The 57,671-nt window shown below is 38.7% G+C and carries 49 protein-coding genes (1 of these 49 only partly in view); 41 read left to right on the top strand and 8 right to left on the bottom strand.

Features of this window, described 5'->3' with window-relative positions; all coding sequences use genetic code 11:
* Window positions 1-694, top strand: the 3' portion of a protein-coding gene (gene dapA, locus ACFQU5_RS05185) for a 4-hydroxy-tetrahydrodipicolinate synthase (protein WP_390285437.1). It extends 209 nt beyond the left edge of the window; 694 of the gene's 903 nt are visible here — the last part of the coding sequence; its start codon lies off the left edge, out of view; the stop codon is at window positions 692-694.
* Between the two features lie 73 nt (window positions 695-767).
* Here dapA and ACFQU5_RS05180 read toward each other — a convergent pair whose 3' ends face one another.
* Complete coding sequence (locus tag ACFQU5_RS05180; protein WP_390285435.1) at window positions 768-1,673, bottom strand: nuclease-related domain-containing protein; 906 nt, start codon at window positions 1,671-1,673, stop codon at window positions 768-770.
* 700 nt (window positions 1,674-2,373) lie between these two features.
* On the opposite strand from ACFQU5_RS05180, the gene ACFQU5_RS05175 reads away from it, so the two are divergent.
* The 37 genes from ACFQU5_RS05175 to ACFQU5_RS04995 all read left to right on the top strand — a co-directional run bounded on the left by ACFQU5_RS05175 (window position 2,374) and on the right by ACFQU5_RS04995 (window position 46,518).
* Window positions 2,374-4,041, top strand: a complete 1,668-nt coding sequence (locus ACFQU5_RS05175) for a ribonuclease J (protein WP_390285433.1) — start codon at window positions 2,374-2,376, stop codon at window positions 4,039-4,041.
* Between the two features lie 148 nt (window positions 4,042-4,189).
* Window positions 4,190-6,538: an FtsK/SpoIIIE family DNA translocase gene (locus ACFQU5_RS05170; protein WP_390285431.1), complete on the top strand. Its 2,349-nt coding sequence runs from the start codon at window positions 4,190-4,192 to the stop codon at window positions 6,536-6,538.
* A 179-nt stretch (window positions 6,539-6,717) separates the two neighbouring features.
* Window positions 6,718-7,446 carry a GntR family transcriptional regulator gene (locus tag ACFQU5_RS05165; protein WP_390285429.1) on the top strand — a complete coding sequence of 243 codons (729 nt, stop codon included), beginning with the start codon at window positions 6,718-6,720 and terminating at the stop codon, window positions 7,444-7,446.
* A gap of 54 nt (window positions 7,447-7,500) precedes the next feature.
* Entirely contained in the window at window positions 7,501-8,583 is a 1,083-nt protein-coding gene (locus ACFQU5_RS05160) for a BMP family lipoprotein (RefSeq protein WP_390285427.1), read from the top strand.
* 453 nt (window positions 8,584-9,036) lie between these two features.
* Window positions 9,037-10,578 carry an ABC transporter ATP-binding protein gene (locus ACFQU5_RS05155; protein ID WP_390285426.1) on the top strand — a complete coding sequence of 514 codons (1,542 nt, stop codon included), beginning with the start codon at window positions 9,037-9,039 and terminating at the stop codon, window positions 10,576-10,578.
* Complete coding sequence (locus ACFQU5_RS05150; protein WP_390285424.1) at window positions 10,575-11,624, top strand: ABC transporter permease; 1,050 nt, start codon at window positions 10,575-10,577, stop codon at window positions 11,622-11,624. Before ACFQU5_RS05155 ends, ACFQU5_RS05150 begins: the two co-directional genes overlap by 4 nt.
* A gap of 1 nt (window position 11,625) precedes the next feature.
* The gene (locus ACFQU5_RS05145) at window positions 11,626-12,585 is read left to right on the top strand and encodes an ABC transporter permease (RefSeq protein WP_390285422.1); all 960 of its coding nucleotides are present in this window, start codon (window positions 11,626-11,628) and stop codon (window positions 12,583-12,585) included.
* An 817-nt stretch (window positions 12,586-13,402) separates the two neighbouring features.
* Window positions 13,403-13,537 (top strand): hypothetical protein, encoded by a 135-nt coding sequence (locus ACFQU5_RS05140; protein ID WP_390285420.1) that lies wholly within the window; start codon window positions 13,403-13,405, stop codon window positions 13,535-13,537.
* The gene (locus tag ACFQU5_RS05135; protein ID WP_390285418.1) at window positions 13,512-13,850 is read left to right on the top strand and encodes a hypothetical protein; all 339 of its coding nucleotides are present in this window, start codon (window positions 13,512-13,514) and stop codon (window positions 13,848-13,850) included. Before ACFQU5_RS05140 ends, ACFQU5_RS05135 begins: the two co-directional genes overlap by 26 nt.
* A 521-nt stretch (window positions 13,851-14,371) precedes the next feature.
* A complete protein-coding gene (gene yfmF / locus ACFQU5_RS05130; protein WP_390285416.1) occupies window positions 14,372-15,634 on the top strand; it encodes an EF-P 5-aminopentanol modification-associated protein YfmF in 1,263 nt (420 codons plus the stop codon).
* 6 nt (window positions 15,635-15,640) lie between these two features.
* Entirely contained in the window at window positions 15,641-16,936 is a 1,296-nt protein-coding gene (gene yfmH / locus ACFQU5_RS05125; RefSeq protein ID WP_390285414.1) for an EF-P 5-aminopentanol modification-associated protein YfmH, read from the top strand.
* Window positions 16,937-17,665, top strand: coding sequence for an elongation factor P 5-aminopentanone reductase (gene ymfI, locus ACFQU5_RS05120; RefSeq protein ID WP_390285412.1), 729 nt, complete (start codon window positions 16,937-16,939; stop codon window positions 17,663-17,665). It abuts the gene before it with no gap.
* Window positions 17,666-17,709: 44 nt separating this feature from the next.
* Entirely contained in the window at window positions 17,710-17,967 is a 258-nt protein-coding gene (locus ACFQU5_RS05115) for a DUF3243 domain-containing protein (RefSeq protein ID WP_390285410.1), read from the top strand.
* Between the two features lie 393 nt (window positions 17,968-18,360).
* Entirely contained in the window at window positions 18,361-19,161 is an 801-nt protein-coding gene (locus ACFQU5_RS05110; protein WP_390285409.1) for a DUF3388 domain-containing protein, read from the top strand.
* A gap of 175 nt (window positions 19,162-19,336) precedes the next feature.
* A complete protein-coding gene (locus ACFQU5_RS05105) occupies window positions 19,337-20,221 on the top strand; it encodes a helix-turn-helix domain-containing protein (protein ID WP_390285408.1) in 885 nt (294 codons plus the stop codon).
* 138 nt (window positions 20,222-20,359) lie between these two features.
* A complete protein-coding gene (pgsA, locus tag ACFQU5_RS05100; RefSeq protein WP_390285407.1) occupies window positions 20,360-20,938 on the top strand; it encodes a CDP-diacylglycerol--glycerol-3-phosphate 3-phosphatidyltransferase in 579 nt (192 codons plus the stop codon).
* Between the two features lie 12 nt (window positions 20,939-20,950).
* Window positions 20,951-22,204: a competence/damage-inducible protein A gene (locus tag ACFQU5_RS05095; protein ID WP_390285406.1), complete on the top strand. Its 1,254-nt coding sequence runs from the start codon at window positions 20,951-20,953 to the stop codon at window positions 22,202-22,204.
* A gap of 303 nt (window positions 22,205-22,507) precedes the next feature.
* Window positions 22,508-23,575: a recombinase RecA gene (recA, locus tag ACFQU5_RS05090; RefSeq protein ID WP_390285404.1), complete on the top strand. Its 1,068-nt coding sequence runs from the start codon at window positions 22,508-22,510 to the stop codon at window positions 23,573-23,575.
* A gap of 914 nt (window positions 23,576-24,489) precedes the next feature.
* The gene (gene rny / locus ACFQU5_RS05085; RefSeq protein WP_390286517.1) at window positions 24,490-26,043 is read left to right on the top strand and encodes a ribonuclease Y; all 1,554 of its coding nucleotides are present in this window, start codon (window positions 24,490-24,492) and stop codon (window positions 26,041-26,043) included.
* A 580-nt stretch (window positions 26,044-26,623) separates the two neighbouring features.
* Window positions 26,624-27,850, top strand: a complete 1,227-nt coding sequence (locus tag ACFQU5_RS05080; protein WP_390285402.1) for an S-layer homology domain-containing protein — start codon at window positions 26,624-26,626, stop codon at window positions 27,848-27,850.
* Window positions 27,851-27,958: 108 nt separating this feature from the next.
* Window positions 27,959-28,741, top strand: coding sequence for a hypothetical protein (locus ACFQU5_RS05075; RefSeq protein WP_390285400.1), 783 nt, complete (start codon window positions 27,959-27,961; stop codon window positions 28,739-28,741).
* Window positions 28,742-28,931: 190 nt separating this feature from the next.
* Window positions 28,932-29,654: a YveK family protein gene (locus ACFQU5_RS05070; protein WP_390285398.1), complete on the top strand. Its 723-nt coding sequence runs from the start codon at window positions 28,932-28,934 to the stop codon at window positions 29,652-29,654.
* On the top strand, window positions 29,654-30,364 hold the full coding sequence (locus ACFQU5_RS05065; protein WP_390285396.1) for a CpsD/CapB family tyrosine-protein kinase: 711 nt from the start codon (window positions 29,654-29,656) through the stop codon (window positions 30,362-30,364). The genes ACFQU5_RS05070 and ACFQU5_RS05065 overlap by 1 nt, the downstream gene beginning before the upstream one ends.
* 56 nt (window positions 30,365-30,420) lie before the next feature.
* Complete coding sequence (locus ACFQU5_RS05060; RefSeq protein ID WP_390285394.1) at window positions 30,421-31,185, top strand: tyrosine-protein phosphatase; 765 nt, start codon at window positions 30,421-30,423, stop codon at window positions 31,183-31,185.
* Between the two features lie 77 nt (window positions 31,186-31,262).
* Window positions 31,263-33,104 carry a polysaccharide biosynthesis protein gene (locus ACFQU5_RS05055; RefSeq protein ID WP_390285392.1) on the top strand — a complete coding sequence of 614 codons (1,842 nt, stop codon included), beginning with the start codon at window positions 31,263-31,265 and terminating at the stop codon, window positions 33,102-33,104.
* Between the two features lie 65 nt (window positions 33,105-33,169).
* Window positions 33,170-34,183 carry a Gfo/Idh/MocA family protein gene (locus ACFQU5_RS05050; RefSeq protein WP_390285390.1) on the top strand — a complete coding sequence of 338 codons (1,014 nt, stop codon included), beginning with the start codon at window positions 33,170-33,172 and terminating at the stop codon, window positions 34,181-34,183.
* Between the two features lie 37 nt (window positions 34,184-34,220).
* On the top strand, window positions 34,221-35,528 hold the full coding sequence (locus ACFQU5_RS05045; protein WP_390286515.1) for a nucleotide sugar dehydrogenase: 1,308 nt from the start codon (window positions 34,221-34,223) through the stop codon (window positions 35,526-35,528).
* Between the two features lie 14 nt (window positions 35,529-35,542).
* Window positions 35,543-36,796, top strand: coding sequence for a lipopolysaccharide biosynthesis protein (locus ACFQU5_RS05040; RefSeq protein WP_390285388.1), 1,254 nt, complete (start codon window positions 35,543-35,545; stop codon window positions 36,794-36,796).
* Between the two features lie 188 nt (window positions 36,797-36,984).
* Window positions 36,985-38,097, top strand: a complete 1,113-nt coding sequence (locus tag ACFQU5_RS05035; RefSeq protein WP_390285386.1) for a glycosyltransferase family 4 protein — start codon at window positions 36,985-36,987, stop codon at window positions 38,095-38,097.
* 195 nt (window positions 38,098-38,292) lie between these two features.
* Complete coding sequence (gene wecB / locus ACFQU5_RS05030) at window positions 38,293-39,363, top strand: non-hydrolyzing UDP-N-acetylglucosamine 2-epimerase (RefSeq protein WP_390285384.1); 1,071 nt, start codon at window positions 38,293-38,295, stop codon at window positions 39,361-39,363.
* 33 nt (window positions 39,364-39,396) lie between these two features.
* Window positions 39,397-40,101 carry an acyltransferase gene (locus tag ACFQU5_RS05025; protein ID WP_390285382.1) on the top strand — a complete coding sequence of 235 codons (705 nt, stop codon included), beginning with the start codon at window positions 39,397-39,399 and terminating at the stop codon, window positions 40,099-40,101.
* A gap of 8 nt (window positions 40,102-40,109) precedes the next feature.
* Entirely contained in the window at window positions 40,110-41,336 is a 1,227-nt protein-coding gene (locus ACFQU5_RS05020; protein ID WP_390285380.1) for a glycosyltransferase family 4 protein, read from the top strand.
* Complete coding sequence (locus ACFQU5_RS05015; protein ID WP_390285378.1) at window positions 41,337-41,951, top strand: sugar transferase; 615 nt, start codon at window positions 41,337-41,339, stop codon at window positions 41,949-41,951.
* Window positions 41,929-42,564: an acetyltransferase gene (locus ACFQU5_RS05010; protein WP_390285376.1), complete on the top strand. Its 636-nt coding sequence runs from the start codon at window positions 41,929-41,931 to the stop codon at window positions 42,562-42,564. The genes ACFQU5_RS05015 and ACFQU5_RS05010 overlap by 23 nt, the downstream gene beginning before the upstream one ends.
* A 22-nt stretch (window positions 42,565-42,586) precedes the next feature.
* The gene (locus ACFQU5_RS05005; RefSeq protein ID WP_390285374.1) at window positions 42,587-43,741 is read left to right on the top strand and encodes a DegT/DnrJ/EryC1/StrS family aminotransferase; all 1,155 of its coding nucleotides are present in this window, start codon (window positions 42,587-42,589) and stop codon (window positions 43,739-43,741) included.
* A 12-nt stretch (window positions 43,742-43,753) separates the two neighbouring features.
* A complete protein-coding gene (locus ACFQU5_RS05000) occupies window positions 43,754-44,887 on the top strand; it encodes a DegT/DnrJ/EryC1/StrS family aminotransferase (RefSeq protein WP_390285372.1) in 1,134 nt (377 codons plus the stop codon).
* A gap of 395 nt (window positions 44,888-45,282) precedes the next feature.
* On the top strand, window positions 45,283-46,518 hold the full coding sequence (locus tag ACFQU5_RS04995) for an O-antigen ligase family protein (protein WP_390285370.1): 1,236 nt from the start codon (window positions 45,283-45,285) through the stop codon (window positions 46,516-46,518).
* A gap of 428 nt (window positions 46,519-46,946) precedes the next feature.
* On the opposite strand, the gene ACFQU5_RS04990 is transcribed toward ACFQU5_RS04995, so the two are convergent.
* The gene (locus ACFQU5_RS04990) at window positions 46,947-48,263 is read right to left on the bottom strand and encodes an ABC transporter permease (RefSeq protein ID WP_390285368.1); all 1,317 of its coding nucleotides are present in this window, start codon (window positions 48,261-48,263) and stop codon (window positions 46,947-46,949) included.
* Entirely contained in the window at window positions 48,260-48,919 is a 660-nt protein-coding gene (locus ACFQU5_RS04985; protein ID WP_390285366.1) for an ABC transporter ATP-binding protein, read from the bottom strand. The genes ACFQU5_RS04990 and ACFQU5_RS04985 overlap by 4 nt, the downstream gene beginning before the upstream one ends.
* A gap of 346 nt (window positions 48,920-49,265) precedes the next feature.
* Here ACFQU5_RS04985 and ACFQU5_RS04980 point away from each other — a divergent pair, with 346 nt between their 5' ends.
* A complete protein-coding gene (locus ACFQU5_RS04980) occupies window positions 49,266-49,769 on the top strand; it encodes a nucleoside-diphosphate sugar epimerase (protein ID WP_390285364.1) in 504 nt (167 codons plus the stop codon).
* A gap of 65 nt (window positions 49,770-49,834) precedes the next feature.
* On the opposite strand, the gene ACFQU5_RS04975 is transcribed toward ACFQU5_RS04980, so the two are convergent.
* The 3 genes from ACFQU5_RS04975 to ACFQU5_RS04965 all read right to left on the bottom strand — a co-directional run bounded on the left by ACFQU5_RS04975 (window position 49,835) and on the right by ACFQU5_RS04965 (window position 52,852).
* The gene (locus ACFQU5_RS04975) at window positions 49,835-51,214 is read right to left on the bottom strand and encodes an MFS transporter (protein WP_390285362.1); all 1,380 of its coding nucleotides are present in this window, start codon (window positions 51,212-51,214) and stop codon (window positions 49,835-49,837) included.
* A gap of 85 nt (window positions 51,215-51,299) precedes the next feature.
* Window positions 51,300-51,593, bottom strand: a complete 294-nt coding sequence (locus ACFQU5_RS04970) for a Dabb family protein (RefSeq protein ID WP_390285360.1) — start codon at window positions 51,591-51,593, stop codon at window positions 51,300-51,302.
* Entirely contained in the window at window positions 51,590-52,852 is a 1,263-nt protein-coding gene (locus ACFQU5_RS04965; RefSeq protein WP_390285358.1) for a flavin-dependent oxidoreductase, read from the bottom strand. Before ACFQU5_RS04965 ends, ACFQU5_RS04970 begins: the two co-directional genes overlap by 4 nt.
* A gap of 280 nt (window positions 52,853-53,132) precedes the next feature.
* Here ACFQU5_RS04965 and ACFQU5_RS04960 point away from each other — a divergent pair, with 280 nt between their 5' ends.
* Window positions 53,133-53,849: a GDSL-type esterase/lipase family protein gene (locus ACFQU5_RS04960; RefSeq protein ID WP_390285356.1), complete on the top strand. Its 717-nt coding sequence runs from the start codon at window positions 53,133-53,135 to the stop codon at window positions 53,847-53,849.
* 347 nt (window positions 53,850-54,196) lie between these two features.
* Window positions 54,197-54,358 carry a YwzD family small protein gene (locus ACFQU5_RS04955; RefSeq protein ID WP_486395121.1) on the top strand — a complete coding sequence of 54 codons (162 nt, stop codon included), beginning with the start codon at window positions 54,197-54,199 and terminating at the stop codon, window positions 54,356-54,358.
* Window positions 54,359-54,755: 397 nt separating this feature from the next.
* On the opposite strand, the gene ACFQU5_RS04950 is transcribed toward ACFQU5_RS04955, so the two are convergent.
* Together ACFQU5_RS04950 and ACFQU5_RS04945 are read right to left on the bottom strand one after the other, a co-directional pair.
* Entirely contained in the window at window positions 54,756-56,090 is a 1,335-nt protein-coding gene (locus tag ACFQU5_RS04950; protein WP_390285352.1) for an MFS transporter, read from the bottom strand.
* An 18-nt stretch (window positions 56,091-56,108) separates the two neighbouring features.
* The gene (locus tag ACFQU5_RS04945) at window positions 56,109-57,671 is read right to left on the bottom strand and encodes an AMP-binding protein (protein ID WP_390285350.1); all 1,563 of its coding nucleotides are present in this window, start codon (window positions 57,669-57,671) and stop codon (window positions 56,109-56,111) included.

The raw sequence follows: 57,671 nt of genomic DNA, 5'->3' as shown, positions 1-57,671 counted from the left end.
GCGTGTTCCGGTTATTGCCGGTGTGGGGTACAATGACACCGCGTACACAATCGAAGCGACGAAAGTGGTTGAAGCATTTGGTGCTGACGGCATTATGGTCGTGGCGCCTTTCTATAACAAGCCAAATCAAAGAGGGATTTACGCTCATTTTGAGGCGGTTGCGAGAACAACGAATTTACCGATTGTTGTTTATAATGTCCCAGGACGCACGGGTGTCAACATCTCAGCTGACACAACCATTGCCTTAAGTAAAATTCCAAATATCCGAGTGGTGAAAGAAGCAAGCGGGAGTTTGGAACAAATGACCGAAATCTTGAGAGGCGTTTCCGATGACACATACGTGTACAGCGGCGATGACGCCCTAACACTGCCACTCGTTTCCATCGGGGGCAAAGGTGTCATTTCCGTTGCCTCTCACGTCATCGGGAACGAAATGCAAGAAATGATTCGCGCCTATGAAGAAGGCCGACACCAAATTGCTCAAAAATACCACCAAGCGATGCTGCCACTAGCCAAACAATTATTCGTAGATCCAAACCCAGTCCCGGTCAAATACGCACTAAGCAAACTGGGCTTCCCAGTCGAACACGTACGCCTACCATTAGTAGGGTTGTTGGATGAATACAAAAAGAATTACGATCTCATTTGGGAAGAATTTCAGAAGAACGTGCAAGAGATTAAGAGCCACTCGTAAAGGGTGGGCGATGAAAAAGCAAACACTTTTGGTGTTTGTTTTTTTATGTGTTAGGGATTTTGGAGGGAGTGGTCTACTCAAAGTGAATTCTACGAAATGTATCAATTGATTTAAAATTCTTTTTTAGTATCCTTAGAATTCTTCTTCGCGACTCTATTATTTTGCACCACTCATACATTTTACTTGTCGTCACTTTTTCATCAGGAAACAGGAGTTTAAATTCCTTTACATTTCGTACTACTGCTGATTCAACAAGTTCTGTATTCCCGCAAGATGTACATGTGCATTTCTTACCTGTGATAGTAATGGAAAAGGAAAAACAGGCAGGACAAGGCATTCCTTTACGTAGTTGTTGATAATTATAAGGTGGGCAATGCTGGTACGGATTATGTTCTATATGTAATGATGATAAGTGCTCGGCTAACTTTTTATGCTGCTCATTCAGCTTGGATTGGTGGGAATTAACACTTTTTATAAAGCTATTTAATTGAGATGGAAAGATAAAAGGTATATCGAGTGGAGCTTGGTATAATGTAAACTCGGGGTTTATAAAAATTACTGAGGATTGAATGGAAAAGTTAAAGTTTAATTTAAGAAACAATTGACGAAGTAATGATTCAGTTCTATACAACTGAATTAAGGGGTTGGTAATTTCTGTTTGCTCCTTTTGAAATAACTTCTCTGATTTGTAACGGTAATTTCCACTGTAATTTTTAATCTCCAAAAGATAAACAACATTGCTAAAAATAATTAAAGAATCAATTTGGAACGTTTGGTTGTTTGTTTTGAGTAACAAGTCATTTAATACGAAACAATCACATTCAAGCTTTTCCAGTAGTAAATCAAATAAAAGTTCACCTTCGAAACCCTTTTTTAAGCTAGTGTAGTTTTGCTGGTCGGTTTTAGATAAATTCATCCGATTTCTGAGTGCCTTTAGGATTACTAATTCATTGGGTTCGGATCTACTCTTGATTATCATATTAAAGCTCCTTTCATTTGTTCTTAAGTATATTTTATAAGAAAAAAATTTAATTGTACCAAGAGTTTGGAAAATAAATTTTTGGCTATTAATTGTTTTAAGCAATACGACTAAGAAAAAAGTATATGTTGTATGGCAATTTGCCCCAAACATGTTTCATTCGTACAAGATGGAGAATGCATGCTAAGAAATGTCACACTATAGGCAGTAATAAGACAAATCGAAGAGGCGAGAGCCCTAGAGTGTCACAATATAAGGTTTAATAAGACAAACCGTAACGGCAAGAGCTGGGGAGTGACACAATATAAGGAGTAATAAGACAAACCGTAGATGTAGGGTCGCTGGAGTGTCACAATATGTGCCGTAATAAGACAAATCGCAGCGACAAGAGCTAGGTAATGTCACAAAACAAGTAGTAAAAGGACAAATCGATGTGGTAAGAGAGCTGGGGTGTCACAAACAAGTAACCCAACCAAGCTCCTCCACACAAGAGCTCCCATACCTCCAAAGCATTCAACCTAACCTCCCACCCAACCTCAACCAAACACCAATAAACTCTCACCCCAACCCCAAAAACTCCAAATCCACCCCGAACCCCCATACTTTGTAAAAATTTCGCTTTTTTATTTGTGCTTCATCCGTGGACACCGTATAATGGGGTATAAGTGGTTGCGTTCGGGATATTATAGGAGGAAATCAAGTGACAAAGACTAAAAACGAAGTAATCCGAGTAATCCCTCTTGGCGGAGTTGGAGAAATCGGAAAATCGATGTATGTAATTGAAATCGATGACGAACTTTTCATTGTAGACAGTGGATTAATGTTCCCAGAAGATGAAATGCTTGGAATTGATATCGTCATCCCTGATATTACATACCTAGAAGAAAATAAAGAACGTGTTAAAGGGATTTTCCTTACACATGGACATGAAGATGCCATTGGTTCTATTGCCTATGTGCTGCAAAAGATTAAAGCGCCGGTCTATGGTTCAAAACTGACGGTTGCTTTAGCAAAGGAACACCTAAAAGATCTGCAAGTTTCACAACCTGTGAAGTTTTTTGAAGTAACAAATAAAAGTCGTATGAACTTTAATACAACGTATGTAACATTCTTCCATACGACGCACAGCATTCCGGATTCATTGGGAATTGTTTTCCATACTTCGGAAGGGGCGATCGTGCATACGGGAGAATTTAAATTTGACCAGTCGGCAAAAGGCAAATTTAAACCGGATATTGCGAAAATGGCGCAGTTGGGTGAAGAGGGCGTATTTATGTTGCTTTCAGAATCGACAGAAGCAGAACGTCCCGGCCATACAACGAGTGAAGTCGTAATTGAAGAAACGTTAGCGAAATATTTCCATGCTGCACCAGCCCGTATACTTGTGGCTGTGTATGCATCGAATTTTATTCGCATTCAGCAAGTATTCAACCATGCACAGGAATCAGGCCGTAAAGTGGCTGTTGTTGGAAAGAGCTTAGAAAAAGTAATCGATATCGGTTTGAATCTAGGCTATTTAACAGTAGATGAAACAACGCTAATTCCTGTCAATACAATTCAAAAATATCCCGATGAGGAACTTATTATCCTGGTAACAAGTAATCAGGGTGAACCACTAGAAGCAATCGATAAAATTGTTCGCAAGCAACATCGTGATATACGCATAAAAGACACGGATACAGTATTAATTACATTTACGCCATCTCCAGGAATGGAAGTGCAAATGGGAAATGCGATGAACAATCTTGCCAAGGCAGGAGCGAATGTCCTAGCAGCTGATAAAAAAATACATGTTTCCGGCCATGGTTGCCAAGAAGATTTGAAAATGATGCTGAATCTAATGAAACCGAAGTACTTTATCCCGATTCAAGGCGAGTACAGAATGTTAATTGCCCATTCAAAACTTGCGCAGCAAGTAGGGATGAAAAAATCTCAAATCTTTATCGCCGACAAAGGGGATATCGTTGAATACAAAAATGGTAAAATGAGAATGAGCGGCCGTGTTCAAGCAGGCAATGTCTTAATTGACGGGATTGGTGTAGGTGACGTAGGGAACATCGTCTTAAGAGATCGTAAATTATTATCTCAAGATGGTATTTTCATCGTTGTCGTTACATTGAATCGTGCACAAAAAAGAATTGCATCGGGCCCAGAAATTTTATCGCGCGGATTTGTTTATGTGCGTGAGTCAGAGGAGTTAATCCTTGAAGCTACAGAACTTGCACGAACTGTTATTGAAAAGTATGTCAGCAAAGATACATTTGAATGGACAAACATTAAACAAGAAATCCGTGATACACTAAATGCTTATTTATTCCAAAAGACAAAGCGCCGCCCAATGATTATCCCAATAATTATGGAATACTAAGTGAAAGATTAGGTGCGTTGTAGACAATAAAATAAGTTCTTCCCTAATTGTGAGGAACTGTCGCAACAAAAAGGATTTTCTTAACCGTTTCTGGTCAAGGAAATCCTTTTTGTCTTCAACTAGCGTTAAAAAGAAGAGGTGAATTCAGGTGGCGGAAAAAAAGACAAAAGCCAAAAAGGGACTACATCCATTAGCTTATGAAATTATCGGTTTATTATTAATTGGCATTGCCATAATCATCTTCTTTGAATATGGTGTAGTCGGAAGAACGATTCAAACCGTTTCGATGTTTTTATTTGGCAATCTTCATATTGTTGTACCATTTTTTTCGGTACTGATTGCCGTATTAATGATGATTAATCGAGAAGGGGTTCGGTTCACGGACCGTATTGTCCAAGGGTCGATATTAATTGTCTGCAGTTTAGCTATTTTTAGCCACAGTGTTCTATTTGAGGAACTCTATAATAGCGATAAATTATTATCGAACTCTGTCATCCGCGAAACTTGGCGGTTATTAATCGATATGGAAGGAATCCAGAATCGTAGTAATGCGATAGGTGGCGGTATGATCGGGGCATTACTTTTTAGTATGTTCCATATCCTATTTGATTCGACGGGTGCAAAAATTGCCGGATGGTTTCTTTTCTTTACCGGCATGATTCTAATTACGGGTAAAGCCCTAGTGCCAATATTGGTTGAAAGTGCACCGAAATGGAAAAAGAAATTTCCGAGAAAGAAACGAAGAGCAAAATCTGTTGTTAAAGATGAGAAAAAACCAAAACGCTCTCGATCAAAGGATGAGCGGGTTTCAGATGAAATTGCCGCAACTTCTGCAGAATCGGAACGTACGAAAAAACAAAGAAGGAAACGACAACCCGAGCCGATTATTGAAGAGCTAGTTGATGAAGAGGATGATTTTGATGAAGAACCGATCATCTCTGCCTTTACACAACATATTCAACATAAACAGCCAGCACCAGCTCAAATTACAATTAAAGAAGAAGAGCCAGCCACTGAAGATAAAACGAATATCGACGAAGTGATTCAAAAAGCAGTGGAAACAAATGTCGAAAATGTGGATTATCGATTACCTGCCATGAATTTGTTACTATTGCCACCTGCTTATGATCAAAGTGGGGAATATTCAGTAATTCAAGCGAATGCGAAAAAGTTGGAGCAAACCTTCTTAAGTTTTGGGGTAAAAGCTAAAGTAACCCAAGTACATCTTGGTCCTGCCGTAACAAAATATGAGGTTATGCCGGATGTCGGCGTAAAAGTTAGCAAGATTGTAAGCTTGCAAGACGATTTGGCATTAGCTCTTGCGGCCAAGGATATTCGAATGGAGGCACCGATTCCAGGAAAATCAGCCATCGGGATTGAAGTGCCAAATAGTGAAATTGCAATGGTGACATTGCGCGAGGTCCTGGAAGCAAAAGAAAATAATAACCCGGATTCTAAATTGTTGATTGGCTTCGGTCGTGATATTACTGGACAAGCCATCTTGGCAGAGCTAAATAAAATGCCTCACTTGCTTGTGGCAGGTTCAACTGGTAGTGGTAAGTCGGTATGTATTAACGGAATTATCATTTCAATTCTAATGCGAGCTGCACCACATGAAGTGAAAATGATGTTAATCGACCCGAAAATGGTTGAACTAAACGTCTATAATGGAATTCCTCATTTGCTGGCACCCGTTGTAACGGATGCACGAAAAGCATCTCAGGCACTACAAAAAGTTGTTTCTGAAATGGAACGCAGATATGATTTATTCTCCCATACAGGTACAAGAAATATTAAAGGGTATAACGATCATATTGACAAACACAACCTGCAAAATGATGAAAAACAACCAAAACTTCCATATATTGTCGTGATTATCGATGAGCTTGCAGATCTTATGATGGTCGCCTCTCACGATGTAGAGGATTCTATCACACGTTTGGCCCAAATGGCCCGTGCTGCAGGAATTCACTTAATCATTGCAACACAACGTCCATCAGTAGATGTTATTACAGGTGTCATTAAAGCCAACATCCCATCACGTATCGCTTTTGCTGTATCATCTTCGATCGATTCGCGCACAATATTAGATATGGGTGGTGCAGAAAGGTTACTTGGGAGAGGTGATATGTTATTCTTGCCAGCTGGTTCATCTAAACCTATTCGAGTTCAAGGGTCCTTCCTTTCTGATGAAGAGGTAGAAGAAGTGGTGGACTTTGTTATAGAACAACAAAAAGCCCAGTATGACGAAGCGATGATTCCGACAGATGAACCGGAAAAATCCTTTGAAGAAGAAACGGACGACCTGTATGATGACGCTGTCCAGCTTGTGGTCGAAATGCAAACTGCATCTGTTTCCATGCTGCAAAGACGCTTTAGAATTGGCTATTCGAGAGCTGCTCGAATAGTAGATCAGATGGAAGTCAGAGGGGTGGTAGGTCCACCGGATGGAAGTCGTCCAAGACAGGTGTTAATGGATAAAGCGAACGCCGAATAATGGATAATGTTGTAAAATTCATGGTTATGTTATGAATTTTCTTGCTTTTGTCATCTATTACACAACAGTTTTTTATTTTTACTATTTTCATTATTCAAGAAAAATGGTATATTATGAATCGATTAGTAGGAATGTTCAACATCAGATGTCTGATCTTTCGTTGTTTGGTGGTGATGTAATTGTCGATTAAAACAGATCATCGTCATTTATATCTTCAAGTTATTGATCGATTAAAGGCGGATATTGAGAATGGAATCTATCGTGAAAATGAAAAATTACCTTCAGAATTCGAATTATCGAAAAAACTTGGAATAAGTCGAGCAACTCTGCGTGAGGCGCTTCGGCTATTGGAAGAGGAAAATATCATTGTTCGGCGTCATGGTGTAGGGACATTTGTTAATCCAAAACCTGTGTTTACCTCAGGAATTGAACACCTATCAAGTATCTCCTCCATGATTGAAAATGCTGGAATGACACCGGGAACCATCTTTATTGATGCAACTGAAAGTGATCCAACTGATGATGATATAGAACGCTTTCAATGTGACAAGGATGACCGAGTATTAACAATTGAACGTGTACGAACTGCAAATGGGGAGCCGGTAGTTTATTGTCTAGATAAAGTACCAGCCAAACATCTTCCAGCCAATTACGTTCAAAATAGGGAAGTATCCATTTTCTCGGCGCTGGAACAAGCAGGTGATATTCATGTATCCTATGCAGTCACTTACATAGATCCTATAGGTTATCATGAACAAGTATCGCCAATCTTGAATTGCGGCCCGGAAACAGCATTACTCGTATTAAAGCAACTTCATTATGATGATAATGATCGAGTTGTTCTTTATTCTAAGAACTACTTCAGAGCTGATAAATTCAGCTTCCATGTAATTCGAAAACGGGTGTAGAACATTCCTGGAAATAATTTCCTGCTAATTACAAATCTTTGGGGGGTAACACAAATGAAAAAACGTAAATTTGGTTTAGCTCTTGCTTCAATCTTTGCGGCTGGTTCTATCCTTGCTGCATGTGGCGGAGGCGAAGACAAAGAAGAAACAAAATCTACAGATTCTGGTACTACTGAAGAAACTTCAGACTTCTCGGTAGCTATGGTAACGGATACAGGTGGGGTTGATGACAGATCATTCAACCAATCTACTTGGGAAGGTATCCAGGCATTTGGTGAAGAAAACGGTCTTGAAAAAGGCGACGGTGGTTTTGACTACCTAACATCTGCTGCAGAATCTGATTATGTTACAAACTTAAATAGCTTAATTCGTCGTGATTTCGACTTAGTATTTGCAGTAGGTTTTGCATTGCACAATGCAGTGGCAGAAGTTGCTGATCAACAACAAGATGCGAAAATCGCTATTATTGATGAAGTAGTAGCTGAAAAAGATAACGTAGCTTCAATTATGTTCCGTGCAAACGAAGCATCTTACCTTGCTGGTGTAGCAGCGGCTCTAGAAAGCAAGTCTGGTAAAATCGGTTTCATCGGTGGTATGACTGGTGAAATTATTGGTGGATTCCAAGCTGGTTTCGAAGCTGGTGTAGCAGCAGTTAACCCTGATATCGTAGTTGACGTTGAATATGCAGAAAGCTTTACTGACGCTGCTAAAGGTCAACAAATTGCGAAAAGAATGTATGATTCTGGTGTAGATATTATCTTCCACGCAGCTGGTGGTGTAGGTAACGGTTTATTCACAGAAGCAAAAGAACGTAAACAAAAAGATCCAAACGCGAACGTATGGGCAATCGGTGTTGACCGTGACCAATATGATGAAGGTAAAGTTGATGATTCAACAAACATCATGTTAACTTCTGTATTAAAACGTGTTGACGTTGCAGCTCAAGAAGTTGCTAAATTAGCTAGAGACGGTGAGTTCCCTGGCGGTGAGGTAATCACTTACGGTTTATCTGACGGTGGAGTTGACCTTGCTGATTCTCGTGGTGCAATCACTGAAGAAACTTTAGCAACTGTTGAAGAGTACAAACAAAAAATCATCGATGGTGAAATCACAGTTCCAGAACAACCAGAAGAATAATCATCTAATTTGATCATGAAGGCTAGCTATGCTAGTCTTCATGTTTTGTAAACAGATATTTGTGTCAATCTTCTGTAAACTTAGAATAATGTACATAATTTTTAACGGATGTTGAAATAAAATCTCGAAATCAAGCGATTTTTTTGAATTAGACAGGCATTCATTTTGTTGTTAATTTTCAGAATAAAGAAACTTGTGAAAGCGCTTTTTGTAAGAAACCTTGCTATGACTGAATTGATAGACGAAAGGTTTGAATTTATTCGAAGTTAACATAAATTACTATCTTAAATTAAAACCTTTCTTGTGTTAATTTAAATACAACACTAGTAATCTCTTTTCATACTGGTATCAATCTTAAAAAGGGACATCAGGATGAAAAAAACATAAAATTTGACCATTATGGCGAAATTTATGTTTTCCAATAATAAAAAGTTATCCAAGGGAGTGAACACATTGGAATATGTAATTGAAATGCTTGGAATCCGTAAGCAGTTTGGGGATTTTGTAGCCAATGATAACATCACCCTTCAACTTAAAAAAGGCGAGATTCATGCACTTCTTGGTGAGAATGGTGCAGGAAAATCTACGTTGATGAATGTCCTCTTTGGTTTATATCAACCTGAAGCCGGAAAAATCCGCGTTCATGGAAAAGATGTAAAAATTACTGACCCGAATGTAGCCAATAAGCTTGGCATCGGTATGGTGCATCAACACTTTATGCTAGTTGAAAATTTTACGGTGACGGAAAACATCATTCTTGGCAGTGAACCTACGAAGATGGGGTCTATCAACACTAAAGATGCTGCTAAGAAGATACAAGCACTATCTGAACAGTATGGCTTAAATGTTGATCCATACGCAAAAATTGAGGATATCTCTGTTGGGATGCAACAGCGTGTAGAGATTTTGAAAACACTCTATCGTGGTGCAGACATCATTATTTTCGATGAACCAACAGCTTCGTTAACACCGCAAGAGATTACAGAGCTTATGCAAATTATGAAACGCCTGATCAAAGAAGGCAAATCGATCATTCTAATTACCCATAAGCTAAACGAAATTATGGAAGTATCTGACCAAGTAACAGTTATTCGCAAAGGTCAAGGTATTGGTACGGTAACCACTGCAGAAACGAATCCAACAGAACTTGCCGAGCTAATGGTAGGTCGTCAAGTTGTGTTCAAAACTGAAAAAATTGCTCCTAATCCAAAAGAAGTAGTTCTTCAGATCGATTCGCTGACAGTAGCAGATAACCGTGGAATTGATAAAGTAAAAAACCTTAACCTGACAGTTCGTGCTGGTGAGATTGTAGGTATTGCAGGGATTGATGGAAATGGTCAATCCGAACTGATCGAGGCAATTACAGGTCTTCGTAAAGTAAAAAGCGGTGACATTAAATTAAATGGCAAGAACATCAATGGCTTAAAACCGAGAAAAATTACGGAATCTGGCGTAGGTCATATTCCTCAAGATCGTCATAAGCATGGACTGGTTCTGGATTTCCCGATTGGTCATAATATCGCACTACAAACGTACTATAAAAAGCCGATTTCCAAAAACGGTGTAATTGATTATAGTAAAGTAAGTGAATTTGCCCGCAACATCATTGAGCAATACGATGTACGTTCAGGTGAAGGGGAAATGTCGATGGCCCGTTCGCTTTCAGGTGGTAACCAACAAAAAGCCATTATTGGACGTGAAGTGGAACGTAATCCAGACTTGCTAATTGCGGCATTACCAACTCGTGGACTTGATGTTGGAGCAATTGAATTTATTCATAGACGCTTAATCGAACAACGTGATAAAGGAAAAGCCGTTTTACTAATTTCCTTTGAATTAGATGAAGTAATGAATGTGTCAGACCAAATTGCCGTTATTTATGACGGATATATTATAGATACGGTAAACCCTCATGAAACAAATGAACAAGAATTAGGATTACTTATGGCAGGACAATCGCTGCAAGATAATAAAAAGGTAGGTGGCACTCAATGAGTAAACGATTAGTGAATATACTCGTTCCACTTATCTCGATTCTTTTAGGTTTAATCATTGGTGCGATTGTAATGGCAGTTAGTGGATTTAACCCGATTGATGGATATGTGGCACTATGGAACGGTATCTTTATGGATACTTATACTATGGGTGAGACGGTTCGCCAAATCACACCATATATATTCTCAGGTTTGGCTGTAGCATTTGCATTCCGTACTGGTCTATTCAACATTGGGGTTGAAGGTCAGCTGATTATGGGATGGCTGGCAGCTGCTTGGGTTGGACAAGCTTTCGAAATGCCGGCAGTACTTCATGTACCTGTAGCATTGATTGCTGCAGCGGCAGCAGGTGCATTATGGGCCTTCATTCCTGGTTTATTAAAAGCCAAGTTACAAGTCCATGAAGTTATCGTAACAATCATGATGAACTATACAGCATTACATGTGGCAAACGCATTGATTGGTGTGATTTCTGGCGGCGAGGAACGTACAGAAAAAATTCACGAATCAGCGTCTTTACGTTCTGATTTCCTAGAAAGTGTGACAGATTACTCACGTCTGCACTGGGGAATCATAGTTGCCCTATTGGCAGTATTCGTAATGTGGTTCATTTTGCAAAGAACTACGCTTGGTTATGAGTTGAAAGCAGTTGGATTCAATAAAAACGCATCCGAATATGCAGGGATGAATGTAAATAAAAACATTATTTTAGCCATGGTTATATCTGGGGCTTTCGCCGGACTCGGTGGTGCGATGGAAGCACTTGGAACGTTTGAAAATATGTCGAAATTACATGCCGCTACAGGTATAGGATTTGACGGAATTGCCGTTGCCTTACTAGGAGCAAATCAACCATTTGGAGTACTTTTGGGAGCCATTCTATTTGGCGCATTGAAAAATGGTGGATTAAACATGCCAAGTGAAGCAGGCGTTCCAACAGAAATTGTTTCGATCGTAATTGCGCTTATTATCTTCTTTGTAGCTTCAGGCTACATTATTCGTGTGGCGCTAGAACGTTTTGGTAAAAAGAGAAAGGAGGAAAAATAACATGAGCTTTTTAGAAGTGCTATATTTTATTATTCCTTCTGCCATCTTCTATGCAGCGCCATTAATCCTAACAGCAATCGGTGGTGTATTCACTGAGAGATCAGGAGTTGTCAACATTGGTCTTGAAGGAATCATGATTGCCGGTGCAGCAAGCAGTATTATTTTCAACTTAACATTTGCAGATCAGTTAGGTAACGCGACTCCTTGGGTTGGACTTATCGTTGCAATGATATTTGGTATCATTTTATCGCTAATTTTAGCTGTTGCAGCCGTTTCCTTACGTGCCGACCAAACAGTTTCAGGTGTTGCCCTAAACTTATTAGGTCTTGCCGTAGCAGTATTTACGGTCAAAATGATTTATGATAAAGGGCAAACAGACTCTGTTACTGAACGTTTCTCTCGTTTTGATATTCCAGTTTTAAGTGATATCCCGATCATAGGGAAAATGTTCTTCGTGGACGTCTATGCAACTTCTATCTTAGCAATCGCGGTTGCCTTTATTGCTTGGTATGTCATTTACAAAACGCCATTTGGATTACGTTTAAGATCAGTTGGGGAACATCCAATGGCTGCTGATACAATGGGTGTGAATGTGACAAGAATGCGTTATGTTGCGGTAATGATCTCCGGGGCACTAGGTGGTATCGGTGGTGCGATTTACGCACAAGCCATTTCAGGAAACTTCGGTGCCTCCACAATCAGTGGACAAGGCTTCATGGCGATTGCAGCCATGATCTTCGGTAAGTGGCATCCACTAGGTGCACTAGGCGCGGCCCTATTCTTCGGTTTCGCTCAAGCACTAAGTGTTGTCGGTGGGTCCATTCCATATGTACAAGACGTTCCAGATATCTTCTTGTTAATCTTGCCTTACGTCTTAACAATCCTAGCCTTAGCCGGATTCATTGGAAAAGCCCATGCGCCAAAAGCAAGCGGTGTCCCTTATATTAAAGGGAAACGTTAATTGGTAGGCAAATCGTCAATGAGTATAATGAACGTCTTCTCTTATTCGGAGGAGGCGTTTTTTGTTGTGGTATCAAGGCTTAAGGAACCTCGTGGACTATGATGAGTGGAAATGGGTGTGATAAGTCCGCGACAAGAGGTTTCGCGGACAATGAAGAGTGGGAATACTTGTGATAAGTCCGCGACAACAGGTCTCGTGGACAATGAAGTGTGGAAATGCTTGTGATAAGTCCGCGACAAGAGGTCTTGCGGACAATGAAGAGCGAGAATGCTTGTAATAAGTCCGCGACAAGAGGTCTTGCGGATAATGAAGAGCGAAAATGCTTGTGGTAAGTCCACGAAAAGAGGCTCGCGGACAATGAAGAGCGAAAATGCTTGTGATAAGTCCACGACAAGAGGTCTCGTGGACAATGAAGTGTGGAAATGCTTGTGATAAGTCCGCGACAAGAGGCCTCGCGGACAATGAAGAGTGGAAATGCTTGTGGTAAGTCCGCGACAAGAGATTTCGCGGACAATGAAGTGTGGAAATGCTTGTGGTAAGTCCACGAAAAGAGGCTCGCGGACAATGAAGAGCGAAAATGCTTGTGATAAGTCCACGACAAGAGGTCTCGCGGAAAATGAAGAGTGAAAACGGTCGTTCATAAGGCAGATGAACGACCGGAATTGGACCATGAGCAAGAAAACGGTCGTTCATAAGGCAGATGAAAGCCCGGAATTGGACCATGAGCAAGAAAACGGTCGTTCATAAGGCAGATGAACGCCTGGAATTGGAGCATGAGCAAGGTACGGTGGTTCATTAGGCGGATGAGCGCCCGGAATTGGAGCATAGCAAAGAAACGGTCGTTCATAAGGCAGATGAAAGCCTGGAATTGACCATGAGCAAGAAAACGGTTGTTCATAAGGCAGATGAAAGCCCGGAATTGGACCATGGGCAAGAAAATGGTTGTTCATAAGGCAGATGAAAGCCTGGAATTGACCATGAGCAAGAAAACGGTTGTTCATAACACAGATGAAAGCCCGGAATTGAGAAAACGGTTGTTCATAAGGCGGATGAAAGCCCGGAATTGGAGCATGAGCAAGGAACGGTCGTTCATAAGGCGGATGAGCACCCGGAATTGGACCATAAGCAAAGAAACGGTCGTTCATGAGGAGGATGAAAGCCCGGAATTGGAGCATGAGCAAGGAACGGTCGTTCATAAGGCAGATGAGCGCCCGGAATTGGACCATAAGCAAGGAAACGTCGTTCATAAAGCAGATGAAAGTTAGAAATTTATAAAATCGTTTGGACTTGACTGAAAATGCGTGTAAGAAATCCACGAGAAAGTGATTTGCGCCTGTATTGTATAAACAGAACGGAGCTAATTCTTTTAATCGGCATGCCTCATAAAGCGTATTAATTTAATTGACGGTTAGTTCATTTCGACTGTTTGTACTAATTTTCTCAAGCACATGTACACTTTACTGGGAATTAACATCCATCTAAAAGACTTTCCGACTATTTCAAAACGTCGCACCACCCTTTACTAACAAACTATCTAATTACGCTCGCTCAAGCAAATTTCCTCACCACTTTCATGAATCAAACCCCCATTCAAGGGTAAGATTAATTAATGGATAATGTAGAATAGAAACAAATTGGATTATTTTTGCATAATCACCAATTCTACATGTATAGTAGTACTATCACCATTTTTTCCTGTCCCACAAGATTTGCGGGACCATAAACCTAGTTGAATATACAATCAGTGTGCTTGAGCAGCTCACTGATGACGATCGGAGGAATTTTTTTGTTTTTATCGACACAGTTGGCAGAAGGTGTAAATCTGCATATTCGACAAACCACACAATTTAAAACTGTGAGTTTTTCAATAAAATTTAGAACGCCATTAGATCAGCAATTAGCTGCAGAACGGGCAGTACTGTCAAATGTTCTTCAGCATAGCAATGGGAAATTTAAAAAGTCCGCTGAATTCAGAAGCTATCTAGATGATTTATTTGGGACGGTTCTTTATTTTGATGCGTCGAAACGTGGGAGTGAACATACTCTTCTATTAAATGTAGAGACTGTAAATGATCAATATCTTCAACAAAATAAAGTGTTTAATGAGGTATTGGAACTAATTAATACAGCGATCTTAGAACCGAACTTTGAAAACGGGACTTTTGTGCCTTCCATTGTTGAGCGTGAAAAGGAAATGGTTATTCAACGTATTCAATCCATTTTCGACGATAAAACACGTTATGCCCAGCACCGTTTGACGCAAATCCTTCGTCCGAATCACCCTGCTTCCATCTCTGCAAATGGGACGCTTGAAACCGTGAAGCAAATTACACCGGAATCGTTAACAAAGGCCTATGAGAGCATGATTAACGAAGACCGAATTGATATCTATGTGGTGGGAGATATCGATGTGGAAGCAGTGCAAAAGAAATTAACCGAAGCTCTTCCATTTAAAGACCGCACTCCAAAGAAAATAGAGCAAGATACGAACGATTCAAAAGCTGAAAAAGAATATACAAAAGAACAGCAAGAAATGAAACAAGGGAAGCTGCATATTGGCTTCAGTACGCCAGTACGTTTTGGCGATGAAGATTATGCAAAAATGCAAATTTTCAATGGTGTATTCGGTGGGTATGCACACTCTAAACTGTTCATGAATGTTCGTGAAAAAGAAAGCTTGGCTTACTATGCTTCGAGTTCTTATAATTCCCAATACGGGTTGGTTTATGTTGTGTCGGGAATTGAGCCATCTAACGAAAAGAAGGCAACAGACGTTATTAATGAACAATTAGAAGCCATGAAAAATGGAGAAATCACAGATCTGGAACTTTCACAAACAAAGGCCATGCTTGTGAACCAGCTAAAAGAAACACTGGATCTTGCCCGCGGTCAAATCGAGATTTTTGACCAATATAAGCAACTGGGTGAAACGTTCTCCGTGGATACTTGGAAGGAACGTTGGGAGCAGGTAACAAAAGAAGACGTGCAAAAAATGGCTTCTCAAGTACAGTTGGAAGCAGTTTATTTCTTATGTGGGAAGGAGGCCTAAATCGTCATGAAAACGATTGAATTCAAACAGTTGGATGAAACTTTATTTTATAAAAAATTACCAAATGGGCTAGATGTCTATATTTTGCCGAAAAAGGGTTTTTCGAAAACCTTTGTAACATTCACGACGAAATATGGCTCCATTGACCGTACATTTGTGCCAATGGGAGAATCAGAGGCTATTACGGTACCAGATGGGATTGCCCACTTCTTGGAGCATAAAATGTTTGAAAAAGAAGATGGAGACGTGTTCCAGCAGTTTAGTGAAGCAGGAGCATCTGCAAACGCCTTTACGTCATTCACACGTACAGCGTATTTGTTCTCTGCGACAGACCATATTTATAAAAGTACAGAAACTTTATTAAACTTCGTACAAGAGCCTTATTTTACTGAGAAAACGGTAGAAAAGGAAAAGGGCATTATTGGGCAAGAAATTACGATGTATGATGATCAAGCAGATTGGCGTTTGTATTTTGGTGCGATTGAAAACATGTACCATAATCATCCTGTGAAAATTGACATTGCTGGAACAATCGAATCGATCGACAAAATTACGGCAGAGCATTTATACACTTGCTACAACACATTCTATCACCCATCCAACATGCTTTTATTTGTTGTTGGTGCGATTGACCCAACTGAAATGATGGCGTTTATCGAAGACAATCAGAAGAAAAAAGAATTCCCTGAGCAGGCGCAAATCGAACGTCATTTTGATGAGGAACCGACGGATGTAGCGATTAAAGAACGTGAACTAAAAATGGACGTACAAAAGCCAAAAGTTTATGTCGGCTTTAAAGCGAAACAAACAAACTTAAGTGGAAAAGAAATGCTTAAGCATGAGCTTTCAGTGCAGATTGCGCTAGAATGCCTATACGGCAGGGCGTCGAATTTCTATACTGATGTCTATGAAAATGGCTTAATTGATGAGTCCTTTGCTTATGACTTCTCATTAGAAAAAGGCTTTGGCTTTGCCTTAGTAGGATCTGACTCCAGTGAACCAGATCAATTAGCCCAAAAAATTAAAGAAATCATCAATAACGCTGAAAGCTTATTGACTTCAGATAGTATAGAGCGTGTAAAACGCAAAAAAATCGGCTTCTATTTAAGAGCACTAAACTCCATGGAATTCATTGCGAACCAATTTACGCGTTACGAATTCAATGAAATGGACTTATTTGATGCAGTTCCGGTCATTGAGAAATTAACGCTTCAAGATGTGGTAGAAGCATTGAAAACAATCCAAGGGGAATCGCAGCAAACGGTATTTAAAGTGCTGCCTTCAAGTGAGCGTGCACAATAAATGAAAAAATTCGCACTAGTACTAGGTGCTTCTGGTGCGATCGGTAATGCAATAGCAAAGCGACTGGCATCTGATGGTTGGTCGCTTTACTTGCATTTCAACCAGGGTCGTTTCAAGGTGGCGGATTTAGTAGAAGAGCTGATGATGGAGTTTCCTGAACAAGAATTTCTAATGGTACAGGCAGATTTCGCGAGTGAGGATGGCGCAGACCGTTTAGCTCCGCAAATCTATTCCCTTCAGGCAATCGTTTTTGCCGGGGGGCACAGTTTTTATGGACTTATTGAGGATACACCAACAGAGGAAATGAGCAAGCTCTGGAAAGTGCATGTTCAAAATCCGATAAGGCTGCTTGCACTGCTTTCTTCCAAACTCCGAAAAAATGACAAGAGCCATGTATTATTTATCGGTTCGATCTGGGGGGAAGCGGGTGCTGCTTTTGAATCGGTATATAGTGCAGTAAAGGGAGCACAGCACGCGTTTGTAAAATCCTATGCCAAAGAAGTTGCCTACAATCATATCCTCGTCAATGCGATTGCGCCGGGATTGATCGATACATCCATGAACAAGCATTTAAATGAAGAAGAAAGACTAGCACTATACGAGGAAATTCCTTTAGCAAGAGCGGGGAACGTAGAAGATGTCGCAAACCTTGCCAGTTTTTATTTAAGTGGTCAAGCAAATTATGTAACTGGACAAATTATTAGAATTAATGGTGGTTGGTACATATAAATTCCGAACTTGCACATAATAATGGTGCAAAGGAGGAGAGAAACATGGCGCTATTAGAAAACTGGGAAAAATGGACATCATTTTTAGGTGAACAAGTCACAGAAGCTAAAGAACACGGTATGTCTAAAAAAATGATTGAAAAATCAGCAGTTCAAATTGGTGACTATTTAGCTAAAAATGTAGATCCTAAAAACGAACAAGAACGCGTACTTGCCGATCTTTGGGCAGTTGCGGATGGCGATGAAAAACACGCACTTGCCAACTGTATCATTAAACTAGTTCAAAGCCACCGCGTGCAGTAGTATCCACTCTTTTTGCCGCAGGGCTTATAAAGTAGCTACTTTGCACGAGTGATGTGCTGGGAGCTACTTCCTTTCATTAAAAACTTATATCATAGAACAAATTCTTTCGTTTCATCATTTCTTCTAACTACTCTTTAAGGAGGCTTGTCCTCCTTTTCTTTTATCATTTAGGGAAATATGAACTTCATCTATGTGAAATTAACTCTCTGGCCGGAATTTCCATCAAATTTTGACACCAAATTATTTCCTTTATGTTGGTATTTTCCCCTAAGATGATAAAATTTGATATTTTGGAAGAAAAACGGTTGTTTCTAACTTTTCAATACATATAAAATCCGCTATGATGAAACTTATAAGAAAAATTTTCGTTTCGTTAGTAGGGGGACGTTTTTTATGGGCGAATGGTACTTTGAATATGAAATCCAAGTGAATCGTCCGGGTTTATTAGGTGATATCGCATCACTCCTTGGTATGTTACGTGTGAATATTGTTTCGATTAATGGAGTAGATGAAGGACGACGGGGAATGCTATTAAAAACAGAGAATGATGAGTCCATTCAACGTTTTATAACGATTGTTTCAACAATGGAAAATATCAATGTGACGAAATTTCGTGAACCGAAAGTCCGTGACCGTTTAGCTGTACGTCATGGTCATTATATAGAACGGGATGCAGATGAAAAAAATACATTCCGCTTTGTAAGAGACGAACTCGGTATTCTAGTTGATTTTATGGCAGAGTTATTTAAAAAAGAAGGACATAAATTAATCGGAATCCGGGGAATGCCGCGAGTTGGGAAAACAGAATCGGTTGTAGCTGCGAGTGTTTGTGCCAATAAAAAATGGCTGTTTCTATCTTCAACCATGATTAAACAAACGATTCGCCACTCATTGATGGGTGATGAGTTTAATGAGAATAATATCTTTATTCTTGATGGAGCAGTAACGCGAAGATCGACAGATGAACGACATCAGCAACTCGTTCGTGAAATGATGCGTGTCCCCGCCATCAAAGTAGTCGAACATCCTGACCTATTTGTCCAACATTCTGAATATAAGATTGAGGATTTTGACTACATTATTGAATTGCGCCATCATCCAGACGAAGTGATTACGTATGAACTCATTGAAAGAAATGAAATGATGTCCCAAAACGACCATTTTGGCGGTTTTGGTGGAGGGTTTAATTTTTAAGCCCCAAATGGTGAAAGCAAGTCAGGTTTAATTTCATTCTTGCAAACCTTGGAAGACCCACATAGTTGTGGCCTAAACTCCTGGAAAAGTCACACATTTTAAAATGAATTGCTTTTACATCCATATTAAAATCGTGGACGACAAGATCCCCGAGTGAAATGATTAAAAAAAGTAGGTGTTATGGTTGACAGAACTCGGAACTCGCCTTAAAGAAGCGAGGTTATCTAAAGGATATAGTTTGGATGATCTTCAAGAAATTACAAAAATACAAAAAAGATATCTAGTGGCGATTGAAGAAGGAAATTATTCAATCATGCCTGGTACATTTTATGTTCGTGCATTTATCAAACAATATGCCGAATCAGTTGGACTGGATGTAGATGAAATTTTAGATGAGTTTAAAAGAGAAATTCCTCATCAACAAAAGGAAGAAGTAGCTCAATCGATTTCGCAAAGCCCGACGCGTCGTAAGCTAAACACGCGTTCGACGAATCGGATGCTAGAAACGATGCCCAAATTCATTGTTGGATTATTTATTGTGGTAACATTAGTGGCAGCGTGGTTCTTATACCAACAAAAAATGGCATCCGATCAACCGGAAGAACTAGAAGAGGATACGGCAGTGGAGTACGAACAGCAAGTACCTCCGCCAACCGAGCCTGCAGCTGATGAAGCAGAAGACCCAGCTGGGGAAACAGAAGAGCCTGTAGAGGAAGAAGTGGTTGAAGAACCAACTCCGACTCAAGCGATTTCTCAAGGTGTCCCAGACGGTGAGACGACATCTTATACAGTATCTGGAACAGATACAATGAATATTCGAATCGAAGTTTCGGGTGACACATGGGTGGGTATCCGTAATGCAGAAGGCAGCGAACAAGTAGAAGACCGTGTTTATACAACAGGTGAAGTGGTGCAATTTGATGCCACTGCAAATGCCTATGCCCGTATTCGTCTAGGGAATGCAAATAACACAAAAGTCTTTATCAATGATGAGCCACTACAATTTGCACAGACAATTACAACGCAAAATATTATCCTTACATTACAACCAGGAGAATAGTCATCGTTTAGATGGCTATTTTTCACAAGTTTTAGCAATTATTATAATCGAAGAAGCTCGGTGGGAAGTGGGTACCTCATTTAGATGAGGGTCCTCCACCAAATGTTTCACTTTATTTCGAATGAAAGGTGTTAGCAAATGAATATACCGAATAAGATTACAGTCTCGAGAATACTACTAATTCCAGTGTTTGTGATTGTAATACTATTTGACTTTGGATGGGGAAATATGAATTTCCTGGGAGCAGATATGCCGGTCAATCACTTTATAGCGGGGTTAATCTTTATCATTGCTTCCTGTACGGATTGGGTTGATGGCTATTATGCCCGCAAATACAACCTTGTCACGAACTTAGGGAAGTTCCTTGACCCATTGGCAGACAAACTATTAGTGGCGGCTGCTTTTATCATCCTGGTAGAGCTTGGCATGGCCCCATCCTGGATCATTATTATTATTTTGAGCCGTGAATTTGCGGTTACAGGTTTACGTGCAATTTTAGCAGGTGAAGGTGAAATTGTTGCTGCAAGCCAACTTGGGAAAATCAAAACTTGGGCACAAATTGTTGCGATTTCAGCACTTCTTCTTCACAATACTATTTTCACTATGATCAACATACCATTTGATATGATTGCTCTTTATATCGCATTAATCTTTACTGTATGGTCTGGATGGGAATATTTCTATCTAAATCGTCGTGTCTTTGTAAACTCGAAATAAGGGGGGAAGTACATGAATGCTGAAATCATTGCTGTTGGCTCGGAGTTGCTCCTTGGGCAAATTGCCAATACAAATGCAAAATTTATCTCTACGCAATTATCTGAGCTAGGCATCAATGTTTTTTATCATACGGTAGTAGGGGATAATGCGGCACGTTTAAAGAGTGCAATCGAGATTGCCGAGTCTCGCGCAGATTTAATCATTTTTTCCGGAGGCCTTGGACCGACAAAGGATGATTTAACAAAAGAAACGATTGCAGCGCATCTCGACTTGCCTTTAGTGTTCGACGATGTGGCCTTATCCTTCATTGAACAATTTTTTGCAGCAAGAGGTCGCGGTATGACTGAAAACAACCGGAAGCAGGCACTGATCCTTGACGGCAGTAAAATACTAGCCAATCATCACGGCATGGCACCCGGAATGTTTTTAGAGAAGAATGGACACACCTACATACTGCTTCCTGGGCCGCCAAAAGAGTTGGAGCCTATGTTCCAATTTGAAGCAAAACCAAAACTTGCGGCACTATTGAATGCCGGCAGTGTAATTCAATCCCATGTGCTGCGTTTTTATGGGATTGGGGAAGCCGAGCTTGAAGTACGTGTGCAAGACATACTAGATAGCCAAACAAATCCAACAGTCGCACCACTTGCCAGTGATGGAGAAGTTACACTTCGAATCACCGCGGGGGCACAAGATGTTGAGGAAGCTTGGAAACTCATTAAAGAGAAGGAAGCTGAAATTTTAGCAATCGTAGGCGAGTACCACTACGGCTATAATGACGATTCTTTGGCATCTAAGTTGGTGGAAATGCTCAAGCATAACAATTTATCGATTTCTGCAGCAGAAAGCTTAACAGCCGGGCTCTTCCAATCTGAGCTTGCAGAAATTCCAGGTGTGGGATGCAGCTTGGTAGGTGGTGTTGTAACCTACACGCCAGAAGCGAAAATGAGTCAGTTGGGCATTGAAAAATCTCTGCTGGATGAATACGGGATTGTAAGCAGTGAATGTGCCGGTGCGATGGCTTCTAAAGTACGTGAGAAGTTTGGCACTGATATCGGGGTTGGCCTGACGGGTGCAGCAGGACCAGATCCTCATGACGGACAAATGCCGGGAACAATCTGGCTTGGTTTTAGTTTTGGCGATTCGGAAATCACTCACAAGCTCCAGCTGCAAGGAATGCGTAATACGAATCGTATTCGCACGGTAAAATTTGCATGCAGCTATTTAATGCGCTTGCTTGTTGAGAATGGCTATAAAAAGATATAATATAATAGAGTAGTATTACTTTTAATAGAAGTGTTGCTAGTTTATAAATGTAGAAATTTGGGCTATGAAAATAGCTCAAATTTTTATTTTGCCCCAAAAACGAAAATATGTTCGCTTTTTTCTTGAAACTTGTCTCAAAAAGAAGTATAGTAGAGACATAAGAAAAAGAGAAAATACTTCATTCATTTCTAGCAGATTATCAGTTTTGTTAGGAAGTAGTGTGAAGTAAGAATTTTGGGGATTGAGCAATCAAGCCACTGTGAATTTTGATAATAATTTTTTTATATATAAGGAGGAAATATTTTGAGTAATGATCGTAAAGCTGCCTTAGATATGGCGTTAAAGCAAATTGAAAAGCAATTCGGTAAAGGCTCTATTATGAAGCTGGGTGAACAATCAGATCGCCAAATGGAGACTTCTTCAAGTGGTTCATTAGCAATCGATGCAGCATTGGGTGTCGGTGGTTATCCAAGAGGACGTATCGTAGAAATCTACGGTCCGGAATCATCAGGTAAAACAACTGTAGCCCTGCATGCCATCGCTGAAATACAAGCAAAAGGCGGACAAGCTGCATTTATCGATGCGGAGCACGCACTAGATCCAGTTTACGCACAAAAATTAGGCGTTAACATTGATGAGTTATTACTTTCTCAACCAGACACTGGTGAGCAAGCATTAGAAATCGCGGAAGCATTAGTACGCAGTGGTGCGATCGACATTATCGTAATCGACTCAGTTGCTGCCCTAGTACCAAAAGCAGAAATTGAAGGCGAAATGGGTGACTCTCACATGGGTCTGCAAGCTCGTTTAATGTCTCAAGCATTACGTAAACTATCAGGGATCATTAACAAATCTAATACACTAGCAATCTTCATCAACCAAGTACGTGAAAAAATCGGTGTTATGTTCGGTAACCCTGAAACAACTACTGGTGGACGTGCACTTAAATTCTACGCGTCAATTCGTCTTGAAGTACGTCGTGCTGAAACAATCAAACAAGGCACTGAAATGATCGGGAACAAAACAAAAATTAAAGTCGTGAAAAACAAAGTGGCACCGCCATTCCGTACGGCAGAAGTAGACATCATGTACGGTGAGGGGATTTCAAAAGAAGGAGAAATCGTCGACATTGGTGCAGAACTGGATATCATCCAAAAAAGCGGCTCTTGGTACGCTTATGACGGCGAACGCATTGGACAAGGTAGAGAAAATGCAAAAGCCTTCTTAAAAGCAAACCCAGAAATCCGCGATAAAGTATCGAACCAAATCCGCGAATCTTACGGCATGACAGCAAACTCTTACACAATCGGCGCTCATGACGAAGAAGAAGAAATGGACAAAGAACTAGCTTTATTGCTAGATGAAGAATAGGATTACCAATACTAGCCCGTCCCAACTTTTGGGGCGGGTTTTATTGTAGTTTTTTTTAAAAGAGTTGAGGTAGTAGAGAGTAAGAAATTCTAGGGATTTCTAAGTAAGTTAGAGTGATATAAATTTTTGACTTCTAATTGAAACTTGTTACAAGAATTGACTTGGCGGGTTTCTTCAAAAAGGTGGAAGATAAAATTTAGAGGTGGCAAGATTTTTATGGAAGGTGGCTGGATTCTGAGAAACAATTAATTTAAAGATACTCTTCCTCTATGAATTGTACTTATCAATTATTTAGTAACAAGTCTCTATGTCTTGAACTTTCAATACCCTAATAATATTTTGAAAAATTATTGATGCTTATAATGAAGCACAATTCCTTCGATGCGATTTAAATACAAACTCTTGTCTCCAACACTTACTTTAAACCCATGCAAACACGTTCCCGAACCTTTACACTACTACCGTAAACGGCTTAAAAACTTCACCGTTTTATTCCCAATCCATCCGAAATTATGCGTAAATTATTAAAATTGATTAAAATTAATTAATTTTGCCAATAATAGTTAGAAATATCTTTTTAGTCAGGTATTTTTAAAAAAATAGTAAATCATTAGACTCTCGCAATAGTTAGAAAGTTAAAACTAAAGTCTTATATGTGGAATGATGACTACTTCTAGATGCTTACATTATTTGGCCTCATCTCGTGGGAATCCTTGACATTACTAGGCCTGCACTATACAATTAAAATTGTATAATTTCTAAATTTTGAAATGAAATAGGCAGTATGTTGAAAGTGTAAGTTTTGTTAACAAAAGATTATCAAATCGGTATGAATTTGGTATATTGAAAAACTTTAGTCAATATATGGGCCGACTGAAAATGAAACGAATATAGCAAGAGGAGGTGTTCGAATGATGGAATACATTATCTCCGCTTTGCTTGGACTCATCATCGGTGGCGCTGTTATCTATTTCTATATGAAAAAGGTGAACGAATCAAAAGTAAATGGTGCGAAAAATTCAGCTGAGCTAATCATAGATGAAGCTAAGCGAGAAGCGGAAGCGCTGAAAAAAGAAGCACTACTTGAAGCAAAAGATGAAACTCACAAAATTCGAACTGAAGCAGAAAAAGACATCCGTGAACGCCGGGCAGAGCTTCAGAAACAAGAAAACCGGTTATTGCAAAGAGAAGAAAATCTTGATCGCAAGGATGATGCTCTGAACAAGAGAGAATCAGGCTTAGAGCGAAAAGAAGAGGCTCTAACTGAGAGACAACAGCATATTGAACAGATGGAAAGTAAAGTGGAAGAGCTGGTACGCGAACAAACGTTAGAGCTTGAACGTATCGCTGCATTAACTCGCGAAGAAGCGAAAGGAATCATCTTAAAAGAAGTTGAGAATGAACTTTCAACTGACATTGCGGTGATGACAAAAGAAGCAGAGACGCGTGCAAAAGAAGAATCCGACAAGAAAGCTCGTGAGATATTATCACTTGCACTACAACGTTTTGCAGCAGATCACGTTGCTGAAACAACGGTATCTGTGGTCAACTTGCCGAATGACGAAATGAAAGGCCGTATCATCGGTCGTGAAGGGCGTAACATTCGAACACTGGAAACGCTGACGGGTATCGATTTAATTATTGATGATACACCAGAAGCAGTCATCCTTTCAGGATTTGATCCAATCCGTCGTGAAACTGCACGTCTTGCGCTTGAAAAATTAGTACAAGATGGACGAATTCATCCAGCTCGTATTGAAGAAATGGTGGAGAAATCGCGCCGTGAAATGGACGAGCAAATTCGTGAGACGGGTGAGCAAACAACGTTTGAAGTTGGAATTCACAATTTACATCCTGACTTAATGAAAATCCTGGGCCGTATGAAGTATCGTACAAGCTATGGACAAAACGTATTAAAACATTCAATTGAAGTAGCACATCTATCAGGACTATTAGCTGCAGAGCTAGGGGAAGATGTAACATTAGCAAGACGCGCGGGCTTGCTTCATGATATCGGGAAAGCAATTGACCATGAAGTAGAAGGTAGCCACGTAGAAATCGGTGTTGAGCTTGCCACGAAATATAAAGAGCATCCTGTTGTTATTAACAGTATTGCCTCTCACCATGGCGACACTGAAGCTACATCCGTGATTGCAGTAATTGTTGCAGCTGCCGATGCCTTATCAGCAGCAAGACCTGGTGCACGTAGCGAAACACTTGAAAACTACATTCGTCGTTTAGAAAAACTGGAAGAGATTTCAGAAAGCTACGATGGAGTAGAAAAATCATTTGCAATCCAAGCAGGACGTGAAATTCGAATCATCGTTCAACCTGAGAAAATTGACGATTTGGCTTCACATCGTTTAGCGAGAGACATCCGCAAGCGAATTGAAGAAGAACTCGATTATCCTGGTCACATCAAAGTAACGGTTATCCGCGAAACACGTTCAGTAGAATACGCTAAATAAGAATAAACCCAGCTTGTAGACAAATTTTGTCTGCAAGCTTTTTTTCTCAAATATTTATAGAAAATATATATTATATAAAGTTAAATGCTTCCAGGGTACTATGCATATATTTCATGTAAAGATAATCAGTAGGAAAAAGAAATTGGCAGCAGAAGGAAAATCAAACAAAGTTTTAACAAATAGTATAGTGAAAAACTTGTTAGATTTGGACAATATCAGTGTTCCTCATGGAGTATCGAAAGACCGGTAGCCATTCCAAAAGGACAGTATCATGTTAAAGAATAATAGAATTTAGGAAAGAGGATTTTTGCAATATGCAAAAATCCTCTTTTTTCATTATACAAAAATAATTTTCCAGACAAATATACTATTTGAAATTTAGGTAAAAGAAACTAGTTTCGCCATAATATGACAGGGTACAAAAGGAAGGGTTATGAAATTTCAAAAAATTAAGAATATCAAAACAAAGGGAGTGGGGGTCTATCTTCTCTTAATCTATTATGGAGATTTACATTTTTAGAACTTCAAAGAAATTATTTGCAAAAGGAACAAATAAAACATCGCTTTCAGGGAGGATATTATGAAGAAAAAAACGAGTAAAAAGTTATTTAACATTGCAATGGCATCCGCGATGGCGACAGGTGCAGTCGTTGCTCTTGCACCAGCAGCTACAGAAGCGGCACCAACCTTCACAGACGTTAACGTCAACAGCACCCATTACTCGTCCATCATGGATTTATCAGGGCGCGGCATCATTAATGGTTATCCAGATGGAACATTCAGATCAAAATCACCAATCCAGCGCAACCATGCAGCATCGATTCTAGCGAATCTATTGAATTTGGACACAGTGAATGTGACAGATCCTGGCTTTAAAGATGTTCCACGCAACTATCCATACTACGGATCAATCGCAGCGCTGGAGAATTCGGGTGTTGTAAACGGCTACCAAGACGGCACGTATGGTAATAAAAAATCATTAACACGTGGTGAAATGGCTGCAATCATTGTAAGAGCGTTTGATTTAGGTGGAGCTGTCAATACACCATTCAGGGATATTGCAAACAGCCCTTACAAACAGGCGATCGAAATTTTATTTGCCAATGACGTAGCAAAAGGAACAAGTGTCACAACGTTCAACCCGAAAGCCTTAGTAACGCGAGGCGAATTCGCATCGTTTGTGGTTAGAGCGGAATTAGCAAACCTAGCATCGGAAACACCAGCACCATCAGAACCTACACCAACTGAACCAACAAATCCGACACCAACAGAACCGACAACGCCGACAGAGCCAACAACACCGTCGAATCCAACGCCAACGGAGCCAACTACACCATCAGAACCTACTGATGCAGAACTAAAAGAACAATTCGTTGATGGATTAGAAGTTGGTATTGCGCTTGCTAATAATTCAAGTGTCGGGCAGTATTTAACGGCTACAGAGCCAACTTTGAGTAATGGAGAATACAATATCGGCATCGCTATTAAAGACGCTGGTGCTGACATTTCTGTCTTGCAAGATGTGATTAATCAAATTCTGGTTTCCAATAGTGAAGTTATAGAAGGTGCCGAAGAATTTGTACCATCCCCAACGAGAATAAAATTTGGTGATGCGCCAGAGGTTGAGGCTACAGAAGCGAATTTAGCTAATATAGTGGAACAAGTAGTTTCCAATACTGAAATTAGTACTTTAGGTGACCTAGCTGGAAAAAATGTAGACTTAAAAGTTTGGGTTGATGATGCTGGAACTGAGCCATTAACATTCAACCTTACTTTCAATCAATCAACGAATCAATCAGAACAATGAAGTAATTAAACAATAAAATAGATTCCCCAGAACACTGTTAGTACTGGGGAATTTAATGAAGCACTCAATTTACCATCAATTAGGAATTGGAGGATTTAAATCACTGTCATGAAAAAGTCGCATAAAAAAAAGTCAAAGAAAAAATGGTTAATAACAAGCTTGGTCCTTATATTGCTTCTTGTTGTTGGTGTTGGCGGGTATACGCTATATGAATTTAAATTTAAATCCTATGATGTAGCCGATGAAAAGGTTGATGATATTGTGGAAGACAATTATATCATCAAGCTTCCGGATGGAACGGAAATCACGCTTGATTCTAAGGGGGATATCGTAAACGAATCGTCTGGCCAAGTAGCGATGAATGATGAAGACATTAAGACTTCAGTAGATACAACAACAGGAAAAATGGATGAGCCAACTAACAATAATGAAGGTACTGCTGCAGTCGGCAATAATGCTTCGTCGGGTACAAAAGGTACTTCCACGAGCGGGAATTCAGAAAACGGCATAAGTACAAATAACTCAGTAGGTCAAAAACCAACTGTAAAATCAATTAAAGATAAATATCGTTCGTCATTAGAAGCTTTGCAGATACAGGCATCTACTCGTATTAACGGTCTGATTGGAAATGCCAAATCAGAATATGCACAAAAAAGGGCGACGGGTGAAAGTATCAGTGTTGGCTATTTTTATAATAAATATATGGGAGCGGCGGATAGTCTGGAAGCAAGTACTGATGCAGCATTCAACAGCCTGATTACGATTATCGAGAATGACTTGTCTCAAAATGGTTATGATAAATCCCATGCCCAAAGTTTCCGAGACGAATATAATGCGTCTAAAGAAGCGCTTCGCAGTAATCTCATATCCGAAGTGAAAAGTGCACTATAAGAATTCAAAGATAAGAGTTTTGTACAAGAATTCGGGACTAAGAGAATGAATTTATTCTAAGTATAGCAATCTATTACCTGAATAATAAGGGGAATTATAAGAAAACCCTAAAATTACATCCTTTTCTAAATTTGCATAGCTTTTAAAATAACTAAATAAGATTTTTAGATTGTCTAGAGGAGAGGAACCAGTGGAAGAAACAATCAGCTTACAAGATTTATTTAAAATTATACGAAAAAGACTGGTCCAAATTATTAGTTTGACCATACTCGGCGCCCTAATCGCGGGGGTCATCAGCTTTTTTTTAATAACGCCGATTTATCAAGCATCAACACAAATCTTAGTGAACAAACAAGCGCAGGAACAACAAAACATTCAATCACAAGATATTCAGACAAACTTGCAGTTAATCAATACATACAATGTGATTATTAAAAGTCCCGCGATTTTATCAAAGGTTATTGAAAACTTGGATTTAAGTTTGACGCCTGCACAATTATCCGAAAAAATCACGGTTGCAAGTCAAAATGATTCACAAGTGGTAAATGTGACAGTACAAGACGAAAATCCAGCCATTGCTGTAGAAATTGCAAATACAACCGCACAAGTATTCCATGATGAGATTCCTGGATTGATGAGTATCGAAGACGGGGTGCATATTCTTTCGCCGGCAATATTAAGCGAAAAACCAACACCAGTAAAACCGAACAAGATGTTGAATATCGCCATTGGAGCGGTACTTGGTCTAATGATTGGATTGGGATTAGCCTTCTTATTGGAATATTTAGATACAACAATCAAATCAGAAGAGGATGTAGAAGAAATTCTGGAGTTGCCGATCATCGGTCTTGTCAGTCCAATAGCAGATGAGCTTCTGATGCCTAGTACACCACGCAGAGGGAGGGGGAAATAATGATGTTCCAAAGAAAAAAGAAAAAGTCCACCTCCATGTCGAGGAAAATCGTGACAGCTACCCATCCAAAATCGATTAATGCGGAACAGTATCGTACCGTTCGAACGAATATCAACTTTTCGATGCCTGACCAAGAATTGCACACTCTGCTGGTTACATCAGCTTCGCCGTCCGAAGGAAAATCGACTTCTGCGTCCAATATTGCCATCGTCTTTGCTCAGGAAGGTAAAAAGGTTCTTTTGATAGACGCGGATATGCGCAAACCTACTATGCATCATACTTTCAAAGTGCAAAATGCTTATGGCTTATCGAATGTGCTAACAAGACAATGCGAGGCAAAAGAGGCGATTCAACGGTCGGAAATCGAGAATTTATGGATATTGACGAGCGGACCCATCCCGCCAAATCCTGCAGAACTTTTGGCATCCAAGAATATGACTGCATTGACTGAACAATTATCGGAGGAATTTGATTTACTCCTGTTTGATACACCGCCCATACTTTCTGTAGCAGATGCACAAATCGTTTCAAACAAAGTGGACGGGACCATATTGGTCATAAACACAGGCAAATCGGAAAAAGACAGTGCCATCAAGGCAAAGGAATTGTTGCTTGCCGCGAAGGCCAATATCCTTGGTGTGATATTGAATAACTTTAATATTGGTAAAGATCACTATTATTACCAGTATTACGGATCGGTGGAAGAGTAGGTGCAAGTTGTTGCTTTACTGGCCATGACCAAAAATACGGAAGGGGTGCTGAAATCATGATAGATATGCATAGTCACATATTGTGGAATGTCGATGATGGCCCGGCAACCATCGATGAATCAGTTCTATTGCTTGAACAGGCAGCAGATGAAGGCATCACCGATATAATCTCAACATCACATTGCCTGCACCCTCAATACAGTGTACCTTACGAAATTGTTCAGGAACAAATCGGACAATTGCAGCATGAACTAAATAATCGCCAAATTACTCTCAACATTCACACTGGACATGAAGTTCGATTAACTGAAAAACTTGTTCGAACCATTGAAGAAGGAAGTATCCATCTGCTGGCTAATTCGCAATACCTGCTATTGGAATTGCCTTCAAGCCATATTCCAAATTATACAAAGAACATCATTCATGCCTTATTGATTAAAGGCATTACACCAATCATCGCGCACCCGGAACGCAATAAGGGGATTGCGGAAAAGCCGGAACGCTTGGAGCGGTTAATACGGGAAGGAGCACTCGCGCAAATAACTGCGGGAAGTCTTGCAGGGCATTTTGGCAAATCGGTGCAAAAACTATCCCTAGATTTAGTTCGCGCGAATTTGGTACACACGTATGGTTCCGATGTCCACAATCAATCAACTAGACCGTTGCTTTTTGAAAAAGGATTGCAATTCTTGGAAAAAAAGAAGGAGTATGAAGCAGTCGAATTATTACTTCACAATAACAAAATGATATTAGAAAATAAATCCTTTATTCTATTTGAACCGGAAATAGTGAAAAAACAAAAGTGGTGGTTAGGAGTATAAAGACCTAATTTAATTTATTAGGAGTCTATATATATATCGGTTAAAAGCCCCTTTAACGGGAGAAAAGAGGTATAGGAATGAATTATAAACAACGTTGTACCGCCTTTGTTATCCTGGATTCATTTATTGTTCTTTCAGCTATTTTCTTTTGTTATTGGGTTCTGCATCCAAGTTTGGGTATCCTTTCGAATAAACTTGTTCAGGTTTCCGCGATTACCTTATTACTTAGTCATCATATTGCAGCATTTTTCTTTCACTTATACGATCGAATCTGGAGTGTGGCTTCCGTTAGAGAGCTGTTAACAATTTTATACGCCATCACTTTTTCGATTGGATCGGCCAGTGCCGTGCAATACATTATCAATGAAGACATCTACTTTCGACTGATGATGCTCACATGGCTTGTGCATATTGTCCTGATTGGCGGGTCTCGTTTTATCTTGCGAATTCTGCATGATCGGAAAACGACCAGACCTCAGTGCGACCTAAAAAACGTTTTGATAGTAGGGGCTGGACAAGCGGGAACAATCCTTGCACGAAGCATCAATAATAATCCTACACCGGAATACAAGCCGGTTGGTTTTGTGGATGATGACCCAACAAAATTGCATTTAACGTTAATGGATGTCAAAGTGCTGGGGACCACGCAGGATATTCCAAAACTTGTGGAAGAAAAAAATATCGATGAAATAATTCTGGCAATTCCGTCCCTTGGAAAAGTTAGAATTAAGGGAATCTACGAAAAGTGCTCCAAAACAAAAGCAACTGTCAAAATAATGCCGAAAGTTGAAGATGTCTTGACGGGGAAGGTATCTGTAAAGGACATGCAGGATGTAAAAATTGAGGATTTACTAGATCGCGAGGAAGTAAAACTTGATATGGTGGCAATCTCGAACAAGCTAACAAACAAAGTGATCCTAGTGACCGGTGCAGGAGGTTCCATTGGATCTGAGATTTGCCGTCAGGTGATGAAATTTGAACCGAAAGAATTGCTGCTGCTCGGGCATGGGGAAAATTCCATCTACAACATCCATATGGAACTAACAGAAAACAATAAAGATAGTTGTACCCAAATAATCCCGATTATTGCGGATATTCAGGACCGAGATTGCATTTTTGAAATAATCGACTTTTACAGGCCCGATGTAATCTACCATGCAGCTGCCCATAAACATGTACCTCTCATGGAATATAACCCAAGGGAAGCAGTGAAAAACAATGTGTTTGGAACGAAAAATGTAGCCGAGGCAGCACATCAATACGGGGTTTCAAATTTTGTCCTAGTGTCAACTGATAAAGCGGTTAACCCTCCGAATGTGATGGGTTCGACAAAACGAATTGCTGAAATGATTATTCAAAACCTTGCGGCAAGAAGCGACACGAACTTTGCTGCTGTCAGATTCGGAAATGTGTTGGGATCACGTGGTAGTGTAGTGCCGCGATTCAAAGCACAAATTGCAGAAGGCGGCCCGGTAACCGTAACACATCCGGATATGACAAGATACTTTATGACGATTCCCGAAGCATCACGCCTGGTGTTGCAGGCGGGGGCGTTGGCACGGGGTGGTGAAGTTTTCGTACTGGATATGGGCGAGCCGGTCAAAATAGTAAACCTTGCACGGAACTTGATTCATCTATCCGGCTTTACAGAAGACGAAATCAAAATCGAATTCTCCGGTATGCGGCCAGGGGAAAAAATGTTTGAAGAATTACTAAAACCCGAAGAAATTCAACAGGAACATGTATATCCAAAAATTCACGTTGGAAAAGCAAACACACTGGACAACGAATCTCTACAAAAATTACTCGCAAAATTGCAATCTCTTGCTAATGATGAAATTAAAGAAGAGATTGTGGCGGTAGCGAATAATGGAAGGGAGATACCAAATGTCGGTAAGTTCAAGCCCCAATATAATTAAAGATTGTGATTGATTATAAAGCGTAAGAAATAAGATATAAAAATTTTGGTAAAGAAGGTTGAATAATGAATTTTGCAATAGTCGGATGCGGATTTATAGCAAAGAAACATGCTGAAGCTATAAAGAACATACCTGATGCTAGATTGGTAGCAGTTTGTGACAGAGTTCCAGAATTAATGAAACCATATGTGGAAAAATATGGGGCACAAGCGTTTGAAGAAATCGAAGAAATGATAAATGTTGAAAGTATAGATGTCGTGAATATTTGTACACCAAGTGGAAAACATGCATCTATTGCAGAATTAGTAGCTAAAAGTGGAAAACATATAATAGTGGAAAAACCTATTGCTATGACTATTGAACAGACAGATCAAATTTTAGAAGCTACAAATAGAAATAATGTGAAACTTGCTGTTGTGCATCCGAATCGATTTAGACCGGTTTCAATGAAATTAAAAGAAATCATGGATAAGAACCTATTAGGGAAGATTAGCCATGCGTTATGCCTTGTTAATTGGAACCGTGGACAAGATTACTATGACCAAGCTCAGTGGCGTGGTACAAAGCAACATGATGGTGGAGTCCTAATGAATCAAGCAATCCATAACTTAGATTTATTGCTATGGTATCTAGGAAATCCTTTAGAAGTGTTCAGTATGGAAGCAACTCGATTAAGAAACATTGAGGCAGAAGATGTTTCTATAGGTCTAATAAGATTTGAATCAGGTGTACTGGCGACTGTCCAAGCCTCTACAACCGTTTACCCAAAAAACTATGAAGAATCTATTACGATTTTTGGAGAGAAAGGTACTGTAAAAATTGGTGGCACAAATGCCTTGTATTTGGAGCATTTAGCATTGGAAGGGATTGAGGACAGTAAAATTGACCAAATAAAAAAAGATATTAAAACAGACCCTTGGGGAACACCGGGACATCAGAAAATTATTGAAGATATGATTTTAGCAATTAGAGAAGACAGAGAACCTGCTGTAACTGGCGAAGACGGAAAAAAGGCGCTTTCACTAGTGCAAGCTTTTTACAAATCTGCTAAAACAAACGAACTAATAAAATCACAATAAAGGACTGATCAAATTGGTACAAATCTTCAACAAATCGATGAGCGATACTCTTATAGAAAAATTGGAAACTAAAACAGCGACAATTGGTGTTGTAGGGTTAGGATACGTTGGGTTGCCTCTTGCTGTTGAGAAAGCAAAAGCAGGGTTTAATGTAATTGGATTTGATGTTCAAGCAGAAAAAGTTAAAAAAGTAAATAGTGGTGAAAATTACATTGGAGATGTAATATCGAAAGATTTAGCTGTGATGGTGGAATCTGGTAAACTTCGTGCCACTTCTGATTATTGTTTTATAAAAGATATTGATGCAATTGCAATATGTGTACCAACGCCTTTAGATATCTATAAACAACCAAATATGGAGTATGTCGAAAGTTCGACAAAGGCTATTGCAGAAAACATAACAGAAGGAACATTAGTAGTTTTAGAGAGTACAACCTATCCTGGTACAACAGAAGAATTAATCAAACCTATCCTGGAAGAAAAAGGATTTGTAATTGGTGAAAATCTATTCTTGGCATATTCTCCTGAACGTGTTGATCCGGGAAATAAAAATTTTAATACAAAGAACACACCAAAAGTAGTAGGTGGAGTAACACAAAACTGCACAAAAGTTGCTGCAACAATGTACCGTTCAGTATTAGAAGGCGATGTACATGAAGTTTCAAGTCCGGCAATAGCAGAAATGGAAAAATTACTCGAAAATACTTTCCGCAATATTAATATTGGTTTAGCAAATGAAATGGCGATTCTTTGTAACAAAATGGGGATTGATGTTTGGGAAGTAATCGATGCAGCTGCAACAAAACCATACGGATTCATGCCATTTTATCCAGGACCTGGCTTGGGTGGACACTGTATTCCGATTGACCCGTGGTATTTAACATGGAAAGCACGAGAATATAATTACCACACTAAACTAATTGAAACTGCCGGGGAAATTAATGATAGTATGCCTGATTTTGTTGTCCAGCGCTGTATGGAAATTTTGAATGAGCAAGGAAAATCATTGAAGGGATCAAAAATTTTAGTACTCGGTGTTGCTTATAAAAAAGATATTGACGATTATCGGGAGTCGCCTGTATTACCTATCTTAGATAAATTAACCAGTTTTGGTGCCCAGTGGGAAGTTATTGATCCATTTATAAAAAAATTCAAATTAAACGGTGTTTTTGTGGAAACAGTTGAAGCTACAGATGAAAATTTAAAAACGGCAGATCTTGCTGTAATTGCAACAGATCATAGTATTTTTAAATATAAGAAGATTATTAGTTATTCAAAGGCAGTTCTTGATACTCGTAATGTATTAAATCGAAATAGACCTGAGAATCATTGCTATAAATTATAATTATGGATTTCAAAATGATTTTTAAGAATATTTCAATCTTGATGACAGGTACAGTTATTTCTCAGTTAATTCCAATTGCCATGTCGCCAATATTAACAAGAATATATACTCCAGCTGAATTGGGAGTAGTTGCTGTATTTACTTCATTAGCCTCATTTTTTGCCATTTTTGCTAATTTACGTCTAGATGTCGGGATAATGTCTGCGAAAAATAAAAAGGAAAAGTTGATACTTAGAAATTTAAGTGTAATAGTAACAGCACTTATTACTCTACTAGTATGCTTTTTGTTAATTGTATTTGCAGATTTGTTTAAGGCTATGTTTAAGGGAATAAATTATAATTTAATACTTATTTTTATTCCGTTATTTGTAATGTTATTTGGGATCTTGCAGTTACTAACTTATATGGCTAATAGCAAAGGTTATTATAAAGTAATTTCTAAAAGTAAGATAGATAAAAACTTAAGTATGGTAATCATTCAAATCATTCTTGGCTTTAGCAAAACTGGAGTACTAGGTCTAATTATAGGGATGGTTGCTAGCTTTATTTTTCCATTAGTAAGACTGCGGAAAGAAACTGTTAGAGGAAATTTTAGGATGAAATTTACAAAGTTAGAATATCAGGATACTCTCAAAAAATATAAAAAATTCCCATTGATTTCGACTGCAACTGCTGCAATGAATAAATTCGCAACCGAGTCGCCTGTTCTAATAATGAACAGATTTGTAGATCAAAGTTCTGTTGGCTTTTTTGACTTAGCTAGACGCACAATTTTACAACCATTAAGTTTTATATCAGCTTCTATATCACAAGTATATTTAAAGCAAATAACCGAAGAACAAGACTATAGAAAAAATATAAAACTTACCATTGTTATTTTAGCAGGATTGACTTTAGTGTCTATATTTGTAGCAACTATTATTATTTTGTGGGGGGAATCGATTTTTGCCATTGTTTTTGGTGAGGAATGGAGAGTTGTAGGGGAATATTCTAAAATTCTTGTTTTTCCTTTTCTAATTCGATTTATTGTATCTCCATTAAGCGTGGTTTTTCTAAAACCTGAAAATATTACTCTTGGCGGTGTGTGGCAATTCATGTATCTTGTCACAAGCTTAACAGTTACTTTAATTTTCTTGCCGGCAGGATTTATGACGTATATTAAAGCCTTTGCAATTACTGAAATATGTATCTACTTAATTTATCTTGCAATGATATTGTTTGCTTTGAGAAGGGATGGGAAAAGGAGCCAAGCATTGTGGAATAGTTGATTTGATGCTAACTAAGGAGAGAAAATGAAAAAGTTAAACATAGTGACTGTGTTAATGCTCTGGTTTATATTATCGTCCTAGTATAAATAAGTATTTTTACTGGGAATGCCTTAAAGAAAAATAGTATTTATATTTAATGATTAGTAGTTTTGATTAACTAAATAGTTAAATATTTAAAGGAGACTAAAATGAAAGTATGTCACTTGACATCCGTCCATCCACATACTGATACAAGAATATATGTAAAAGAATGTTGTACTTTAGCGGAAAACGGTTTTAAAGTAACTTTGATTGCTCCCAATGCACCTAATGAAATTATTAATGGGGTACATATAGTGGGCGTAGATAAAATCGAAGGTAATAGACTCAAACGCATGACGCAAACAACGGATGTTGTTTATAAAAAGGCGCTTGAAATAAATGCGGATATTTATCATTTTCATGATCCGGAATTAATACCCGTTGGTTCAAAGCTTAAGAAAAAAGGCAAAATAGTCGTTTATGATGTGCACGAAGATGTACCACGTCAAATTCTTAGCAAGAGTTGGATTCCTAAATTTTTAAGAACTTCTATTGCTAAATTGTTCGAACGATATGAAAGTAAAGCCTCTCAGAAGTTTGATGCAATCATAACAGCCACGATGCATATTGAAAAACGCTTTAAAAATTATAATAAAGAAACTTATAGTATCAACAATTTTCCATCCTTAAAAGAAATGGAATTCAGTTTTAAAAATTCTGATAAAATAGATGCTGTTTGTTATGTTGGAGGTATAACTAAAGTAAGAGGAGCTTTTGAAATTATTGAAATGCTGGGTAATGTTAATCAAAAAAGAGATTTAAAATTACATTTGGCTGGACCGATTGACCAAAAAATATCTGAGGAATTACTAAATCATACGAATTGGTCTTATGTAGAGTATAAGGGTGTGTTAGATAGAAAAGATGTAAAGGAGGTTTTAAGTTTAAGTAAAATTGGTTTAGTTACGTTACACCCCATTATTAACTATTTAGATGCACTTCCAGTGAAAATGTTTGAATATATGGCAGCAGGGATACCTGTAATAGCTTCGGATTTCCCACTATGGCGTCAAATAATAAAGAAAGCAAATTGCGGTGTTTTAGTAAATCCATTGAATCCAACTCAAATTGCTGAAGCAGTACACGAATTATTAAATGATGAACAAAAGGCAAAAACTATGGGTGAAAATGGTCGGTATGCGGTAGAACAAGAATACAACTGGGAAAAGGAAAGTTTAAAGTTAGTTCAATTATACAAATCATTTGAGAGATTTTTGTAGAAATCATTATCAATTAATATTAATAGTTTGGTTGATTTTCATGATGACTACGAACATTCACTTAGGAAATTTTACAAACATTTTTTCACTGTTGTCTTTACCTCTACTTTTTGCAGAGTTAAGCTTAAAAAATTGTCTTACCCTAAATCCAAAAAGAACAACAAGGTAATATGTAAAATTAAGGAGTTATATACCATGAAAAAAATTCTAACTATTGCCGGAACAAGACCACAACTTGTAAAGATTGCAGCAGTATCAAGAGTACTACGTCAATCATTTCATGAAGTACTTTTAAATACAGGTCAACATTATGATTATAAGATGGCAGGAGTGTTTTTTGAAGAATTAAAGATTCCAAAGCCTGATTATAATTTGAAAATTGGATCAGATACCCATGGCCGTCAGACAGGAAAGATGCTGATCGCTGTTGAGGAGGTAGTGGAAAAAGAACAGCCAGATGCAATTTTAGTTTTTGGTGATACAAACTCAACTTTAGCAGGGGCAATTGTTGCCAGTAAGCTACATATACCATTAATTCATATTGAGGCAGGCTTAAGAAGTTTTAATAAACTTATGCCTGAAGAGATTAATCGTATTATGACTGACCATATTTCCAATTTGTTATTTACTCCTACGGAATTAGCTGTCCAGAATTTAAAAAATGAAGGTATCACAAATGGAGTTTTTTTGGTTGGTGATGTTATGTATGATGCAGTTTTATATAATATGGGATTAGCTGAACAACAATATAAGATTACTGACTTTAATCTAACATCGAAAAAGTATTTTTTAGGTACAATTCATCGTGCAGAAAATACAGATTCCAAGGAAAAGTTAGAAGCTATATTTAAATCACTGATAAATTTGGATCAGGTAGTTTATTTACCTCTACATCCACGAACAAAACATAAAATTGAACAGTTTGGATTGCAGGATATTGTTGAACAGGCAAAAAATATCAAAGTAGTGGAACCTGTCTCTTATTTAGAGATGTTATTTTTAGAAAAACATGCGAAGGCGATAATTACAGATTCTGGTGGGGTCCAAAAAGAGGCTTATTTTATGAAAGTTCCTTGTATTACCCTTAGAGATCAAACTGAATGGGTTGAAACTATCGAATTTGGTTGGAATAAGTTAATTAATCCTCTTAAAACTGATTTATCTCAGGTTTTGAGAGAGGTTCAAAATGGTCAACCAATAGATAGCATTTACGGTAATGGTGACGCGGCACATAAAATTACAAATCTTTTGATGCAAAAAATTTAGTTTTGCCTAAGATACAAAAGGAGGTTTTTCTAAATGTTATTAAATGGACAAAACGTTGTTATTGATGTAAGTGTAACCCTGGGTGAAAATGTTCAAATTGGCAATAATGTTGTAATTTATCCAGGTACAATAATAGGAAATAATGTAATTATCCAAGACAATGCAGTCATTGGTAAACAACCCATCCGAGCAAAAGCATCCATTCTACCTGATATTAAAGCTCTTCCGCCAACAGTTATCGGAAATGGAGTAACAATTGGTACTTCAGCAATAATTTATGCGAATGCTGAAATAGCTGATGATGTATTTATTGCAGATTTAGCAACCGTTCGTGAAAGGGTAACTATTGGCGAAAAAACAATTATAGGTCGTGGTGTAGCCGTAGAAAATGATTGTACTGTAGGAAAACGATGCAAACTTGAAACAAATTGCTATATTACAGCCTATTCTGAAATTGGGGATTATGTATTTATAGCCCCATGTGTTGTAACAACTAATGATAATTATATGGCTAGAAGTAAGGAAAGATTCGATAAGTTTAAGGGTGTAACAGTTAAAAATGGCGGTCGAATTGGAGCAAATTCTACTATTTTACCTGGAAAAGTAATATATGAAGATGGTACTGTAGCTGCTGGAAGTCTAGTTTCAAAAAATGTTGACAACGAATCACTTGTATTGGGTCACCCAGCAAAGGAATTTATGAAAGTTCCAGAAAATCAATTGTTGAGGAATCAATAGGTGAACATATGGATATATGGATATTTAATCATTATGCAACGGGTCCGAATTCAAGTGGGGGAACACGTCATTATGACTTAGCACGGCAATTAGTTAAAAGAGGACACAATGTAACTATTTTTGCTTCATCATTTAACCATCAATTATTAAAAGAAGAAAAAAGTTATGAAGAAGGTACCTATTTTTTAAAAGAAATAAGTGAAGGTGTTAACTTTGTTTGGGTTAAGACTTTTACATATAGTAGAAATGATTATAAGAGAGTTTTAAATATGTTATCTTATACAAAATCTGTTTTAAGAGTATCTAAAAAATTAGATGAAAAACCTGATGTTGTCATTGGTTCTTTGGTTCATCCATTAGCTGCTTTTGCAGGTTATATGGTAGCGAGAGATTTAAAGTGTAAATTTGTTTTTGAAGAACGTGATTTATGGCCTCAAACTTTAATTGACTTAGGTAAAATGTCAAACGCCAATCCTATTATCAAAGTATTAGCTAGAATTGAAAAATTTTTATTTAAAAAGGCTGATTTAATTATTGTTTTATTCGATAAGGCGGTAGGATATGTTGAATCTAAAGGGGTAACAAAGAATAAAATTTTATATCTTCCCAATGGATACGATTTTAGACGTTCTGAAAATACAAAAGAATTGCCTTCTGATATAGCCGCTGTCTTTAAGATATTAAAAAATAAAAAAATCGCAATTTATACTGGTGCACACGGTTTGGCAAATAATCTAGATATTATTTTAGATTCTGCTAAAGCTCTTAAAAACTTAGAAACTAATGATGTACATTTTATTTTAATAGGTAATGGACCTGAGAAAGAAAGGCTATTAAAAAGAGTTGAAGATGAGAATATAAAAAATGTTACTATGTTAAATCCAGTGAAAAAAGATTTTATCCCTACTATTCTCAGAAAATGTGATATCGGATTATTGCCATTAGTCGAGTCACCTGTTTTTAAATGGGGTATTAGTCCTAATAAAATGTTTGATTACATGGGTTCATCCTTACCAGTTCTACTGTTATGTAATTTAGAAGGCACAGCAATTGAATATTCTGGAGGTGGAAGTGTAATAAAAGAGAATTTTCAATATGGCATTGTAAAATTCTTGAAAGAAACAGAAATATCCGAGTTGAAGTCTATGGGATATAAAGGGTTAAACTATGTTGAACAGAATCACTCATGGGAAAAATTAGCTATAAAACTTGAAAATGAATTGGTGAAGTTATAAATGAAAAGGTTAATAGATTTGTTTATTAGTTTTATTGCTTTAGTAATTTTGATTCCTGTATTTTCCATTATATTAGTTCTAGTTAAAAGAAAATTAGGCTCTCCCATAATTTTCAAACAACCTCGTCCTGGCTTGAATGGTAAAGTTTTTCAAGTATATAAATTTCGCACAATGACGGATGAACGTGATGAACACGGTGTGCTACTACCCGACACTATCCGCTTAACTAAATTTGGTCACCTGTTACGTAAATTAAGTCTAGATGAACTTCCTCAATTGTGGAATGTCTTTAAGGGTGATATGAGTTTTGTCGGACCGCGACCACTATTAGTTGAGTACTTGCCACTATATAATCATCGTCAAGCTCGGCGACATGAAGTTCGCCCAGGTATTACTGGTTGGGCCCAAGTGAATGGACGTAATGCTATTTCATGGGAGGAAAAATTTGAATACGATGTATGGTACGTGGAAAACCAGTCTTTATGTCTTGATCTGAAAATTTTACTCTTAACGTTAAAGAAAGTATTTAAATCGGAAGGTATTAATCAACAAGGTCAAGCGACAATTGAAAAATTTAAAGGTAGTGAAATTAGTGGAAATCATTTTAATAGGTGATAGTGGACATGCCAAGGTAATTCGAGAATGTGTGGAATCGAATGGATATAAGATTGTTGCCATCCTTGATGATAAGTATCAAGGTATCTATTTTGAAAATGAAGTACTTAAGGGACCTATTGATGAATTAGTTTATGAATTAATCAAGAAGAATGATAGAAAATTAGTGATCTCAATTGGAGATAATGAAATTCGAAAGAGAATTGTGAATAGGCTCGCTTTACCTGACGATAGCTACGCGTCCATACTACATAACAACACACTTATTAGCAATACAGCAAAAATAGGTGTAGGGACTGTCGTTATGCCAGGCGTTGTAGTTAATGCAGATACCCAAATTGGCGATCACTGTATAGTTAATACAAATACAGTAGTTGAGCACGATTGTATTATCGATGACTTTGTTCATTTTTCCCCAAACTGTACAATTACTGGTGGTGTAAAGGTTGAAGAAGGGGTTCACTTAGGAGCTGGGAGTACGGTCATTCCATTGAAAGAAATAATGAAATGGACAATTGTCGGAGCAGGATCCGTTGTTATCGATAATTTACCATCTTATTGCACCGCTGTTGGTATACCAGCTAAACCGATTAAATTTCATGAATTACAATAAAAATTGTGAAAGAAGGCTTAATATGGTGGAACGAATTCTCTTGTCCTCTCCTCATATGGGTGGACAGGAACAAAGGTATATTCAAGAAGCATTTGATACTAATTGGATTGCGCCACTCGGAGCAAATGTAAATGGGTTTGAAGAAGAACTTGCATCCTATGTAGGAGCTAAAGCCGGTTCTGCAACAAGTTCAGGTACTGCGGCAATTCATCTCGCTTTGGATTTATTAGGCGTTCGCGCAGGTGATACTGTATTTTGTTCTACTTTAACATTTATAGCTAGTGCCAATCCCATTTTGTATCTAGGGGCTAAACCTATTTTCATAGATTCGGAAGAAAGTACTTGGAATATGTCCCCTAAAGCTTTGGAACTTGCTTTTAAAGATGCAGAAGCAAGTCGGCAACTTCCAAAAGCAGTGATCATCGTAAACTTATATGGTCAAAGTGCCCGGATGGAAGAATTATTAAAAATTTGTAATTCATATGGTGTTCCAGTTGTTGAGGATGCAGCAGAGTCTTTAGGTTCAACCTACAAAGGGAAGAAAAGTGGGACATTTGGGAAGTTTGGTATTTATTCTTTCAATGGTAACAAAATTATTACTACTTCTGGTGGGGGTATGCTTGTATCCGAGGATGTAAAGTTAATTGAAAAGTCCCGCTTTTTGGCTACCCAAGCTCGTGATGCAGCCAAACATTATCAACATAGTGTTGTTGGTTACAATTATCGAATGAGTAATATTGTTGCAGGTATTGGCCGTGGTCAATTAAAAATCTTAGACGAAAGAGTATCTCAAAAGCGCACTATTTTTCAGAAATATGCTGATGCATTTTCAAATATCGATGGAATCGACATGATGCCAGAATTAGATGGTACCTTTTCAAATCGTTGGTTGTCAACAATGACATTAGATCCTATAAAAATAATAATTACGCCTTATGAATTGATTGATTTATTGGGTGAAGCAAACATTGAAGCTCGTCCTGTTTGGAAGCCCCTTCATATGCAACCACTATTTGCAGGCTTTAAATTCTTCCCTCATGAAGAAAAAGATATAGTAAGTGAACGATTATTTGCTACAGGTATTTGTTTGCCTTCTGATACAAAAATGAGAGAAGAACAACAACAGCGAGTAATAGATTTAATTATTCAAAAGGTCAAACCAATATTAATTAAATAGGACGTGTAAAAAATGGAATTTAGAGATTTAAAATTACAATATGAAAAATATAAACTAGAAATTGATTCAGCAATTCAAAATGTAATATCGAACGCTCAATTCGTTGGTGGTAAAGTAGTTTCAGAATTAGAAAAACAATTAGCTGAATATGTAGGCGTAAAACATTGCATTACTTGTGCAAATGGGACAGAGGCGCTGTCATTAGTTTTAATGGCGTGGGGGATTGGCAAAGGAGATGCAGTTTTTGTTCCTGATTTTACTTTCTTTTCAACGGGTGAGGTTGTTTCTTTCAGAGGGGCAACACCAGTCTTTGTAGATGTTGATCGAGATACATTTAATATTGATGTTGTTAAATTAGAAAATGCAATTCAAAAGACAATCGAGGAAGGAAAATTAACACCAAAGGTAGTTATTCCTGTGGATCTCTTCGGGTTACCCGCAAATTATATTGAAATAGAAAAAATCGCAGACAAATATAACCTTTTAGTTTTAGAAGATGGTGCACAAGGGTTTGGTGGGAGTATCAACGGTAAAAAGGCGTGTAGTTTCGGAGATGCTGCTACCACTTCATTCTTCCCAGCAAAGCCATTAGGTTGTTATGGTGATGGAGGAGCAATTTTTACAAATGATGATGAACTAGCCAAATTATTAAACTCTCTAAAAGTACATGGAAAAGGCGAAAATAAGTACGACAATGTTCGAGTTGGCGTGAATTCTAGATTAGATACTGTTCAAGCATCGGTATTAAAAGTAAAATTAAAAGCATTTACTGAACATGAAGTTGAAGATGTTAATAGAGTTTATAGAATTTATAATGAAAAATTGAATGGAGTTGTGACGACTCCAATTATTCCAGATGGGTTTTATTCAAGTTTTGCGCAATACACATTAAAATTGGAAAATAAAGAACAAAGAGATGGTTTGCAGGCATTTCTTAGAGAAAATGGAATTCCAAGTATGATTTATTATGTCAAGCCAATGCATGATCAAGAAGCATTTAAGGATTTAGACTTCGACGAAAGTGATTATGAAGTAACGAATGAGCTATGTAATATTGTTTTATCCCTACCAATGCACCCTTACTTAGCAGATGAGGATATTGAACTAGTAAGTAGGATGGTAAAGAAGTATATATTGGGGACTTAAAAAACTCAAATAGAGATCATGAAAAAAGTGTTAGTTGTTTAATGCTTATAAATTTTAAACAAGCCCCTATATTATCTTTTGTGCTAGAAAGGAGAAACTGCTCTAATAAAGTTTCCGAATGTTGAGTGGAATTTCGTTCAAGGCAGACAACTGTTTAACGCCGCTAACTAAACTAATATGGGAGATTTAAAATTAAAGGAAAGAGGATTAACCACACAAGGAGGCTATTTTAACTAATTTCCTTCGTTGAACTGTAACAAAAAATTATTTGCTATCCCTTACCATTAGATAATTAAATGATATAAATTTAAACAAGCTTACTAAGATATAGAAAATCTTTTATTTAATAATTTTATGAAATGGTTCTTGTAACAAAAAACAGGAGTTTAATACTTATGAATATATTTAAACCTCTCATTAGCGGGGAAGTTTGGTTTGTTTTATTTTTATTCTCAGGCGCATTTAAAGAAAGTTTGAATTTGCAGATAGATATTGCCATAGTATTTTTTATCTTAACATTTTTTTCAGTGGTATTTCGATTTGTAAAAAATCCCACAGTTAGCAGATATTCTATCACGCCTTTAGTCTTATTCAGTTTTCTATTATGTGTTATCATTATTAGTTATTTGTTCACATTAAGTACGCTTTATGCTGATGAAAAAATTGTAAAATTTTTAGTTTTAACTGTACCTTCTTTTTTATTTCCCTTTATCTTAATAAGGGACAAGGAGAGTTTGATTAGATTTTTGTCGACTATAGGAATTTTGTCTTTTATTCTTTCCATTATTTCGTTACCCATCATTTTTCAAAAGGGTTCAGAACTTGGATTTGTAGGTTTCAACGGTGGAAATTATCAAGGTTTAGCTAGAATAAACGGAATAGGGTTAATTGTGCTTTTAATTTTTGGTTTATTTAGAGCGAAATCTAAATTAAAACAATTATTCTACTTAATTGCTAGTATCATTGTTTCCTTTTCTTTACTAGGTACAGGAAGTAGAATGCCTCTAATAGCCTTTACTATTGTTTTAATTTACTTCGTTGTTTCATCCTTTAGGATTGTAGGAGGTAAAATATTATACAGAAAAGAATTAAAGTTCGCCTTGATTTTAGCCCCTTTACTTACACTAATACTTACTTTTTTGGGTAAAGATGGGTATTTTAATTCGATTCTTTATAGGTTTCAAGTGCTATTTTCAAATGATGGTGGTGATTCTACAGAAGCTAGGATGGACAGGTTTTTAACCGCTTTTGAGATTTGGAGGGATTATCCGATCTTTGGAGGTGGAATCGGAAGCTTTGGAATACTGTATCATGGACTCGAGTATTCTGATTACCCGCACAATATTTTTTTGGAGTTTTTATCGGAACAGGGCTTAATAGGGTTTATGATCATTTGTCTCCTTTTTTTGCTTGTTGTATATAGAGGCTTAATTGTATACCGGAAAAAGCAAAAAGAGATTGATATAGTCCAATTGGTACTATTTAGTTGCTATTTATATTATTTTTTCAATTCATTAGTTAGTGGAGATATAAACGGAAATAGAGTACTTTTCACTTTCTTGGCTATACTTTCTGTATCGCCATATCTTCGGAAAACAATTGAAAATCATAAAAGTCAAAAATACATTTAATTCATATTCATTCTATATTGTGTAATAGATTTACCTTATAAAAATATCAAAAATTTAACAAAGGAATACTCGTTTTGAAGTCAGCTTATAGAGTTAAACACAGAATTTATTGGGGCAGACTTTTTAAAGAAAGTCCGGTATTGCACCGGACTCATTTTGCCATTTTGTTTATCCAATTATAGTGGTTCAATTGTTTTAGGCTTAAACAAACTCATATTTCTTTTAAATAAAGTTAAATAATATTAAATAACCAAATGTATTGCTAATTTGATAAATTCTTTCATAGATATAGAGTCAAAAATATAACTCGGTAAGATACCGACGAGGAACTCTTTTTGCACTTAATTAATAAGTAGTACAAAGTTCCATACTTTCGTCTTATCAAAGGCTATTAGTCTTATAAATCTCGAATTCCTTAATAACAACCCTCATTCAAACCTCAGCGCCTTACTCGGATTCATTAGAGCAGCTTTTAATGCAGGATAAATCCCGAATAAACAACCACTTGCCAACGTCGTGTAAAGAGCAAGTTTCACGGCCCAAACTGGGAGGACTAAAGCAAATAGGTCAATATTGTTGTTCCAAATTTCAATAAATGCATAGCCTAGACCAATTCCGATTACCCCGCCGATAAAGCATAGAAGCAGAGTTTCGAAGAAAAACTGAATCATGATTTCAAAGGTTGTGGCGCCTAATGCTTTTCGAATGCCAATTTCTCTTGTTCTTTCCCTCACGGACATAACCATCACGTTCATAATGCCGGTACCGCTAATTAACAGGGCGATGACCGTAATGCCGACTAACATGACCTGCAAAATGGATGTCACTTTTCCGAGGGCACCCAGCATTTGATCCTGCTTCACGACACTAAAATCAATTTCCGAATGGTTTTCTTTAATCGCACTAAAAACGGTCGCATCTACTTCATCGACGACCTCCATGGAGGAAGCTTCCACAATCATTTTCGTTAGATTTTTCATATTGGTTGTTTCCAGTGCTGTTTCAATTGGGATCATCACATTGTTATCTGTACTGGTTCCAAGTGTAGCATTTGGGGCAAGTATGCCGACTACCTCATAGGGTGTATCCTGAATGGTTACGGTTTTCCCTAATAGAGATGGTTCTTCTGCTGCCACCGCATCTCCTGTTAGGAAGTTCAATAGTTTCTTCCAAATGGATTGCTGATTTTCGCTGATGGATTCCACATTTTCTTCAGGAATCTCTTGTTTGCCAAGCAGGGCATTAGAAATATTGCTGCCGAGAACGATTACTTTGGCTTTGGACTCTTGTTCTTCTTGTGTGAAAAAGCGGCCTTCTGCTAGTTTTGCATGTTGCACTCGATTGTAGTGATGCGAAGTGCCAATTAAAGCAGATTGCACTTTTTTATCGTCATGCTGAATTACGTTAATGGTCTCTAGTTCCGGAATGACCTCTTTTACATTCGGTACGTCTTCAACCGCTTTTGCATCCTCATACGTTAGCGTACTTGGAATGCTTGTTAGCCCGCTTAGTAAATCTTTTTGACCGTTAGCTGTATCCAGCGCCCGACCTGGCATGACCAAAATCTGTTCTGCCCCAAGGTTCCCCATTTGTTTCATTAATGAATCTTTCACACCAATAGCGATTGCAGAAAGCACGATTACGGCAAACATTCCGATGATAACGCCAATCGTGGAAGATAAGACGCGAGTACGATTGGACCATAATCCGAAGAGTGCCATTTTGAATCCGGATATTAATTTCATACAAGGACCCCATTCTGCAAATGGATAATGCGCTCGGCTCGATTTGCTACTTCGATGTCATGTGTAATCATCACAATCGTGACACCTGAATCATGCAACCGGTCAAACAAACTCAGGATGGTTTCCGTAGTGGCTTCGTCCAGACTCCCTGTCGGCTCGTCCGCCAATATGATACTAGGTTCATTTACTAATGCCCTCGCAATGGCAACACGCTGCTTTTCACCGCCAGACAATTGTGCGGGTTTAGCCCGTTTTTTATGTAAAAGACCCACTTCATCCAAAAGTTTATCAACACGCGATTTCTTTTTGCTCAAACGTTTACTGCTATACGTTAGGGGGAGTCGAACATTTTGGTACACCGAAAGATTGGGGATTAAGTGAAACTGTTGAAAGACAAAGCCGATTTCGTGATTTCGTAGAGCTGTTCGGCGACCGGCTTTCATCTTATGTACCAATTTTCCTGCAAGCTCGTATTCTCCAGTGTTGAATGAATCGAGGGCGCCAAGTAAATTGAGAATCGTGCTTTTACCAGATCCCGATTTCCCCATAATGGCTATGTATTCTCCCTTTTCGACATGTAAATTCACACCTCTTAAGATCTCGATATCTTGGTTTCCAGAGCGATAGTGTTTTTTCACGTTACGGAATTCTATCATTTTATGACCTACTTTCTTCGTAGATTTACTTCCTGAGAAGTACGGGGGCTGGTCCTTTTTCAATTCATCAAAAGTGGGTAAACCACTCCCTTGGTTCTACCCATTTCTCTTTGTTGATAAACAACTTTGTAAGGCAAAAAAATACAGCAAATATGAGAGGTGTTGTTAATCGTATCTAATAGATTCCATAAGGTTTTAAAATCATCAAAGTAAGGAAAAGAGTTACTACTTGTCAGTGGTGACTTTCTTGCCCAATGAATAACTGGTGCAACAGGGGGGTTCAACTAGAAAATCTAGGAGAATCTGAGACGACAAGTAAAACTGTGGGATAGAAGGAGTGTTTGATTTGGGAAGAAAAGAGAAAGTTAAAAAGTTAAAGGATCATGCATTTGCGAATCTTCGTTTGATTGAAATAGAGTACAAACAAATTGTTAAAAAAACTTCTCAGGAACCTGATTCATACAATTGGGGAGAGCTCTTAAACGATGCTGAATTAAAAGGATTATATAAAGTACGCAAAGACAGAAAATATGCGTCTTTGACCGTCGAGCTTTACGCCATCATTGAGCAGCTATTAAAAGATATTTATCATACTTTTTATGATAATGCCTATGGGCAGACGCCGGATGTGAATATCATCCTGGATTTGGAAGATAAGTTAAGTCATCGTGTGAGTTTTGAAAATAATACAAAACTGCTAGCTGATTTAAGATGTATTATAATTCATGAAGACTTTTCTTTAAAGAAAGCTAGGAAAAGCGAAAATATCAATATGAATAATCGTAACTTGTTTAAACAATTACTCAAAGATGCTGAAACCTATATAAAAAATATAGAAGTTAAATCATAGAAATACTCGTGAAATATTCAAGCCCCGCCTGAAAAAATCCAGGTGGGGCTTGTCATTTTATATTATTAAATCAAAGGCGAATCCTTGAGCTCGGCAATTTGTGTTTGAACAGGCGTTTCTTCTTCTGTAGATTCTTCTTGGCGGTAATAGGCATGCTTTTCCTGAACAAAAATGATGGCAATCCCTCCAAGAAGTGCCGCCAAGCCTATAAGTGTAAAATTCATCTGTGCGGACAAATTCATCGTCAAAAGAATCCCCACAAACGTCGGTGCAAATATCCCGCCGACGCGCCCGAATGCCATGGCCGCTCCTACACCGGTTGAACGAACTTCCGGACGGTAATACTGGGATACAAACGCATTGCTAATATTTTGGACACCGATGGATGCCGCGCCAATCATGCCGATTAATAGGTACGCAATCATCGTGTTGTCTGTCAACCCGATGGCGGACAGGGCAATGGCGCCCAGGAAGTACAGCGGAACCATGATTTTTTTGAAGCCCCAGTGATCCGTCAATCGACCAAAAATGATCGTTCCGACAATCGCGCCGACATTTAATGCAACGACAAACAAGAGACTGTTCCCCAGGCTGTAACCTGCTTCAATCATCAGCTTCGGCAGCCAGACGTTCATTGCATAGATGAGCACAAAGCAAGAGAAGCAAGAAATCCAGAACATGATGGTGCTGAGGGCCAGCTTGTTTTTAAACAGCATGACCAATGGCGAACCTTTTGCTTTATCTGCTGGTTTCGCAAAGACCGCATTCGCAGCAATTGGCTCTTCTGGTGTTAAACGGTTCATGATTTTTCGTACTTCTTCGTCTTTTCCTTTAGATAATAGGTAGCTTACCGATTCTGGAAGCTGTTTCATCAGAAAAGGAAGAAATAAGAGAGGAAGCGCGGCAATCCAGAATACCGGTTTCCAGCCCAGTTCGGGCAAAATCGATTTACTGAACATGGCAGCGGCAATCGCGCCGATGGAATAGCCACAGAAAATGAACGATACAATCGCACCTCTGATTTTCTTTGGCGCGTATTCGGTCGAAAGGGCAATGACATTTGGCATTACCCCGCCAAGCCCAAGCCCTGCAATCACGCGCATGATTGTGAACAATATCGGGCCACCGGCAAATGTCGATAGCGCGGTAAATAGACTGAACATGATTGTACAGATTAGGATGACTTTCTTTCGTCCGATTTTATCGGCCAATAAGCCAAAAAGGACGGCGCCGATTGCAGTTCCGGCGGCTGTATAGCTTCCGATAGCGCCGGCTTGCACCGTCGTGATTGACCATTCCTCCATCAAGGCAGGTACAACCGAACCGTAGATGACGACATCATAGCCATCCATCAAGATGATGAAAAAACACCAAAAAATTAAGGAAAGATGGGAAAAACGAAAGCGACTATGATCGATTATTTTGTTAACATGAACAACATTCATTTTTGGACACCCCTAACAGTATTGATACTTTAGTGCATAAAAGCTTCAACGCGCCTACGCGATAAAGTGAATGGGTAAAAAAATATTAAATCTCAAAATCCACGATAATTGAATCCTCAATACCAATATCCTGTAAGAAAGAAAGGATTTTCTGGTGCTCGGGATGGGGAAGATAGTTTTCCAGCGCCGCACGATTTTCAAAACGTGCCGTTAACCCGACATCATAGCCTTTGCTCCGCTCGGAGAAATTGATGCCTTGCTGGATATCGAGTACACCCGGGATTTTTTCTTTGAGCTGGAGCGTTCTGTCGATCAGTTCCTGTATTTGCTTCAAGGTTGTGGCGGGCGAAAATTTAATCAATACAATGTGTTCAATCATACTGAACTACCTGCCTTGTTGTTTAAGGTTTCGCGGTCGAAACCGGCTACTTGCTTATATTTATTGGCAATTTCCGCAAGCTCTTCGTAGGAAACGACGTCGTCCAGTTTGTCAAAACCGCCTGGTGCGCGCTCTTCGACAATCTGCATCACTTGCTCCGGTCCATTTTGACGATTCATCAGAACAATGTTTGCGGTAGCTTCACGTCGTCTTGTCTCGTATTCTTTCAAGGCAGTTTCTGCGTCTAGGTGTTCTTCAATGACTTGTCCAAGGGCATCGGCATCCAAAATCGCCTGTGACGCACCATTTGAACCAATCGGATACATCGGATGTGCTGCATCGCCTAATAATGTCACACGGCCAAACGTCCATTGCGGCAGCGGGTCGCGGTCCACCATCGGGAATTCATAGACTGCTTTTGCTTCCTCAATGATTTTTGGAACGTTTAACCAGCCAAAGTCCCAGTTTTTAAAGGCAGGCGCAAACCTTTCCTTATCAATTTCCTTGTTCCAATCCGCACGGTCCGGCATTTCGTCTATGGCAAGTTCGGCAATCCAGTTCACAAGGGAACGGCCTTCTTTTGCCAGCTCCGGACTGATTGGGTAAGCGACGAATTTTTGATCTTGGAATCCTGCCATGATCATGGATCGTCCAGTTAAATACGGATCAGCTTCGGTGATGCCGCGCCATAAAATGCGTCCGCTGTATTTTGACAGACCTTCGTTTGGATAGAAATGCTTGCGCACGACCGAATGAATGCCGTCTGCTGCAACCAGGATATCCGCGCGGTAGGAACCAACATGTTCGCCTGTTTTTTTATTTTCAAAATGCGCCACGACGCCTGCAGCTTCATTTTCAAAGCCTGTTAAGTGGTGCCCCGTGAACACGGCTTCTTCACCCAGTTGCTCTTTTACGGCATTCAGCAGCAGCATTTGCAGCTCGCCGCGGTGAATCGAATATTGCGGCCAACGATAGCCGGCGTTTATTCCGCGATCTTCCTGCCAAATTTTCTTTCCGAATTTATTGACGTACATGAGTTCTGCTGTTGGCAAGCCAATTTTTTCAAGCTTTTCCGTTAAACCGAGCTCTGTCAGCACCTTCACGGAATGGGGCAATAAATTGATGCCAACCCCCAGCGCCTTAATGGTTTCCACGCTTTCAAACACTTTCACTAACACGCCAACGCGTTGAAGTCTTAAAGCTGTAACGAGCCCTCCGATTCCTCCGCCGACGACGATTGCTGTTTTGATATTCGACAAAACAATCCCTCCTCTATTTAAAAATATTTAGTTCTTGTTATTATGACATAACATTGGACACTAAGACTAGTAAACTTTTAAAATTTACAGAATATTTTAAATTAGTTGAGGACAATCATGGATTGTATAAATCGAACTTTAAGCGGACAATCGAATTCGATAATTAAATCAGTTTTTATAGTGAAAGTTTGGGGAACATAATTGTAGAATAGCAAATATGCAATTCATGTGGAAACCCTCGAACAAATTGAAAACAGCCTAGAAAGTGAGGGAAATGCTTATGGAAAAAAGAAAGAAATTATTCATGGTGTCAATGGTTTTAAGTTTGGTACTTATCGGTTTGTTTGTTCTATCCAAAAGAGGGGGGACTGGCTTCTTGAAAAGGGAAATTGATGGGGGTGAAGTTTCCCCAAAATACACAAGCTACTACTTGCAGAAGAAGGATATTTTCGAATCGACGGAAACTACCCATGTAGACAAAATCTTTGTTGGCGACAGCATTACGGATCATGGGGAATTTCACGAGTTTTTCCCGAATCAAGTAGTATTGAACCGGGGAATCAGCAAAGATACTTCCGCAGGGGTGTTGAATCGGATTAATGAAGTGGTAGGCAGGAATGCCAAGGAAGTGTACTTGCTGATCGGGGTAAATGATATAAGAACAAAAGTGGAGCAAGCTGTTTATATCAGTAATATCCGGAAAATTATTGATTCTCTTGCACATAGCGATTCGGAAATCTATATTCAATCCATCCTCCCGGTAAACAACTCGATCTATGGGAATAAAGTAACGAATGACCAAGTCATACTATTTAACGCAGCGCTGAAACAAACAGCGAAAGAACTCAATGTACATTTCCTGGACCTGTTTCCGTATTTCATTGATGAAAACGGACAATTGAAAAAAGAATATACCCTGGATGGCATTCACTTGAACGGAAAAGGCTACAAAGCTTGGACCAATCTGGTGCCTGGCACACATACAACTTCGAAATGATTGTTTCGGATTTGAGGGTGCCCATTTAAGGGGCAAACGGCATCGAACGGAAAGGTGGAAAAGTAATAGGTATTGCGACGATACAAAAGGGAAACTGCTTTAGAAGGTAGCAGCAAAGGGATAGGTATTACGACGATTTAAGAGAGGAACTGCTTCAAACGGTAGCAAAACGAGGAGTGGTGCGTGCCCGGCACACAAACTTTTCAACGCTTGATACATAAACAAAACAGTTCTTAAATATATGTAATGATATTTTATATTATTTTAATGTTTGCAATCTATTTTTTGTGGGAAGATATTTGCATAGATAGGTATGAATTGCTTAGGAGGTAGTGTCTGTGGAGAGAATGGATATTCAGGAAGAGTTTAAACAAATTTTGGAGTATGCGATACAGCGCGGCAATGAAAATGAGCAAATTACGGTGAAAGAATTAGTCAGCGAACTGGCAACACATTTGAAACCATTAGTAGAAAAAACAAATGCAAAGGGATTGTCTGCTACTCGCTAAGACAATCTTTTTTTTGTTGATATATGATTATATATCAGGGGTGGAAGGCAAATCGTAGGAGTTGCCTTTTTCGAAATCATGGCACTGGACGTCATCATACCCTAAATCGATTGCGTGCACCTGCGATAAGGGGTAGGTCTTAAAGAATTCTTAATACTTTTGTAAGCATCAGTTCGTATCAATTCACCGACTCTTTCAAATTCATGTTTCCAACCCTTTTCCCGACGCGTACCTGAAACTTCATTATCAGAGGAAACACCACCTCCAATAAATCAAAAAAAATGCCCTCCATCAACGAGATGAAGGACACAACTTTTAAGTGATTCAATGCTCTTGCCATAGCTGCCTTTACTGCTCTCTAAAGGAAGATACTTGCCTTTACATTATTTACTCTCGCTTACGTAAGATTAACAGCTTTCTCCTGTTCCGCCTCACTATTCAAACTTGTAATCTGCTCTTCATCTAAATCCTCATATTGCGTAACGATACGTGTATCTGGTGCGAAGAGAATCAGCACCAGGGAAATCACAAGGCTGACAATCATAAAGCCGCCAAATACTAGAGGGGAAGCACCGTAACTCGCGCCCATTGCTGTCCAAATCATTGGACCGAATCCTACGATGGCTGCGGCAATTTGGTAGCCGAGAGAGAGACCCGTATAGCGAACTTTTGCAGGGAATAGTTCTGAGAATAATGTCCCTTGCGTCGCAAAGATTGCGCCCCAGACAACGCCCAGTAAAACGACCTGCATCGTGAAGAACCAACCCGTACTTACCGGTACTGCCATAAAATACGGGATTGCCAGGACGATCATGGCAATCAGGCCACCTGTGTAGATGATTTTACGACCGATAAAGTCCGAAAGATAGCCCATAATCGGAATCGTGAGTATCATCGTTGCACAGCTAAGGGTTAAGCCTAAAAGTGCCGTGTCGCGAGAGTAATCTAGATACGTTGTCGCGTAGACCAATATAAAGGACATTAAAAATACGTTGAAGAAGCCATCACCGAGCTTTAAGCCAATTAGGCGGAAAATATCTTTTGAATTGTATTTAAAAACTTCCACAACCGGAATTTTCGCAAGCTCTCCTTGGTCTTTTTTCCTTTGGAACTCCGGTGTTTCTTCGATGCCGCTTCGAATCCAAACGGCGATCACAATCAGCACGATACTAAATAAGAAGGGAAGTCGCCATCCCCAAGCCATAAATTGCGCTTCTGTCGTTAAAGCACTAATCAATGTGAAACTGAATGTACCTAATACTAATCCAATCGGCACCCCTAATTGTGGCACGGAGCCGAAAAATCCACGGATTCCTTTATTGGCCGATTCAGTTGCTAACAGAACGGCTCCTCCCCATTCACCGCCAAGCGCAATCCCTTGCATTAATCGCAATAAAACTAATAAAGCAGGGGCAACGATACCAATTTGGGCGTAAGTAGGCAAAAGCCCAATTAAAAACGAGCTTCCACCCATCCCGATGAGCGTCAGCATCAAGGATGCCTTTCTTCCAATTCGATCTCCCATATGCCCAAATATAATACTTCCGATTGGTCTAGCCGCATAACCAGCTCCAAAGGTTGCAAAGGCAATCAAGATGGAAACGGCAGGATCATGGTTCGGGAAGAAGAGAGTGGAGAAAACTAATCCTGTTGCTGTTCCATACAAGTAAAAGTCATACCACTCAATAATGGATCCTACTAAACTAGCCAATAATATTTTCGCTTTTTTCATAAGGCACCTACTTTCGAATTAATTAATTGAAATCGAATTTCTTAAAATATGCTTTTGAATCTTTCCAACCGGTGTTCTTGGAAACTCCTTCACAAACTCGATGGAATCTGGCACTTTGAATTTGGCCAATCGAACTTTGCAGAATTCGATGAGTTCTTCTTCTGTAGCATGCATATCCTTATTCAAAATGACGAAAGCCTTAATCGCCTCATCCCTCATATCATCCGGCACACCGATGACCGCACTTTCATAAACAGCAAGATGTTGCGTTAAAACGCTTTCAACTTCTTGCGCGGCGACATTTTCACCGGAACGTTTGATCATATCCTTCACACGGTCTACGAAATAGAAATAGCCATCCTCGCCGATTCGTGCATTATCACCGGTCAATAGCCAGCCATCTTGCAAGGTTTGTTGTGTGGCTTCTTCATTTTTAAAGTATTGCTTCATAATCGTGCGTCCAGGAACACCCTTGACGGCAATTTGACCAACAGCTCCCTGTACCACTTCTTCTCCATTTTCATCGATCAGCTTTACCTCATACCCGATACTCGGCCGCCCGATACTAAGGTTTTTGCGTATCCCGTTTAGTGGATTAATGAGCGGAATCCCAATCGTTTCAGTCATGCCGTACATATGCAGAAGTTCTAAATCAAACTTTTCTTCAAACTCTTTCACTTGATGTTCGGCAATCGACTGGGCATACATGACCAAGCGAATTGGATTGTCATGGTCGTTCTCATCATAGTCTTTTGCTAAAATCATTCGAATTGGCGCTGCAAACAAAGAACCAACCGTGCCACCTAAAGTCGTGGCTTGTTTAAAATAACGCGATGCACTGAACTTTTCGGTTAACGCAATACTGCCTCCAGCAACTAATGCGGACATTGTCGAATAATATTGGGCATTTCCGTGGAAGAGCGGCAGGACGATAAACATGCGGTCTTCCTCTGTAACTCCTATGGATTTGGACATCAATTCGCCCGTATAAAGATAGTTCGCATTTGTCACTTGCACGCCTTTTGGTTTGGATGTAGTCCCAGATGTGTAGAGCATACCAACGACATCTTCTGCCGAAACTTCTGGAAAACGACTGTTGTCAGTAGAAGCATTTGCAATTAAATGGTCGAAGTTCAATAGTGTTGTAGATTCATTTTCAAAACGAGTTAAAATGATGTGTTGGATTGTAGGGAGCTCATTCATCATCCCTTGGAATTTTTCAACATGCTCTTCCTCTGTGATCAATAGTACAGATTCCGAATGATTAATGATGTATTTCATTTCATCCGCACTCGACAAGATATTAGTCGGAACCATAATCGCCCCAATGTGTGCCAGCGCAAACCAGGTTGTCAAAAATTCGATGTTGTTTGGCAAATGCAGTGTGACATGATCACCAGCTTTAATATTTATGTCGAGCAGGGCATTGCTCAGCTTGAGTACCCCGTCATAAAATTCACGGTAGGTTTTGGTCGTTTGATTTCCAGTGGCATCTTCAAAAGCAATAAAGATTTTATCCGGACAAACAGTCAACTTTTCCTCCCATAGTGATCGAAGCGTTCTTTCCCCAATAATGTCCAT

This window comes from Ureibacillus sp. GCM10028918 (assembly GCF_042666115.1).
Classification (GTDB): domain Bacteria; phylum Bacillota; class Bacilli; order Bacillales_A; family Planococcaceae; genus Ureibacillus.
The sequence above is the reverse complement of the archived record's forward strand: the minus strand, read 5'-3'. Positions and strand labels throughout refer to the sequence as shown.

What these genes read in the sequence shown, in the direction of transcription:
- ACFQU5_RS04945 (WP_390285350.1), bottom strand. Translation starts at nt 57,671, where the DNA reads ATGGACATTATTGGGGAAAGAACGCTTCGATCACTATGGGAGGAAAAG.
- ACFQU5_RS05095 (WP_390285406.1), top strand. Translation starts at nt 20,951, where the DNA reads ATGAATGCTGAAATCATTGCTGTTGGCTCGGAGTTGCTCCTTGGGCAA.
- ACFQU5_RS05045 (WP_390286515.1), top strand. Translation starts at nt 34,221, where the DNA reads ATGAGCGATACTCTTATAGAAAAATTGGAAACTAAAACAGCGACAATT.
- ACFQU5_RS05060 (WP_390285394.1), top strand. Translation starts at nt 30,421, where the DNA reads ATGATAGATATGCATAGTCACATATTGTGGAATGTCGATGATGGCCCG.
- ACFQU5_RS04985 (WP_390285366.1), bottom strand. Translation starts at nt 48,919, where the DNA reads ATGATAGAATTCCGTAACGTGAAAAAACACTATCGCTCTGGAAACCAA.
- ACFQU5_RS05040 (WP_390285388.1), top strand. Translation starts at nt 35,543, where the DNA reads ATGATTTTTAAGAATATTTCAATCTTGATGACAGGTACAGTTATTTCT.
- ACFQU5_RS05150 (WP_390285424.1), top strand. Translation starts at nt 10,575, where the DNA reads ATGAGTAAACGATTAGTGAATATACTCGTTCCACTTATCTCGATTCTT.
- wecB (WP_390285384.1), top strand. Translation starts at nt 38,293, where the DNA reads ATGAAAAAAATTCTAACTATTGCCGGAACAAGACCACAACTTGTAAAG.
- ACFQU5_RS05050 (WP_390285390.1), top strand. Translation starts at nt 33,170, where the DNA reads ATGAATTTTGCAATAGTCGGATGCGGATTTATAGCAAAGAAACATGCT.
- ACFQU5_RS05110 (WP_390285409.1), top strand. Translation starts at nt 18,361, where the DNA reads ATGGGCGAATGGTACTTTGAATATGAAATCCAAGTGAATCGTCCGGGT.
- ACFQU5_RS05025 (WP_390285382.1), top strand. Translation starts at nt 39,397, where the DNA reads ATGTTATTAAATGGACAAAACGTTGTTATTGATGTAAGTGTAACCCTG.
- ACFQU5_RS05080 (WP_390285402.1), top strand. Translation starts at nt 26,624, where the DNA reads ATGAAGAAAAAAACGAGTAAAAAGTTATTTAACATTGCAATGGCATCC.
- ACFQU5_RS05075 (WP_390285400.1), top strand. Translation starts at nt 27,959, where the DNA reads ATGAAAAAGTCGCATAAAAAAAAGTCAAAGAAAAAATGGTTAATAACA.
- ACFQU5_RS05135 (WP_390285418.1), top strand. Translation starts at nt 13,512, where the DNA reads ATGGGCAAGAAAATGGTTGTTCATAAGGCAGATGAAAGCCTGGAATTG.
- ACFQU5_RS05065 (WP_390285396.1), top strand. Translation starts at nt 29,654, where the DNA reads ATGATGTTCCAAAGAAAAAAGAAAAAGTCCACCTCCATGTCGAGGAAA.
- ACFQU5_RS05180 (WP_390285435.1), bottom strand. Translation starts at nt 1,673, where the DNA reads ATGATAATCAAGAGTAGATCCGAACCCAATGAATTAGTAATCCTAAAG.
- ACFQU5_RS05160 (WP_390285427.1), top strand. Translation starts at nt 7,501, where the DNA reads ATGAAAAAACGTAAATTTGGTTTAGCTCTTGCTTCAATCTTTGCGGCT.
- rny (WP_390286517.1), top strand. Translation starts at nt 24,490, where the DNA reads ATGGAATACATTATCTCCGCTTTGCTTGGACTCATCATCGGTGGCGCT.
- ACFQU5_RS05115 (WP_390285410.1), top strand. Translation starts at nt 17,710, where the DNA reads ATGGCGCTATTAGAAAACTGGGAAAAATGGACATCATTTTTAGGTGAA.
- ACFQU5_RS05000 (WP_390285372.1), top strand. Translation starts at nt 43,754, where the DNA reads ATGGAATTTAGAGATTTAAAATTACAATATGAAAAATATAAACTAGAA.
- ACFQU5_RS04970 (WP_390285360.1), bottom strand. Translation starts at nt 51,593, where the DNA reads ATGATTGAACACATTGTATTGATTAAATTTTCGCCCGCCACAACCTTG.
- ymfI (WP_390285412.1), top strand. Translation starts at nt 16,937, where the DNA reads ATGAAAAAATTCGCACTAGTACTAGGTGCTTCTGGTGCGATCGGTAAT.
- ACFQU5_RS05005 (WP_390285374.1), top strand. Translation starts at nt 42,587, where the DNA reads ATGGTGGAACGAATTCTCTTGTCCTCTCCTCATATGGGTGGACAGGAA.
- ACFQU5_RS04995 (WP_390285370.1), top strand. Translation starts at nt 45,283, where the DNA reads ATGAATATATTTAAACCTCTCATTAGCGGGGAAGTTTGGTTTGTTTTA.
- ACFQU5_RS05015 (WP_390285378.1), top strand. Translation starts at nt 41,337, where the DNA reads ATGAAAAGGTTAATAGATTTGTTTATTAGTTTTATTGCTTTAGTAATT.
- pgsA (WP_390285407.1), top strand. Translation starts at nt 20,360, where the DNA reads ATGAATATACCGAATAAGATTACAGTCTCGAGAATACTACTAATTCCA.
- ACFQU5_RS04975 (WP_390285362.1), bottom strand. Translation starts at nt 51,214, where the DNA reads ATGAATGTTGTTCATGTTAACAAAATAATCGATCATAGTCGCTTTCGT.
- ACFQU5_RS04960 (WP_390285356.1), top strand. Translation starts at nt 53,133, where the DNA reads ATGGAAAAAAGAAAGAAATTATTCATGGTGTCAATGGTTTTAAGTTTG.
- yfmH (WP_390285414.1), top strand. Translation starts at nt 15,641, where the DNA reads ATGAAAACGATTGAATTCAAACAGTTGGATGAAACTTTATTTTATAAA.
- ACFQU5_RS05145 (WP_390285422.1), top strand. Translation starts at nt 11,626, where the DNA reads ATGAGCTTTTTAGAAGTGCTATATTTTATTATTCCTTCTGCCATCTTC.
- ACFQU5_RS05035 (WP_390285386.1), top strand. Translation starts at nt 36,985, where the DNA reads ATGAAAGTATGTCACTTGACATCCGTCCATCCACATACTGATACAAGA.
- ACFQU5_RS04990 (WP_390285368.1), bottom strand. Translation starts at nt 48,263, where the DNA reads ATGAAATTAATATCCGGATTCAAAATGGCACTCTTCGGATTATGGTCC.
- ACFQU5_RS04950 (WP_390285352.1), bottom strand. Translation starts at nt 56,090, where the DNA reads ATGAAAAAAGCGAAAATATTATTGGCTAGTTTAGTAGGATCCATTATT.
- ACFQU5_RS05020 (WP_390285380.1), top strand. Translation starts at nt 40,110, where the DNA reads ATGGATATATGGATATTTAATCATTATGCAACGGGTCCGAATTCAAGT.
- ACFQU5_RS04955 (WP_486395121.1), top strand. Translation starts at nt 54,197, where the DNA reads ATGGATATTCAGGAAGAGTTTAAACAAATTTTGGAGTATGCGATACAG.
- ACFQU5_RS05055 (WP_390285392.1), top strand. Translation starts at nt 31,263, where the DNA reads ATGAATTATAAACAACGTTGTACCGCCTTTGTTATCCTGGATTCATTT.